The organism is Streptomyces sp. 5-10, from assembly GCF_014712245.1.
GTDB lineage: Bacteria > Actinomycetota > Actinomycetes > Streptomycetales > Streptomycetaceae > Streptomyces > Streptomyces violaceusniger.
Map to the genome: position 1 here is coordinate 1 of NZ_JACVYG010000018.1, position 56,651 is coordinate 56,651.

51 protein-coding genes and 8 tRNA genes (1 of these 59 running past the window's edge) are annotated in these 56,651 nt (G+C 72.0%); 46 read left to right on the forward strand and 13 right to left on the reverse strand.

What is annotated here, in order from left to right; genetic code table 11:
* Positions 1-108 precede the first annotated feature (108 nt).
* The 9 genes from IEJ02_RS20985 to IEJ02_RS21025 all read left to right on the forward strand — a co-directional run bounded on the left by IEJ02_RS20985 (position 109) and on the right by IEJ02_RS21025 (position 13,114).
* Positions 109-756: an HAD-IA family hydrolase gene (locus IEJ02_RS20985; protein ID WP_191066278.1), complete on the forward strand. Its 648-nt coding sequence runs from the start codon at positions 109-111 to the stop codon at positions 754-756.
* 402 nt (positions 757-1,158) lie between these two features.
* On the forward strand, positions 1,159-2,214 hold the full coding sequence (locus IEJ02_RS20990) for a methionine ABC transporter ATP-binding protein (RefSeq protein ID WP_191066279.1): 1,056 nt from the start codon (positions 1,159-1,161) through the stop codon (positions 2,212-2,214).
* Positions 2,211-2,999 (forward strand): methionine ABC transporter permease, encoded by a 789-nt coding sequence (locus IEJ02_RS20995; RefSeq protein ID WP_191066280.1) that lies wholly within the window; start codon positions 2,211-2,213, stop codon positions 2,997-2,999. The genes IEJ02_RS20990 and IEJ02_RS20995 overlap by 4 nt, the downstream gene beginning before the upstream one ends.
* A 91-nt stretch (positions 3,000-3,090) precedes the next feature.
* Positions 3,091-3,915 carry a MetQ/NlpA family ABC transporter substrate-binding protein gene (locus IEJ02_RS21000; RefSeq protein ID WP_137980312.1) on the forward strand — a complete coding sequence of 275 codons (825 nt, stop codon included), beginning with the start codon at positions 3,091-3,093 and terminating at the stop codon, positions 3,913-3,915.
* A 198-nt stretch (positions 3,916-4,113) separates the two neighbouring features.
* Positions 4,114-4,761 (forward strand): GNAT family N-acetyltransferase, encoded by a 648-nt coding sequence (locus IEJ02_RS21005; protein ID WP_137980313.1) that lies wholly within the window; start codon positions 4,114-4,116, stop codon positions 4,759-4,761.
* A 296-nt stretch (positions 4,762-5,057) separates the two neighbouring features.
* Complete coding sequence (cbiE, locus tag IEJ02_RS21010) at positions 5,058-6,311, forward strand: precorrin-6y C5,15-methyltransferase (decarboxylating) subunit CbiE (RefSeq protein ID WP_137980314.1); 1,254 nt, start codon at positions 5,058-5,060, stop codon at positions 6,309-6,311.
* 280 nt (positions 6,312-6,591) lie between these two features.
* Entirely contained in the window at positions 6,592-10,887 is a 4,296-nt protein-coding gene (gene cobT, locus IEJ02_RS21015) for a nicotinate-nucleotide--dimethylbenzimidazole phosphoribosyltransferase (RefSeq protein ID WP_191066281.1), read from the forward strand.
* Positions 10,888-10,994: 107 nt separating this feature from the next.
* Entirely contained in the window at positions 10,995-12,215 is a 1,221-nt protein-coding gene (gene cobA, locus IEJ02_RS21020; protein WP_191066282.1) for a uroporphyrinogen-III C-methyltransferase, read from the forward strand.
* Between the two features lie 80 nt (positions 12,216-12,295).
* Positions 12,296-13,114: a TrmH family RNA methyltransferase gene (locus IEJ02_RS21025; RefSeq protein WP_191066283.1), complete on the forward strand. Its 819-nt coding sequence runs from the start codon at positions 12,296-12,298 to the stop codon at positions 13,112-13,114.
* 181 nt (positions 13,115-13,295) lie between these two features.
* On the opposite strand, the gene IEJ02_RS21030 is transcribed toward IEJ02_RS21025, so the two are convergent.
* The gene (locus IEJ02_RS21030) at positions 13,296-14,651 is read right to left on the reverse strand and encodes a serine/threonine-protein kinase (RefSeq protein ID WP_223864169.1); all 1,356 of its coding nucleotides are present in this window, start codon (positions 14,649-14,651) and stop codon (positions 13,296-13,298) included.
* A 464-nt stretch (positions 14,652-15,115) separates the two neighbouring features.
* Between IEJ02_RS21030 and IEJ02_RS21035 the strand changes: the two genes are divergently transcribed.
* From IEJ02_RS21035 to IEJ02_RS21050, 4 genes are all read left to right on the forward strand, one after another.
* A complete protein-coding gene (locus tag IEJ02_RS21035; protein ID WP_191066284.1) occupies positions 15,116-15,352 on the forward strand; it encodes a DUF8836 family protein in 237 nt (78 codons plus the stop codon).
* A 286-nt stretch (positions 15,353-15,638) separates the two neighbouring features.
* Complete coding sequence (locus IEJ02_RS21040; RefSeq protein ID WP_191066285.1) at positions 15,639-15,857, forward strand: hypothetical protein; 219 nt, start codon at positions 15,639-15,641, stop codon at positions 15,855-15,857.
* A 395-nt stretch (positions 15,858-16,252) separates the two neighbouring features.
* Positions 16,253-17,212 carry a phosphotransferase gene (locus tag IEJ02_RS21045; protein WP_317985860.1) on the forward strand — a complete coding sequence of 320 codons (960 nt, stop codon included), beginning with the start codon at positions 16,253-16,255 and terminating at the stop codon, positions 17,210-17,212.
* Between the two features lie 76 nt (positions 17,213-17,288).
* On the forward strand, positions 17,289-17,579 hold the full coding sequence (locus IEJ02_RS21050; RefSeq protein WP_137980319.1) for a TFIIB-type zinc ribbon-containing protein: 291 nt from the start codon (positions 17,289-17,291) through the stop codon (positions 17,577-17,579).
* Positions 17,580-17,665: 86 nt separating this feature from the next.
* Here IEJ02_RS21050 and IEJ02_RS21055 read toward each other — a convergent pair.
* The 6 genes from IEJ02_RS21055 to IEJ02_RS21080 form a co-directional block, all read right to left on the reverse strand.
* Positions 17,666-17,734 (reverse strand) — tRNA-Val (locus tag IEJ02_RS21055).
* Between the two features lie 27 nt (positions 17,735-17,761).
* Positions 17,762-17,833 (reverse strand) — tRNA-Val (locus IEJ02_RS21060).
* A gap of 11 nt (positions 17,834-17,844) precedes the next feature.
* Positions 17,845-17,916, reverse strand: a tRNA-Val gene (locus tag IEJ02_RS21065).
* 24 nt (positions 17,917-17,940) lie between these two features.
* Positions 17,941-18,012: transfer RNA gene (locus IEJ02_RS21070), tRNA-Val, on the reverse strand.
* Position 18,013: 1 nt separating this feature from the next.
* A tRNA-Cys gene (locus tag IEJ02_RS21075) sits at positions 18,014-18,084 on the reverse strand.
* A gap of 28 nt (positions 18,085-18,112) precedes the next feature.
* Positions 18,113-18,185, reverse strand: a tRNA-Gly gene (locus tag IEJ02_RS21080).
* A gap of 160 nt (positions 18,186-18,345) precedes the next feature.
* Here IEJ02_RS21080 and IEJ02_RS21085 point away from each other — a divergent pair.
* The 3 genes from IEJ02_RS21085 to IEJ02_RS21095 all read left to right on the forward strand — a co-directional run bounded on the left by IEJ02_RS21085 (position 18,346) and on the right by IEJ02_RS21095 (position 21,209).
* Positions 18,346-19,401, forward strand: a complete 1,056-nt coding sequence (locus tag IEJ02_RS21085) for a chorismate-binding protein (protein WP_191066287.1) — start codon at positions 18,346-18,348, stop codon at positions 19,399-19,401.
* Positions 19,398-20,225, forward strand: coding sequence for an aminotransferase class IV (locus IEJ02_RS21090; RefSeq protein ID WP_191066288.1), 828 nt, complete (start codon positions 19,398-19,400; stop codon positions 20,223-20,225). The genes IEJ02_RS21085 and IEJ02_RS21090 overlap by 4 nt, the downstream gene beginning before the upstream one ends.
* 138 nt (positions 20,226-20,363) lie before the next feature.
* Positions 20,364-21,209 carry a GNAT family N-acetyltransferase gene (locus IEJ02_RS21095; RefSeq protein ID WP_191066289.1) on the forward strand — a complete coding sequence of 282 codons (846 nt, stop codon included), beginning with the start codon at positions 20,364-20,366 and terminating at the stop codon, positions 21,207-21,209.
* Positions 21,210-21,245: 36 nt separating this feature from the next.
* Here IEJ02_RS21095 and IEJ02_RS21100 read toward each other — a convergent pair whose 3' ends face one another.
* Positions 21,246-21,761 (reverse strand): DsbA family protein, encoded by a 516-nt coding sequence (locus IEJ02_RS21100; RefSeq protein ID WP_191066290.1) that lies wholly within the window; start codon positions 21,759-21,761, stop codon positions 21,246-21,248.
* Between the two features lie 134 nt (positions 21,762-21,895).
* On the opposite strand from IEJ02_RS21100, the gene IEJ02_RS21105 reads away from it, so the two are divergent.
* Together IEJ02_RS21105 and IEJ02_RS21110 are read left to right on the forward strand one after the other, a co-directional pair.
* Positions 21,896-22,357, forward strand: a complete 462-nt coding sequence (locus IEJ02_RS21105) for a hypothetical protein (RefSeq protein ID WP_191066291.1) — start codon at positions 21,896-21,898, stop codon at positions 22,355-22,357.
* A 68-nt stretch (positions 22,358-22,425) separates the two neighbouring features.
* Positions 22,426-22,599, forward strand: a complete 174-nt coding sequence (locus IEJ02_RS21110) for a hypothetical protein (RefSeq protein ID WP_165455915.1) — start codon at positions 22,426-22,428, stop codon at positions 22,597-22,599.
* 140 nt (positions 22,600-22,739) lie between these two features.
* On the opposite strand, the gene IEJ02_RS21115 is transcribed toward IEJ02_RS21110, so the two are convergent.
* Both IEJ02_RS21115 and IEJ02_RS21120 read right to left on the reverse strand, forming a co-directional pair.
* Entirely contained in the window at positions 22,740-23,309 is a 570-nt protein-coding gene (locus tag IEJ02_RS21115) for a CGNR zinc finger domain-containing protein (RefSeq protein ID WP_191066292.1), read from the reverse strand.
* 312 nt (positions 23,310-23,621) lie between these two features.
* Positions 23,622-24,035, reverse strand: coding sequence for an SsgA family sporulation/cell division regulator (locus IEJ02_RS21120; protein ID WP_003959770.1), 414 nt, complete (start codon positions 24,033-24,035; stop codon positions 23,622-23,624).
* Between the two features lie 190 nt (positions 24,036-24,225).
* Between IEJ02_RS21120 and IEJ02_RS21125 the strand changes: the two genes are divergently transcribed.
* The 10 genes from IEJ02_RS21125 (at position 24,226) to IEJ02_RS21170 (ending at position 33,041) form a co-directional block, all read left to right on the forward strand.
* The gene (locus IEJ02_RS21125; protein WP_137980323.1) at positions 24,226-24,681 is read left to right on the forward strand and encodes a TIGR02611 family protein; all 456 of its coding nucleotides are present in this window, start codon (positions 24,226-24,228) and stop codon (positions 24,679-24,681) included.
* Between the two features lie 66 nt (positions 24,682-24,747).
* A tRNA-Val gene (locus IEJ02_RS21130) sits at positions 24,748-24,819 on the forward strand.
* 324 nt (positions 24,820-25,143) lie between these two features.
* The gene (locus tag IEJ02_RS21135; RefSeq protein WP_191066293.1) at positions 25,144-26,424 is read left to right on the forward strand and encodes an ABC transporter substrate-binding protein; all 1,281 of its coding nucleotides are present in this window, start codon (positions 25,144-25,146) and stop codon (positions 26,422-26,424) included.
* A gap of 11 nt (positions 26,425-26,435) precedes the next feature.
* Positions 26,436-27,440 carry a carbohydrate ABC transporter permease gene (locus tag IEJ02_RS21140; protein WP_191066294.1) on the forward strand — a complete coding sequence of 335 codons (1,005 nt, stop codon included), beginning with the start codon at positions 26,436-26,438 and terminating at the stop codon, positions 27,438-27,440.
* 115 nt (positions 27,441-27,555) lie between these two features.
* Positions 27,556-28,413 (forward strand): carbohydrate ABC transporter permease, encoded by an 858-nt coding sequence (locus IEJ02_RS21145; RefSeq protein ID WP_191066295.1) that lies wholly within the window; start codon positions 27,556-27,558, stop codon positions 28,411-28,413.
* A gap of 19 nt (positions 28,414-28,432) precedes the next feature.
* Entirely contained in the window at positions 28,433-29,044 is a 612-nt protein-coding gene (locus IEJ02_RS21150) for a YesL family protein (protein WP_223864170.1), read from the forward strand.
* 75 nt (positions 29,045-29,119) lie between these two features.
* The gene (locus tag IEJ02_RS21155) at positions 29,120-31,867 is read left to right on the forward strand and encodes an exo-rhamnogalacturonan lyase family protein (RefSeq protein WP_191066297.1); all 2,748 of its coding nucleotides are present in this window, start codon (positions 29,120-29,122) and stop codon (positions 31,865-31,867) included.
* Between the two features lie 40 nt (positions 31,868-31,907).
* Positions 31,908-32,417, forward strand: coding sequence for an SRPBCC family protein (locus IEJ02_RS21160; RefSeq protein ID WP_191066298.1), 510 nt, complete (start codon positions 31,908-31,910; stop codon positions 32,415-32,417).
* 66 nt (positions 32,418-32,483) lie between these two features.
* Positions 32,484-32,558 (forward strand) — tRNA-Val (locus IEJ02_RS21165).
* 111 nt (positions 32,559-32,669) lie between these two features.
* Positions 32,670-33,041 carry a VOC family protein gene (locus tag IEJ02_RS21170; RefSeq protein ID WP_191066299.1) on the forward strand — a complete coding sequence of 124 codons (372 nt, stop codon included), beginning with the start codon at positions 32,670-32,672 and terminating at the stop codon, positions 33,039-33,041.
* Positions 33,042-33,215: 174 nt separating this feature from the next.
* On the opposite strand, the gene IEJ02_RS21175 is transcribed toward IEJ02_RS21170, so the two are convergent.
* Positions 33,216-33,941, reverse strand: coding sequence for a 3'-5' exonuclease (locus tag IEJ02_RS21175; protein ID WP_137980330.1), 726 nt, complete (start codon positions 33,939-33,941; stop codon positions 33,216-33,218).
* Between the two features lie 160 nt (positions 33,942-34,101).
* Between IEJ02_RS21175 and IEJ02_RS21180 the strand changes: the two genes are divergently transcribed.
* The 4 genes from IEJ02_RS21180 (at position 34,102) to IEJ02_RS21195 (ending at position 38,791) form a co-directional block, all read left to right on the forward strand.
* Positions 34,102-34,680, forward strand: a complete 579-nt coding sequence (locus IEJ02_RS21180) for a DUF4365 domain-containing protein (protein WP_370467095.1) — start codon at positions 34,102-34,104, stop codon at positions 34,678-34,680.
* Positions 34,680-35,882, forward strand: coding sequence for a hypothetical protein (locus IEJ02_RS21185; RefSeq protein WP_191066300.1), 1,203 nt, complete (start codon positions 34,680-34,682; stop codon positions 35,880-35,882). Before IEJ02_RS21180 ends, IEJ02_RS21185 begins: the two co-directional genes overlap by 1 nt.
* 271 nt (positions 35,883-36,153) lie before the next feature.
* A complete protein-coding gene (thrS, locus tag IEJ02_RS21190; protein WP_191066301.1) occupies positions 36,154-38,133 on the forward strand; it encodes a threonine--tRNA ligase in 1,980 nt (659 codons plus the stop codon).
* A gap of 91 nt (positions 38,134-38,224) precedes the next feature.
* Positions 38,225-38,791: an HIT family protein gene (locus tag IEJ02_RS21195; protein WP_191066302.1), complete on the forward strand. Its 567-nt coding sequence runs from the start codon at positions 38,225-38,227 to the stop codon at positions 38,789-38,791.
* 71 nt (positions 38,792-38,862) lie between these two features.
* Here IEJ02_RS21195 and IEJ02_RS21200 read toward each other — a convergent pair whose 3' ends face one another.
* Together IEJ02_RS21200 and IEJ02_RS21205 are read right to left on the reverse strand one after the other, a co-directional pair.
* Entirely contained in the window at positions 38,863-40,515 is a 1,653-nt protein-coding gene (locus IEJ02_RS21200; RefSeq protein ID WP_191066303.1) for an AbeC-like domain-containing protein, read from the reverse strand.
* A gap of 291 nt (positions 40,516-40,806) precedes the next feature.
* Entirely contained in the window at positions 40,807-43,014 is a 2,208-nt protein-coding gene (locus tag IEJ02_RS21205; RefSeq protein WP_191066304.1) for an elongation factor G-like protein EF-G2, read from the reverse strand.
* Between the two features lie 206 nt (positions 43,015-43,220).
* Here IEJ02_RS21205 and pgsA point away from each other — a divergent pair, with 206 nt between their 5' ends.
* The 14 genes from pgsA to IEJ02_RS21275 all read left to right on the forward strand — a co-directional run.
* Positions 43,221-43,889 (forward strand): phosphatidylinositol phosphate synthase, encoded by a 669-nt coding sequence (gene pgsA / locus IEJ02_RS21210; protein ID WP_191066305.1) that lies wholly within the window; start codon positions 43,221-43,223, stop codon positions 43,887-43,889.
* A complete protein-coding gene (locus IEJ02_RS21215; protein ID WP_191066306.1) occupies positions 43,886-44,848 on the forward strand; it encodes a phosphatidylinositol mannoside acyltransferase in 963 nt (320 codons plus the stop codon). The genes pgsA and IEJ02_RS21215 overlap by 4 nt, the downstream gene beginning before the upstream one ends.
* Entirely contained in the window at positions 44,845-46,005 is a 1,161-nt protein-coding gene (locus IEJ02_RS21220; protein WP_191066307.1) for a glycosyltransferase family 4 protein, read from the forward strand. The genes IEJ02_RS21215 and IEJ02_RS21220 overlap by 4 nt, the downstream gene beginning before the upstream one ends.
* Positions 46,006-46,105: 100 nt before the next feature.
* Positions 46,106-46,663 carry a hypothetical protein gene (locus tag IEJ02_RS21225; protein WP_191066308.1) on the forward strand — a complete coding sequence of 186 codons (558 nt, stop codon included), beginning with the start codon at positions 46,106-46,108 and terminating at the stop codon, positions 46,661-46,663.
* 288 nt (positions 46,664-46,951) lie between these two features.
* Positions 46,952-47,872 (forward strand): pyridoxal 5'-phosphate synthase lyase subunit PdxS, encoded by a 921-nt coding sequence (pdxS, locus tag IEJ02_RS21230; RefSeq protein WP_137980337.1) that lies wholly within the window; start codon positions 46,952-46,954, stop codon positions 47,870-47,872.
* 91 nt (positions 47,873-47,963) lie between these two features.
* Positions 47,964-48,584: a pyridoxal 5'-phosphate synthase glutaminase subunit PdxT gene (gene pdxT / locus IEJ02_RS21235; protein ID WP_275559298.1), complete on the forward strand. Its 621-nt coding sequence runs from the start codon at positions 47,964-47,966 to the stop codon at positions 48,582-48,584.
* 314 nt (positions 48,585-48,898) lie between these two features.
* A complete protein-coding gene (locus tag IEJ02_RS21240) occupies positions 48,899-49,651 on the forward strand; it encodes a YebC/PmpR family DNA-binding transcriptional regulator (RefSeq protein ID WP_137980338.1) in 753 nt (250 codons plus the stop codon).
* Between the two features lie 146 nt (positions 49,652-49,797).
* Positions 49,798-50,493: a crossover junction endodeoxyribonuclease RuvC gene (gene ruvC, locus IEJ02_RS21245; RefSeq protein ID WP_317985861.1), complete on the forward strand. Its 696-nt coding sequence runs from the start codon at positions 49,798-49,800 to the stop codon at positions 50,491-50,493.
* Positions 50,490-51,110, forward strand: coding sequence for a Holliday junction branch migration protein RuvA (ruvA, locus tag IEJ02_RS21250; protein WP_191066309.1), 621 nt, complete (start codon positions 50,490-50,492; stop codon positions 51,108-51,110). The genes ruvC and ruvA overlap by 4 nt, the downstream gene beginning before the upstream one ends.
* 67 nt (positions 51,111-51,177) lie before the next feature.
* Positions 51,178-52,266 (forward strand): Holliday junction branch migration DNA helicase RuvB, encoded by a 1,089-nt coding sequence (gene ruvB / locus IEJ02_RS21255; RefSeq protein ID WP_191066310.1) that lies wholly within the window; start codon positions 51,178-51,180, stop codon positions 52,264-52,266.
* A 272-nt stretch (positions 52,267-52,538) separates the two neighbouring features.
* On the forward strand, positions 52,539-53,078 hold the full coding sequence (yajC, locus tag IEJ02_RS21260; protein WP_191066311.1) for a preprotein translocase subunit YajC: 540 nt from the start codon (positions 52,539-52,541) through the stop codon (positions 53,076-53,078).
* A gap of 150 nt (positions 53,079-53,228) precedes the next feature.
* A complete protein-coding gene (gene secD / locus IEJ02_RS21265) occupies positions 53,229-55,025 on the forward strand; it encodes a protein translocase subunit SecD (RefSeq protein ID WP_191066312.1) in 1,797 nt (598 codons plus the stop codon).
* A gap of 1 nt (position 55,026) precedes the next feature.
* Positions 55,027-56,148: a protein translocase subunit SecF gene (gene secF / locus IEJ02_RS21270; RefSeq protein WP_191066313.1), complete on the forward strand. Its 1,122-nt coding sequence runs from the start codon at positions 55,027-55,029 to the stop codon at positions 56,146-56,148.
* 17 nt (positions 56,149-56,165) lie between these two features.
* Positions 56,166-56,651: the 5' portion of an adenine phosphoribosyltransferase gene (locus IEJ02_RS21275; protein WP_191066314.1), read on the forward strand. It continues 111 nt past the right edge of the window; the window shows 486 of its 597 coding nt (coding positions 1-486); its start codon is at positions 56,166-56,168; its stop codon lies beyond the right edge, outside the window.

Here is a 56,651-nt window from a genome sequence, read left to right on the forward strand (position 1 = left end):
CGCCCGGCCCACCGCACCGCGCCCGGCCCACCGCACCGCGCGCGGCCCCGCACCGCGCGCGGCCCCCGCGCCCGAGGGCCCGCGCCACCCCCACGTACGCTGCGGCTCATGAAGATCTCCGCTGACGCGCTGTTGTTCGACAACGACGGAACCCTCGTCTCGTCCCTGGACTCGGTCCTGCGCTGCTGGACCCGCTGGGCCGAGGAGCAGGGGATCGCGGCGGAGGACTTCGCCCGGGTCGAGCTGCACGGCCGCCCGGCCGACGACATCATCGCCGACCTGCTCCCCGCCGACCGCGCCCCGCGGGCCCGGGCGCGCATCGACGAGCTGGAGCTGGAGGACGTACCGGGCGGGGTGAAGCTGCTCCCCGGCGCCGCCGAGCTGCTGGCCGGGCTGCCCGCCGGGCGCTGGGCCGTGGTCACCTCCGCCAACCGCGAGCTGGCCGAGGCCCGCCTGGCGGAGGTGGCGATCCGCCCGGGGACGCTGATCAGCGCCGATGACATCACCCGTGGCAAGCCCCACCCCGAGCCGTTCCTGCTGGCCGCCGAGCGGCTCGGAGTCGACCCGGCACGCTGTGTGGTCTTCGAGGACGCCCCGGCCGGGCTCGCGGCGGGCCGCGCGGCCGGGATGCGGACCGTGGCATTGGCCACAACGACCGACCGGGCGGAGCTGGTCGCCGACGTCGTGGTCGAGGACCTGTCGGCCGTGTCCGCGCAGGTCTCCGCCGGGGGAGTGGAGATCACCTGCCGGGTCTGAGACGGGTCCCGGCCAGCCCGCCGACCGTCCACGGACCGAGCGGTGCTGTCCGTTATGCGGACACCCTTGATGGGTCCGCACCGCTGTCTGTTTTACTTGCAGCCATGACCACGACGAGCTGCCGCATCCCCGCGACCGAGGCGATCCCCGCGCCCGGTGCTCGTTGTCGCTGTCGAATGTGTGACCGCTGAGGGCCCCTGCCTGAGCCTCGCGCCCCGAAGCGAGACCCGCTGGGCCGGATCCGTGCGTCCATCGCGCCGGACCGCGCCGCCCCGCGTCACCGGAACCCGAACCGCGCCCCCACACCGGGCATGCCCTCGGGTCCACCCTGCCGCGTTCCGCAATGAACGAGCCGTGCCCGGCGGCACCAACCGCCGTGCACTCAACAGTGACGGAAACCCTGTGATCACCACCACGGACCTGACCAAGGTCTACCGCTCACGAGGCCGTGAGGTCACCGCCCTCGACGGCGTCGATCTGCATGTCCGCGAGGGTGAGGTGTATGGCGTCGTCGGGCAGAGCGGCGCCGGGAAGTCCACCCTCATTCGCTGTGTCAACCTCCTGGAGCGCCCCACCTCCGGCACGGTCAGCGTGGCCGGCCAGGACCTGACCGCGCTCGCCGGGCGGGGACAAAGGGCCGGGTCCGCGCTGCGCCAGGCCCGCAGCCGTATCGGCATGGTGTTCCAGCACTTCAACCTGCTCTCCTCGCGCACCGTGCGGGACAACGTCGAGCTGCCCCTGGAGATCCTCGGCGTCTCCGGCAAGGAGCGCACCCGCAAGGCCCTGGAGCTGCTGGAGCTGGTGGGCCTCGCCGACAAGGCGAAGGCGTACCCCGCACAGCTCTCCGGCGGCCAGAAGCAGCGCGTCGGCATCGCCCGCGCGCTCGCCGGCGACCCCAAGGTGCTGCTCTCGGACGAGGCGACCTCCGCGCTGGACCCCGAGACCACCCGCTCGATCCTCCAGCTGCTGCGCGAACTCAATGAGCAGCTGGGCCTGACCGTGCTGCTCATCACCCACGAGATGGACGTCGTCAAGACGATCTGCGACTCGGCCGCGCTGATGCGCGACGGGCGGATCGTGGAGTCAGGCAAGGTCAGCGAGTTGCTGGCCACGCCCGGCTCCGAGCTGGCCCAGGAGCTCTTCCCGGTCGGCGGGGTGCCCTCGGGCGAGGACCGCACGGTCGTGGACCTCACCTTCCAGGGCGAGGCGGCCACCAAGCCGGTCATCTCCCAGCTGTCCCGTACGTACAACATCGACATCTCGATCCTCGGCGCCGCCATGGACACCGTCGGCGGCCACCAGGTCGGGCGGATGCGGATCGAGCTGCCCGGCCGGTTCGAGGAGAACGTCGTCCCGATCGGCTTCCTGCGCGAGCAGGGCCTCCAGGTCGATGTGGCGGCGATCGCCGACGGCCCGGGCGCGAACCCGACCCCGCTGCTCAAGGAGGGCGCCAAGTGACCTGGTCCGAGATGGAGCCCCTGCTGGAGCAGGCGTGTTGGGACACCCTCTACATGGTCGGCTGGTCGGCGCTGATCGCCGTCGTCGGCGGACTGCCGCTCGGCGTGCTGCTGGTCCTCACCGACCGCGGCGGAGTGCTCCAGAACGTGGTGGTGAACAAGGTCGTCGGGCAGGTCGTCAACGTCGCCCGCTCGATGCCGTTCATCATCCTGATGGTCGCCCTGATCTCCTTCACCCGCGCGATCGTCGGCACCACCATCGGCCCCGAGGCCGCCATCGTGCCCCTGGCCATCGGCGCCATCCCCTTCTACGCCCGGCTCGTGGAGACCTCGGTGCGCGAGGTGGACGGCGGGCTGGTGGAGGCCGTGCAGTCGATGGGCGGCTCCACCTGGACCGTCGTCCGCAAGGTGCTGCTGCCCGAGTCGCTGCCCGCGCTGATCTCCAGCGCGACCACCACGATCGTCGCGCTCATCGGCTACTCCGCGATGGCCGGCACGGTCGGCGCCGGTGGCCTCGGTGACCTGGCGGTCCGCTACGGCTATCTGCGGTTCGAGACCAAGCTGATGTGGATCACCGTCGCCATCCTCGCGGTGGTCATCTCCATCATCCAGTTCGCGGGCGACCACGCCGCCCGCGGCCTGTCGCACCGCGGCCGCTCCTCGGTCGCCCCGCGGCTGGTGCTGCTGCGCGGCGGCGCGTCCCGGGCCGGGAAGCCCGCTCCGGCGCCGGAGCGGCGGGCCGCGTCCGCCGAGATCGAGACCGTGGAGCCCACCAAGGTCCCCTGAGCCCCACACCCCCGCACCCCGTACCACCCCGCTCGTCTTCCGCTTCCGCACCCGCGGCGGATGCGTGCGCCCTCGAAGAAAGGCACTTTTCGTGCGTAACACCACCAAGACCGTCACCACCGTCCTCGCCGCCGGAGCGCTCGCCCTCGGTGTCGCGGCATGCGGCGCCCCGGGTTCGTCGGACGACAAGAACGGCGCGCTGGTCGTCGCCGCGAGCCCCGTCCCGCACGCGGAGATCCTCAACTACGTCAAGGACCACCTGGCCGACAAGGCGGGCCTCAAGCTCGAGGTCAAGGAGTTCACCGACTACAACACCCCGAACCTCTCCACCCAGGACGGCTCGGTCGGCGCCAACTACTTCCAGAACCAGCCGTTCCTCGACGACTTCAACAAGAAGAAGGGCACCGACATCGTGCCCGTCGTCACCGTGCACCTCGAGCCGCTCGGCCTCTACTCGCACAAGGTGAAGAAGGCCGACGAGCTCAAGAAGGGCGCCACCGTGGCCGTCCCGAGCGACACGGTCAACGAGGCCCGCGCGCTGAAGCTGCTGGACGCGGGCGGGGTCATCAAGCTCAAGAGCGGCGTCGGCAACGAGGCCACCCCCAAGGACATCACCGCCAACCCCAAGGGCCTGAAGTTCAAGGAACTAGAGGCCGCCCAGCTGCCGCGGTCGCTCGACGACGTGGACGCCGCGGTCGTCAACGGCAACTACGCCATCGAGGCGCACCTCAAGCCCGCCAAGGACGCCATCATCCTCGAGTCGCCCAAGAACAACCCGTACGCCAACTTCCTGGCCGTGAAGAAGGGCAACGAGGACGACCCGCGCGTGAAGAAGCTGGCCAAGCTCCTCACTTCCCCGCAGGTGAAGAAGTTCATCAAGGACCAGTACCAGGGCTCCGTGCTGCCGTCCTTCTGATCCGCGGCACACCGTCACCACCGCAACGAATTCGCCAACGTTTCCCGCCCGCCGGCGGATCTCCCGAGGCTCCGCATCCGGACCACAATCGGATGCGGAGCCTTCCGATTCACCCCCCGTGCTGCATTTCCCCTGGGTGATGCTGCATGCTGGGCCTTTCCACGGCCCAGACCACCACCCCCGGTTACGGAGCGGCGCATGACATCCACCTTCCCGGACATCTCCATCAGCACGGAACGGCTGGTGCTGCGCCCGTTCGAGGAAGCGGACATACCCGCGCTCGCCGACATGATGAACGACGAAAGCGTCATCGCCTGGACCCGGGCGCCGTATCCGTACAGCCTCGGCGACGCCCGCGACCAGGCGCTGCGGCTCGCCCCGGCGGAACGGACCACCGGCCGCGGAATCGTCTTCGCGGTCGCCGAATTCCTCACCCAGCGGCTCGTCGGCATCGTGCATCTGCGCAATACCGACTGGCGGCTGCTGGCCACCGAGGTCAGCTATATCGTCGCCCACTGGGCGCGCGGTGAGGGCTATGCCTCCGAGTCGGTGCTGGCCGTGGCCCGCTGGCTGTTCCAGGACCAGAAGTTCGAGCGCCTGGAGCTGCGCACCGCCGCGGGCAACACCGCCGCCCAGCAGGTCGCCCAGAAGGTCGGCTGCATCAGCGAGGGCGTGTTGCGCAACGCCTGGATAGCCCGCACCCAGACGGAGGACGGCGGCTGGACCGATCTGCGCACCGACCTCATCGTCTGGAGCCTGCTCGCCGAGGACCTCGACGGCGCCCCCGACCGGATCTCCGGGCCCGACGGCTTCGGCGTCTACCCCACCTACTCCGACTGGGGCTGACACCCCACCGCACCCCGGCCGGGGCGGAGATCCGGCGCATTCGCGCCATCCGCGCCCTCGGCGCACCACCCCCGCGCCCGCCCCCGCTCCGGCGGTCCGGACCAGCCGGGGTACTCTCTGTCCGCGCCGAGCACCCGCGCCTCGGCCGCGTCCGGGGCCGTGACCCGCACATCCGCGGCGCACCGGCCGCGACCCGCCCGTGGACCCTCACGGGCACCACAGCCGCGACGCACCGGCACCCCACCGCGACGCACCAGACAGACCCGACCCACCACACATAGGGGAGAACAAGGACGATGGCCGACCGCGTCACGGTGATCGGTTGGGACGGCACCCCGCTCACGGACGCGGCCCGCTCCGCCCTCGGCGCGGCCACCCTCGTGGCGGGCGCCGCCCATCACCTGGCGCTGCCCGAAGTCCCGCCCGGCGCCGAGCGGATCCGGCTCGGCAGCGTGGACCTCGCGGCCCGCAGGATCGCCCAGCACCGCGGCTCCGCCGTGGTCCTGGCCGACGGCGACCCCGGCTTCTTCGGCGTCGTCCGCGCCCTGCGCGCCCCCGAGCACGGGCTCGAGGTCGAGGTCGTCCCCGCCGTCTCCTCCGTCGCCACCGCCTTCGCGCGGGCCGGGATGCCCTGGGACGACGCCCAGGTCGTCGTCGCCCACAGCCGCGATCTGCGCCGCGCGGTCAACGTCTGCCGCGCCCACACCAAGGTCGCCGTCCTCACCTCGCCCGGCGCCGGGCCCGCCGAACTCGCGCTGCTGCTCGGCCCGGTGCACCGCACCTTCGTCATCTGCGAGGCCCTGGGCACCGAGCGCGAGCAGGTCACCGTGCTGACCTCCGACAAGGCCGCCGACCACGCCTGGCGCGACCCCAACGTCGTCATCGTCATCGGCGGCTCCGGCATAGCGCCCGTCCGCGGCGGCTCATCGGCCGGTGCCGCCCGCGGCGCGCTGCAGAGCGGCGGCTGGATCGCCGGACGCGAGCCCGGCTACCCGGGCGCCGTCCGCGGCTGGGCGCTGCCCGGCCCCGCGTACGGGACCGCGCTGAGCGAGGGCGAGTCCCCGCAGCTGCGCGCCCTCCAACTCGCCCGCGTCGGCCCCCGCCTGGGCGACCTGGTCTGGGACATCGGGGCGGGCAGCGGCGCGGCGGCCGTCGAGACCGCCGGGTTCGGCGCCGCCGTCATCGCCGTCGACCGCGACCCGGAAGCCTGCGAGCGCACCGCCACCCTGGCCCGCCGCTTCGCCGTACAGCTCCAGGTGGTCCAGGGCGTCGCCCCCGAGGTGCTGGAGGACCTGCCCGAGCCGGACGTGGTGCGGATCGGCGGCGGGGGCGCGCCCGTGGTCGCCGCGTGCGCCGCGCGCCGCCCCGAGCGCATCGTCACGCAGGCCGCGACCCGGGACGAGGCGGAGGCCATCGGCGCGGCGCTGGAGGACGGCGGCTACGCCGTCGAATGCGTGCTGTCGCAGTCCGTCGAATTGGACACGCGGGGCTGGACCGAACGGGAGCGCGCGGTCGCCTTCATGCTGTGCGGCCACCGCCCGCACCAGTGATTTTGCCCCTGTGACGTTCGCCCCGAGCTTCGCCCCGGTGACCTGCCCGGGGCGCCGCGCGGGGTAGGCTGGCGGATCGTTGTACTGCCTTTACCGCTGCCCGGCGTTCGGTGCTTTATTGGCCAAAGGCCGGAATGTGCCCCTCCCTTGGCGGGGCTGCGGTAGGCAAGCCTCGGGCGTGTCTACGTGCCGCGCACGGCGCATGCTCGTTCTTGCTCAGGGGGCTTGCTCTCGGCGGTAGGCGGTTGGAAGGAGCACTAGCGATGGGCGAGGGGTACGCATGACCGACACCGGCCAGGTCCCGGGAGAGGGACTGCCGGAGAACGCAGGCGGACGACTCGGACACCCGCACCCGGCGGATGTCCACGCCCCGCCGGCCGACGCCGGTTACATCGAGCAGCCGCAGCCCGGAGTCCCTTCCGGCGCCGCCTACACCTTCCTCGACGGCTCCGAGCACGTGGGCGAGGAGGACGACCTGCTGCTGATGCCGGGCGCCCAGGGCGCCTGGAGCGAGCAGCAGGCCCAGTACCAGACCGGGGCGTACGAGGCGGGCGTGCTCGACCCCGCCGCGTACGCCGAGACCCAGATGCCCGAGCCACAGCCCGTGGCGGAGCAGCCCGTACCGCAGCCGGCCCCCGCCCCCGCCCCGGCCGCTTACGCGACGCCCACCGCCCCCGCCCGGCGGCCGCTCCACATGGGCCCGCCGGTGCCCGACACCTCCAACGGCGTGGTGCGTTCGCTCGCCGACCGGGGCCCTGCGGCGGGTCGGCACGCCGCGCCCGTACGCCAGCCGGAGCCCCAGCCGCAGCCGCAGGCGGCGCCTGAGCCGCAGGTCTCGCCCGAGCAGCAGGCCGTCCCGGAGGCCCCGGAGCCGCGGATCGCGCCCGAGCCGCAGCCGCAGGTGCCGCACCAGGTCGCGTCCCCGCCCGAGGCGCTGCCCGAGCCGCAGCCGGAGTACGGGGCGGGGGCGCCGCAGGGCGTCCCGGCGCCCGAACAGGGCGGGATGCCCGAGCAGCGGTTCGCCGGGCCCGAGCAGTTCGTCATGCCTGAGCAGCCGTTCGCCGCACCCGAGCAGTTCGTCGCTCCGGAGCAGCAGCCGGTCATGCCGGAACAGCAGCCGGTCATGCCCGAGCAGCCGCTGGCCGCGGACTACTCCACCGCGCCCCAGTACGCCGCCGGGCCGCAGTACTTCACCCCGCAGCCCGACGACCCGAGTCGGCTCCCCGGGCCCCAGCTCGCGGACCTCTCGCAGTTGGTCGACGCCCCGCCGCCGGGGGACGCGTGGGACTCCACGCCGCCGGTGCGGCAGGCCGCTCCCGTGGAGACGGGCGCTCCGGCCGAGGGGCCCCAGGTCGCGGAGGTGCCCGAGGCGGAGCCCGCTCCCGAGCAGTTCGCCCAGCCCGAGGCGGTGGCGACCGAGGCGGTGGCGCCGGAGGCGCAGCCGGTCGCGATGGACCAGGGGTATGTGGACCCGGCGGTCGCGGACCCGGCGGTCGCGGACCCGGCGGTCGCGGACCCGCACCAGACGGGGGCGACCATCCCGGCCCAGGCCGGGGCGCCCGTCGTGGAGCCCGCCCCGCAGGCCGCCGTGGCCGAGGAGCAGGTCGTCGAGATCCCGGCCCAGGCCCAGGCGGAGCCCGTCACCGAACAGCCCGGGGCCCAAGCCGTCCCGGCTCCGGTCGTGGAGGCCGCGCCGGAGATCCCGGCGCAGCTGGCCCATGAGCCGATCGCGATCGAGGAGCCGCCCGCTCCCGCCGCCGAGGCCCCCGCCCAGGAGGCCCCCGCCCAGGAGGCCGCCGCTCAGCAACTCCCGGAGCAGCCCGCCGAAACGGTGGAGCAGCCCGCCGTGGACCCGGGGCACTCGATAGTGGCCGAGGACGAGACGCCTCAGCCCGAGGAGTCCGCCGCTGAGGAACCGGCCGCCGAGGCGCCCCAGCAGGAGGCGCCCGCCGAGCCGCAGGCCGATGCCGTGGCCGAGGCGGAGGCCGCACCGGAGGCCGAGGCCGCGACGCCGGAGGAGCCCGCCGAGGAGCAGGCGGCGGCCGAGGCACCTGAGGAGGCGGCGGCCGAGCCGGAGCCCGAGCCGACCGCCGCAGAGGCGGAGACCCCCGAGACAGCGGCCGAGGCCGTGGCTGAGGAGCCGTCACCGGAGGAGCAAGCTCCCGAGGCCGAAGCGGCGGACATCCCGGACGCCGAGGCCGCCGCGAGCGAAGCTCCCGAGGCGGAGGCGCCCGAGACGGCCGAGGCCGAGGCGCCGCCCGTCGAGCCGGAGGCGGAAGCGGTCGCCGAGGCGGCGCCGGAAGCCGGTACGGAGGCCACCGAGTCCACGGCCGAGGCAGAGGCAGGGGCGGAGACCCAGCCCGCCGAACCCGAGGCCACGGCACCCGAAATGGCCCCCGAAGGCGAAGCCGCCGAGCCCGAGACTGCCGAGCCCGAGGCCACCGAGCCCGACTCCCAGACCACCGAGCAGGACGCCACAGAGCCGGAATCCGACGCCCCGGAAGCCACCGAGCCCGAGGCCGGTGCGACGGAACCCACCGAGCCCGAGGCCGAGACCGCCGAACCGGAGACCACGGACCCGGAAGCCGCCGCCCTTGAGGCCACGGAGCCCGAGACCGGCCCCTCCGAAGCCGGCGACGCCGAAGCCGCCGACGCCGAGGCCGTAGCCCCCGAGCCGGAGCCCGAGCCGGAATCGGAACCCGAGACGGCCCCAGAGAACGCCACCCCCGAGGTGGCCCCCAAGGACGCGGCGGAGCCGGAGCCAGAGCCGGAAACCGAGCCCGAGTCGCAAACCGACCCTGACCCCGACCCCGAGCCCGAGGCGGTCCCCATCCCCCTCGGCCCCCGCGCCGAGGGGTACGACGAGGCCGAGCGCGCCGCCGTCCACCGCGTGATGCGCGAGCGCCGGGACATCCGTAACGGCTTCCGGCCCGACCCCATCCCGCACGAGGTCCTGCTGCGCGTCCTCGAGGCCGCGCACACCGCGCCCAGCGTGGGGCACTCCCAGCCGTGGGACTTCGTCGTGATCCGCTCGGAGGAGACCCGGCGGGCCATGCACGAGCTGGCCATGCGCCAGCGGGACGCGTACGCCAAGTCCCTCCCCAAGGGCCGGGCCAAGCAGTTCAAGGAACTGAAGATCGAGGCCATCCTCGAGACCCCGGTCAACATCGTCGTCACCGCCGACCCCACCCGCGGCGGCCGCCACACCCTCGGTCGGCACACCCAGCCGCAGATGGCGCCGTATTCTTCCGCGCTCGCGGTGGAGAACCTGTGGCTCGCCGCCCGCGCCGAGGGCCTCGGCGTCGGCTGGGTCAGCTTCTTCGACGAGCGCGAGATGGTGCGGGAGCTCGGGCTGCCCGAGCATCTGGAGGTCGTGGCGTATCTGTGCGTCGGATACGTCGACGAGTTCCCTGAGGAGCCGGAGCTGATGAAGGCCGGGTGGTCCAAGCGCCGCCCGCTGTCCTGGGTCGTCCACGAGGAGGCGTACGGCCGCCGCACCCTGCCCGGCGGGGACCCGCACAACCTGCTCCAGGAGACCCTGCGGGGCATCCGCCCGCTGGACGCCAAGGCGCTCGGCGAGGCGTGGGAGCGGCAGAAGCGGATGACCAAGCCGTCCGGCGCGCTCGGGATGCTGGAAATCATCTCGGCCCAGCTGAGCGGGCTGTCCCGGCAGTGCCCGCCGCCGATCCCGGAGCCCGCGTCCGTCGCGATCTTCGCGGGCGACCACGGGGTGCACGCCCAGGGCGTCACCGCCTGGCCGCAGGAGGTCACCGCCCAGATGGTGGCCAACTTCCTGGGCGGCGGCGCGGTCTGCAACGCCTTCGCCGGCCAGGTGGGCGCCGAGGTGTGCGTCGTGGACGTCGGCGTGGCGAGCGACCTGCCCAGCACCCCCGGGCTGCTGCCGCGCAAGGTGCGGGCGGGCACCGGAGACTTCACCATCGGCCCCGCGCTCACCCGCGAGGAGGTGCTGCGCGCCATCGAGGTGGGCATCGAGACGGCCCGCGATCTGGTGGCCGCCGGGAACAAGGCGCTGCTCACGGGAGAGATGGGGATCGCCAACACCACCGTGTCGGCCGCCCTGGTCGCCATCTACACCGGCGCCGACCCGGCCGAGGTGACCGGGCGCGGCACGGGCATCAACGACGAGATGCACGCGCGCAAGATCGATGTCGTACGGCGCGGGCTCGAGCTGCACCAGCCCGATGCGGCCGACCCCATCGGCGTCCTGTCGGCGTTCGGCGGCCTTGAGCACGCCGCGATCGCCGGGCTGCTGCTGGGCGGCGCCTCGCTGCGTACGCCCGTGATCCTGGACGGGGTGAGCGCGGGCGCCGCCGCGCTGGTCGCCCGGGCCATCGCGCCCGAGGTGCTGGCGGCCTGCATCGCGGGCCACCGCAGCGCCGAGCCGGGCCATGTGGCGGCCCTGAACAAGCTGGGCCTGCGCCCCCTGGTCGACCTGGACCTGCGTCTCGGCGAGGGCACCGGGGCGCTGCTCGCCCTCCCGGTGGTGCAGAGCGCCGCACGGGCGATGCACGAGGTGGCCACGTTCGACTCCGCGGGGGTCACGGAGAAGAACTGATGCGTGCCCCCGCCACGTAGGGTGTCGGCGGGGGCCCCGCCCCACAGTCGATCAGCCGCTCCAGCGCCGCAGCGGCCGTTGCTTCGCATGAGGAGAGCCGCACCGCCATGTCCGAAAACTTCGCATACCCGGTCGGGCTGCGCCTTTCCGGGCGGCGTGTCGTCGTCCTCGGGGCGGGTCAGGTCGCCCAGCGCCGGCTGCCCGCGCTGATAGCGGCCGGTGCGGACATCCTGCTGATCTCGCCGTCCGCCACGGCCTCCGTCGAGGCCATGGCCGAGGCGGGGGAGGTGCGCTGGGAGCGCCGCCGCTACCAGGAGGGCGACTTCGAGGGCGCCTGGTACGTGCTGATCACCACCGACGACCCGGAGGCCAACGCCGCCGCGTCCGCCGAGGCCGAGGCGCGCCGCGTCTGGTGCGTGCGCAGCGACGACGCCGAGGCCGCCTCCGCCTGGACTCCGGCCACCGGGCGGAGCGAGGGCGTCACCGTGGCCGTCCTCACCGGGCGGGACCCGCGCCGCTCCGCCGCCGTACGCGACGCCGTGGTGGAGGGGCTGCGGGACGGCACCCTCGCCGCGCCCCGCCACCGCACCCGCGGCCCCCATGTGGCGCTGGTGGGCGGCGGCCCCGGCGACCCGGACCTGATCACCGTGCGCGGCCGCCGCCTGCTCGCCGAGGCGGACGTGGTGGTGGCCGACCGCCTCGGCCCGCGTGATCTGCTCGATGAACTGCCGCCGCATGTCGAGGTGATCGACGCGGCGAAGATCCCGTACGGCCGCTTCATGGCCCAGGAGGCGATCAACAACGCGCTGATCGAGCACGCCAAGGCGGGCAAGTCGGTGGTCCGCCTCAAGGGTGGCGACCCCTTCGTCTTCGGGCGCGGCATGGAGGAGGCGGAGGCGCTCGCCGAGGCCGGTATCCCGTGCACCGTCGTGCCCGGCATCTCCAGCTCCATCAGCGTCCCGGGCGCGGCCGGGATCCCGGTGACCCACCGGGGTGTCGCGCATGAGTTCACGGTGGTCAGCGGCCATGTCGCCCCCGACGACCCCAGCTCCCTGGTGGACTGGGCGGCGCTGGCGAGGCTGCGCGGCACGCTGGTGCTGCTCATGGCCGTGGAGAAGATCGGCGCCATCGCCGCGGCCCTCGTCGCCCACGGCCGCGCCGCCGACACCCCCGTCGCCGTGGTCCAGGAGGGCACCACCCCGGCCCAGCGCCGGGTGGACGCGACCCTCGCCACCGTCGGGGAGAAGGTCGCGGCCGAGGGCGTACGGCCCCCGGCGGTCGTGGTGATCGGCGAGGTCGTCGCCCTCTCGTCCCGTGCCCACCGGTGACGTCATCGGACGTAACCGCCGGTAACTTATTCGCGTCGAGCTCATTGGCACCGCATCCAGGACAAGGCAGTATCACTTAAGTGGCTGATCTCATCACCGTCGATGATCCGGACGACCCGCGGCTGAGCGACTACACGGGTCTGACCGATGTGGAGCTACGACGCAAGCGGGAGCCGGCCGAGGGCCTGTTCATCGCCGAGGGTGAGAAGGTGATCCGGCGCGCCCGGGTCGCCGGTTACGAGATGCGCTCGATGCTGCTGTCGTCCAAGTGGGTCGATGTGATGCGGGACGTGATCGAGGACGTCCCCGCCCCCGTCTACGCCGTCAGCCCCGAACTGGCCGAACGCGTGACGGGCTACCACGTCCACCGCGGCGCCCTCGCCTCCATGCAGCGCAAGCCGCTGCCGGACGCGGAGACGATCCTGCGGGGCGCGCGGCGCGTCGCCATCATGGAGTCCGTCAACGACCACACCAACACCGGCGCCATCTTCCGCAGCGCGGCGGCCCTCGGCATGGACGCCGTGCTCCTCTCCCCGGACTGCGCCGACCCGCTCTACCGGCGCTCGGTCAAGGTCTCCATGGGCGCCGTCTTCTCCGTGCCGTACGCCCGCCTGGACAGCTGGCCGCGCGGCCTGGAGGCGGTCCGGGAGGCGGGCTTCAAGATCCTCGCACTGACCCCCGACGAGAAGGCCACCACCATCGACGACGCGGCCCCGCACCGCCTGGAGCGGGTCGCGCTGATGCTGGGCGCGGAGGGCGACGGGCTCTCCACCCAGGCGCTGATGGCCGCCGACGAGTGGGTCCGGATCCCCATGGCCCACGGCGTGGACTCCCTCAACGTGGGCGCGGCGGCGGCGGTCGCCTTCTACGCGGTCACATCGGGCAGACCGGGACTCTGACAGCCGCGTGCAGGGGCTTCGCCCCTGGGCCCCCGGGGTCTGGGGCGAAGCCCCGCCTCAGCCCCTCCAGGGGGCACCTCCCAGCGGCGGCTGGGGGAGTTTGAGGAGCGGGGTCTGGGGCGGAGCCCCAGTTTCGGGAAGGGGCGGGGAGGGGAGCAGCCCGCCGCAGGCGCCAAGACCCCTAGCGGCCGTCAGCCTCAGCCGCCACCGAGCTCGGTGCCGTCGTCGCCACCGAGCCCGGTGCCGTCGTCGCCACCGAGCCCGGTGCCGTCGTCGAGACCGACTCCGTCGGCCCGGGCGGCGCACCCAGCCCGTTCGCCGGCCCCTGACAGCCCTGCGCCGCCGCGATCCCCAATGCCACCAGCAGCGTCACCACGACGAACACGGTCAGCCGCTGCCGCAGCAGCCGGCGGTTGGGCCCGCCGGGGCGGCGCCCGTTCGGCGAGGTGCGCACGGTCTGGGCCGGGCGCCCGGTACGCGCGGGCGGTCTCGCGCCACCCCGGCGCTGCGCCGGGCGCGCGGGCGTGTTCCGCCCCGAGGGGCGGCCCGAGCCCCCGCCCGTACTGGCTCCCGGCCGCGGGGACGGGGGCCCGCTCCGCGGCGCGGGCGTACCGCCGGAGCGCCGCTCGGTGTGCTGGTCGGCGTACGCCTCGGGGCGCCGCGCCGGGGGACGGCCCGGCCCGCCGCCGTAGCCCCCGGCACCGGAGCCGTGCCCGTGCGCCTCGCGCGCCGCGATCTCCTTCAGCCGCAGCGACAGTTGCAGGGTGCTCGGTCGGTCCTCCGGGTCCTTGGCCAGGCAGGCGTGGAGCAGCGGCGCCAGGGCGTCGGGGACGCCCAGCAGCTGCGGCTCCTCATGCACCACCCGGTACAGCATCACCTCGGAACTGCCGTGCCCGAACGGCGAGTCCGCCGTCGAGGCGTACGCGAGCGTGGCGCCCAGCGCGAAGACGTCGGTCGCCGGGGTCACCGCCGCGCCCCGCACCTGCTCGGGCGCGAGGAAGCCGGGCGAGCCGACCGCCGTGCCCACGTGGGTGAGGGTGCTGGCCCCGGTTGCCCAGGCGATGCCGAAGTCGATGATGCGCGGGCCCTTGGGGGAGAGCAGGATGTTGGAGGGCTTGAGGTCGCGGTGGACGACCCCCGCCTCATGGACCGCCAACAACCCCTCCGCCAGCGCCGACCCGATCGACGCGACCTGGGCGGCGGGCAGCGGGCCCTCCTCGTTCACCTTGTCGTGCAGGGAGGGGCCCGGTACGTACTGGGTGGCGAACCAGGGGCGGTCGGCCTCCAGGTCGGCGGCCACCAGCCGGGCCGTACAGCCGCCCCGGATCCGCCGCGCGGCGGAGACCTCCCGGGCGAACCGGGACCGGAACTCCCGGTCCTCGGCGAGGTCCGGCCGGATCACCTTCAGGGCCACCCGCTGTCCGCGCCGGTCGGAGCCGAGGTAGACCACCCCCATGCCGCCCGCGCCGAGCCGCCGGTGGAGGCGGAAGGAGCCGACGACACGCGGGTCCTCGCGCCGGAGCCGCATCATCGCCATGTCCGTCCCCTACCTCCGGTGGGGAGGCCCTTAGGGCCTGTCTGGAGCTGTGATCCGGGTTCGCGGGGCGTGGCACGCACGCTCGCGGCGTTGCCGAAATGCCCTAGTAGCTCCGCTACGAGGGTCTTCCGGTGCCTTGCGATCGCACGCACCACGCCCCGCTCCCTGGATCACAACTCCAGACAGGCCCTAACCCCTGGTGGGGAGCCCCATCCGCTGCCGTCTGCTTGCCGTTTGCCCGTCGAACTGCCGTCGGTTCGCCGCTGTTGCTCCGCTGCCGTCCGTCTGACGTGCACAGCTTACGGATTGACGGCCCCTCGCGCTGAGAGGCCGCGCATGCGTCGACCGATGGATTGTCAGTGGTGCCTGGGATCCTGGAGAAGTGGGCCGGAATCGTGGCAATCCGCGCTCGGGCTCGCTGCTGCGTGATCTCAAAAGGCCGTCTCAGGAGGGGGATTGAGACCGTGAAGGGTGATCGTGTGGAGATAGTCGTGGACGCGGGGGACACGACGCGGACGTATGAAGTGGTGGCCACCAGGGCGGGCCGGAGGGTCGAGACGGCGGTCCGGCGGGGGGTGGTGGAAGTGAGCGAAGTCACCCGTAATGGGTCCGCGGTGCGCACGGCCCGCTTCATGGCCAACCGGGTCCTGGCCCTGGTGGAGCAGCCGGTGCCGCGGGGCGAGGAGGGGGAGGGTGAGTAGGGCTCGCACGCGCTCGGAGGGGCACACTCCGCGAGCTCCGGAGGGCCCCCGGAGGGATCCCTTCCGCGGTCCCCTCCGGGAAGACCCCAAGGCGTGAGGGCGCATCTCCACCCAGGGGAGTAGTCGACGCCTCCCGGGGTCATCCTCCGGGAGGCCCGGCAATCGGTACGAAGGCATGACGCCGAGGACCGGGCCGCGCGCCTAATGTTGTCGTCAAGCGGCGGGCGCAGCACTCGTCCCCCGAGGTCAGACGCTCGCCGCCCCCAGATGTGACGGAGGAGGGACGATGGCGGACACGGCTGGACGCACGGTCATCGGAACACGTCGTCGCAGGCCCGTGAGCGCGGCGGTGGACGCGTTCGGCGGCCCGCAGACCGGCACCCGCCATCCTCTGGTCGCGGCGGCGATGGTGCTGCCGATGGCCATCCTCCTGACCATCACCTTCGGCGGCTGGGATGCCGTCGTCACACAAGCGTCGTCCGTGGCGGGAATGCTGGGGCGCTGAGCGCCCCGGGCCCGGGAGAGCGGCCCGGGCCGGGGACTTCCGGCCATTAACCCCGTGGGGACGGGGGTGCGGCGGACGGCACGAATGCCCGGACAGCTGGGGAGCTGTCCGGGCATCGCGCCGTTTGGGCCCATTCGGCTGTTGAACGCACGCGGAGTCAGCGCGGGCGCAGGCTGTCGATGAGCAAGGTGCAGATGGCCTGCAGGGCGGCCTCGGCGTCCGGGGCCTGCCATTCGGGGGCGTGGGCCGGGTGGTGGTAGGCCACGCCCATCCAGGGGCGGGGAGCGTGGGGTCCGCGCGCGGGTGTATCGCCCGACACCAGGAGGGCCGGAGCCCCGGCACTCCGCCCGGCAAGAGCTAGGATCCCGGGGCAGCCGATGACATGGGGGGAAGCCGTGAGCCGGACCGCGGCGCAGCTCGTCACCGCCCTCCGCCGGGCCCGGCGCGACGCCACCGCCGAGGTGACCGTCCTGGCCGACCGGCCCGACGCCACCGTCGTCCGGTGCGGCCACCTCGTCGCCAAGGCGCACCCGCCCGGCACGGACCCGGCCGAGCTGGCCGTCCGGCTCGGCGTCGCGGCCCACCCCCGGTGCGCGGAGATACTGCTGCCACCGGTCGACGGCATGGGGGCGCTGCCCGACGGGCGGCAGGTCACCCTCTGGCCGTACGGCGAACCCGTGGCACCCGACGCACCGGACGCCGCCCCCTGGGCCGAGGCGGGGAAGCTGCTGGCCCGGCTGCACGCCGTGCCGGCCGCCGAACTGCCCGGCCCGCTCCCGGCGATGCGCGGCCCGGCCAAGGCGGCCCGCGCGATCGCCCGGCTACGGGCGGCGGCGCTCCCCGACAGCGTGGCCATCCGGGCCGTGCTGCGGGCCTGGGCCGGACTGCCGGGCTGGGCGCGGGGTGTGGACCGTACGGATCGCATGAACCAAGGCAACGAAAGCGACCAAGGTAACGAGGGAACCGAAGGCACCAGCCTCTGCCACGGCGATCTCCACCTCGGCCAGCTCATCCGCCACCGCGCCACCGACTGGCGGCTGATCGACATCGACGACCTCGGCCTCGGCGACCCGGCCTGGGACCTCGCCCGCCCCGCCGCCTGGTACGCCGCCGGGCTGCTCGCCGCCGAGGACTGGGAGCGGTTCCTGGGCGCGTACCGGGCCGCGGGCGGCTCCGCCGCCGGGCAGCGCGACCCCTGGCCGCGGCTGGACGTGCCCGCCCGCGCCCTCACCGTCCAGACCGCCGCGCTCGCGCTCGCCAAGGCGGCGGCCTCGGGACGGGCGTTGGACGAGGCCGAGGAGGCGATGGTGGAGGCGTCCGTCCGCATCGCCCATTTCATGGAGGCCGCGGGATGAGGCCGTAGGGTGAAGTCCACGCGCCCGGACGCATGTTCCGGCGCGCTTGTCCGAAGCATGAGGAGATGAGCGGACCATGCAGTGTCCCAAGTGCCATGCGCCGATGCACACGTACAACCGCAATGGCGTGCAGATAGAGCAGTGCAGCGGCTGCCGGGGGATCTTCCTGGACTACGGGGAGCTGGAGGCGCTGACCCGCCTCGAGGCGCAGTGGACGCAAGCGGTGCCGCCCGCCCCGCCCGGTGCCCCGCAGGCGTACCCGGCCGCGCCCGCGTGGGGCGCGCCGCAGCACGGACACCACGGCGGCCACCATGGCCACCACGGTCACCACAAGCGCGGCTTCGGGCACATGCTCTTCTCGTCCTGAGACCCCTCTTGGCCTGCTGAGAAGCCTCTTGGCCGAGAAACGCCGGAGGGCCGGAGCTTTTCGCTCCGGCCCTCCGCCGATCGGTGTGGACGATACTGGGAGTGAACCAGTGACCTCTTCCGTGTCAGGGAAGCGCTCTCCCGCTGAGCTAATCGCGCGGGGTGGATCCGCGAGGATCCGAGTGGACGATACTGGGATTGAACCAGTGACCTCTTCCGTGTCAGGGAAGCGCTCTCCCGCTGAGCTAATCGTCCGCAGGACTGCGTGCGCGATACTGGGATTGAACCAGTGACCTCTTCCGTGTCAGGGAAGCGCTCTCCCGCTGAGCTAATCGCGCGGGGTGGATCCGCGAGGATCCGAGTGGACGATACTGGGATTGAACCAGTGACCTCTTCCGTGTCAGGGAAGCGCTCTCCCGCTGAGCTAATCGTCCGAGGTGGAGACGGGATTTGAACCCGTGTAGACGGCTTTGCAGGCCGTTGCCTCGCCTCTCGGCCACTCCACCAGCCGTGGGGGTCGAAACCCCCACTCCGAGCGGACGACGAGATTCGAACTCGCGACCCTCACCTTGGCAAGGTGATGCTCTACCAACTGAGCCACGTCCGCAGGTGCCGTTTCTCCGGGGCGCTTCCGCGTCCCGGCGACGTGTTGAACTCTAGCGGATTCCGGGGCCAGCTCAAATTCCGTTTCCGCAGCGTGCTGCCCTGCTCGCACGCCGCACTCCCTCCCGAGGCCGCCCTGACCTGGGCACCATAGACTCGCAACCGTGTACGACCTGCCCCCGCTCGCCCGCTTCGGCGGCCTGCTCGCCACCGATCTACGGGATGTCACCAGCGACCCGTCGGCCCTGGAAACCCGGGGTTTCTGGGCCGTTGTCGCGGACTTCGAGGGCCGTCTGGTCTGCGCTCGCTTCGGGGATGTACGGGCCGCGCCGGTGCCGCCGCCCGCGCCCGGCGGCTGGCGCGGCCCCGGGGCGGGGGAGTGGACCTCGTCACTGGACCGGGCCGCCTACACCGCGGGGGTGCGCGCCGTCCGGCGGCGGGTCGCGGCCGGTGAGGTCTACCAGGCCAACCTCTGCCGGGTGCTGTCCGCGCCGCTGCCCGACCCGGCCGGGGCCGATGTGGACGCGCTGACCGCGCTGCTGGCCCTGGGCAACCCCGCCCCGTACGCGGGCACCGTAAGGCTGCCGGCCCACGGGGTGGAGGTCGCCACCGCCTCGCCCGAACTGTTCCTGCGGCGCACCGGGCGCACCGTGGAGTCCGGCCCCATCAAGGGCACCGGCCGCGGCCCCGAGGACCTGCTGGAGAAGGACCACGCCGAGAACGTGATGATCGTGGACCTGGTCCGCAACGACCTGGGCCGGGTCTGCGCCACCGGCTCGGTGACCGTCCCCGCGCTGTGCGCGGTCGAACCGCACCCCGGTCTGGTCCACCTCGTCTCCACGGTGCGGGGCGAGCTCGCCCCCGGCGCCGGCTGGCCGGAACTGCTCGCGGCCACCTTCCCGCCCGGCTCGGTCACCGGCGCGCCCAAGTCCAGCGCGCTGCGCGTCATCGAGGAGCTGGAGACCGCGCCCCGTGGCCCGTACTGCGGCGGTATCGGCTGGGTCGACGCCGACCGTGGCACCGGTGAGCTGGCGGTCGGCATACGGACCTTCTGGATCGACCGCGGCCCGGCCGGGGCCGTGCTGCGGTTCGGCACCGGGGCGGGCATCACCTGGGGCTCGGACCCGGAGCGCGAATGGGACGAAACGGAACTCAAGGCCGCCCGGCTGCTCGCGGTAGCGTCGGGTGTACAGCAGCCGACGGGAAGGGCGACGCGATGAAACCGGCCATCTGGCTCGATGGATCCCTCCGCGACCCGGACACCGCCATGGTGTCCGTGTTCGACCATGGGCTCACGGTCGGCGACGGCGTCTTCGAGACCGTCAAGGCCACCGAGGGGCGGGCCTTCGCCCTCACCCGCCATCTGCGGCGGCTGGCCCGCTCGGCGGAGGGCCTGGGGCTTCCCGAACCGGACCTGGACGAGGTGCGGCGGGGCTGCGAGGAGGTGCTCAAGGCCCACCCCGTGACGTTCGGACGGCTGAGGATCACCTACACCGGAGGGATCTCACCGCTCGGCTCCGACCGGGGCACGGCCGGGCCCACCGTGGTGGTCGCGCTGACCGAGGCGGCCCGCAGGCCCGACGCCACGGCCGTGATCACCGTCCCCTGGGCGCGCAACGAGCGCGGGGCGCTCACCGGCCTGAAGACCACCTCGTACGGCGAGAACGTGGTCGCGCTCGCCCGCGCCCGCGAGCAGGACGCCACCGAGGCCCTCTTCGGCAACACGGTCGGCGCGCTCTGCGAGGGCACCGGCTCCAACGTCTTCGTGGTCCTCGACGGCCAGCTGCACACCCCGCCGCTCTCCTCCGGCTGCCTCGCGGGGATCACCCGCGCCCTGGTGCTGGAGTGGGTGGGCGCCAAGGAGACCGATCTGCCACTGGACGCGCTGCACCGGGCCGAGGAGGTCTTCCTGACCTCCACGACCCGCGACGTACAGGCCGTGCACCGGGTGGACGGCCACACCCTGCCCGGCGCGCCCGGCCCGGTCACCGCCGAGGCCCTGCGGATCTTCGTCGAGCGGGCGGCCGCGGACATCGACCCCTGAGCGGGCGGTCGCGGACATCGGGCCCCGGGCGGGCGGCCGGGCCCTGAGCGGGCAAGCCCGGGGCCTGACCGGCCCGTCGCGGCGGATCCGCGCCGGAAAACGGGTGACGATCGCCCGTCGGGCCGGTAGAACACCTTCGTGACCACCACTCTGCGGCCCACCGCGCCCGAACAGCACACCGACGGCGGCGGGCGTGCCCGCGCGTACGAGGTGTGTGTCAACGGCCGCCCCGTCGGCTCCGTACGCCTCGCCACCGACGCCCGCCTGGGCCCGGCGGCCGGGCGTATCGAGTGGCTCCACATCGACGAGGCCGACCGGCACCGCGGCCGCGGCACGGTCGCCGCGCTCGCCGCCGAGGAGGTGCTGCGCGGCTGGGGCTGCACCCAGCTGATGGTGAGCGTCCCCGCGTCGGTCACGACCGCCCTCGGGCTCGCGGCCGCGCTCGGCTACCGCGAGCGCGGCCGCGACATGCTCAAGCGGCTCACGGACCCGCCCGAGCTGCCCGAGGGCAGCGCGATACGTCCCCTTACGGAGGCCGACTACCCGGCGTGGCACGCCCACGTGCGGGCCGGATACGTCGCCGGTCTGCTGGCGCGCGGACTCACCCGGCAGCAGGCCGAGACCAAGGCGGACACCGACTACGCGAGGCTGCTGCCGCAGGGCCCGGACACCCCCGGGGCCCTGCTGCGCGCCCTCGCCCACGGCGGCACGGACGTGGGCACCATCTGGATCGCGCTGCGCGAGGGGGAGCCCGACGCCGCCGAGAGCGGGGAGGCCTACGTCTACGTCGTCGAGGTCGCCGAGGAGCACCGCGGCCACGGACACGGCCGCACCCTGATGCTGGCCGCCGAGCGCGCGAGCCTGGCCCACCGGGCGCGCAGCCTGGGCCTGCACGTCTTCGGCGGCAACACCCCGGCGCTGCGGCTGTACGAGTCGCTGGGCTACGAGCCGGTCGAGTACCTGTTCTACAAGCCGCTGCTGTAAGGGCCTGCTCTGAGGGCTTTCAGGGCTTTCAGGGCTTCAGGACCGCTCGGCGACGAGCCGGGCGGCGATCTCCTCCACGCGCTCCCGCAGCCCCTCCTGGCTCTTGCCGCCGTCGAGCCGCTCGCCGCCGATCACATACGTGGGGGTGCCGGTGACCCCGATCGCCCGGCCCTCGGCCTGGTCCGCGTCCACGATCAGGATGTGCCGGCCGTCGACCAGCGCGGTGTCCATCTCCTCGGCGTCCAGCCCCAGCTCCCGGGCCACCTCCACCAGCAGCGGCTCACCGCGGGTCCCGAGCTCCTCGGTGCGCTCCAGGACGGCCTCGACGAACGGCCAGCCGCGCCCCTGGGCGATGGCCTCCTCGGCCGCCTGGGCCGCCGCGTGGGCGTGCCGGTGGCGCTCCAGCGGGAAGTGGCGCAGCCGGATGTCCAGCGCGTCCTGGAAGCGGTCGCGCAGCGCGCGCAGATCGCCCAGGGCGGTACGGCAGTCGGGGCACTGCAGCTCGCACCAGACGTCGAGCACGGGGCGGGGAGAGGGGTCGGTGTGGCTCATGGGGCCAGTCTTCCAGCCCCCGGAGCCTGCTCCGTACCCGGAGATGTCCCTGATCCCGGGCTCGGGCCATGGCCCCGGCTGCCTTACGGGGTGCACGATGGACATACCGGAAGCCCAGTCCGCGGGGAGGAACGATGCTGACCGACACCATCTGCGCCGCGCTGTCCGCGGCCGGTCTGGGCATCGCCGGGCTGACCGCGTACCGCAAGCGGTTCCTGGCGGCGACCCGGATCGCCGCCTACGCCCTGATCCCGTTGGGCCTGGCGATGACCGGCGTCCTGGACTGGCTGACCGACATCGTCTTCAAGCCGAGCATCTGGCTGGGCTTCGGTCTGCTGGGCCTCTCCTGGGCGCTGTTCATGATCACCCGGGCGGTCGAGCACCGCTCCGGCGGCACCCGTAAGGAGCGCCGCGCGGCGGCCGCCGCCGAACGTGCCGGCGGGGTGTCCGCGGGGGCCTCGGAGCCCGCCCTGGGGCCCGGACGGGGAGCCACCGGGGTCAAGGCGTCGGGGAAGCCGAAGACCAAGGGCGGAACGAGCTCTGGCACAGATGACTTCTCCGACATCGAGGCCATACTCAAAAAGCACGGGATCTGACAAGCGACCGATCAAAAAACGATCACTGGTCGCAGGCGGGCTCATGGCTGGGTCATGATCTCCGCGAGATGTTGCAATCACCGCCCGGGGAGCAATCCCCCATCGAAGGACCCCCTGTTCCGCCGAGCGACGAGACCCGTGGCTGTCTCTTCGCCCTCTCGCAGCCGCCGCTGATGCTGTTCCTGGCGTTCATCGGCACCCTGCTCTTCGTGACCGCTGTCCACGACCTCCACCGGTGGTGAGGCGGCGCCCCGTCCGGTTACCGATGGTGAGGCGTCCAGCCCGGCTACCGGTGGTGCCGGTGGTGAGGCGTCCAGCCCGGCTACCGGTGGTGCCGGTGGTGAGGCGTCCAGCCCGGCCTCCGACCGCCGTACGCGGGCGGTCAGCTCGCGGCCTCGCGGCGCCGGGCGCGGTAGGCCGCGACATGCAGCCGGTTGCCGCAGGTGCGGCTGTCGCAGTAGCGCCGGGAGCGGTTGCGGGACAGGTCCACGAAGGCGTGGCGGCAGTCCGGGGCCTCACAGCGGCGCAGCCGCTCCCGCTCGCCCCCCACCACGAGGAACGCCAGCGCCATCCCGCCGTCGGCCGCGAGGTGGTCGGCCAGCGAGGCGCCGGGCGCGAAGTAGTGCACATGCCAGTCGTAGCCGTCGTGGTCGGTGAGCCGGGGCGTGGTGCCGGCCGCGGCGATCATCGCGTTGAGCAGTTCGGCGGTGCGGCGGGCGGCGCCCTCGTTCCCGGCCGCCGCGAAGACCTCGGCGAACCGGGCCCGTACGGCCCGTACCGCGGTGAGGTCGCGCTCCCCGAGCGTGCCGATGTCGCTGATGTCATTGCGCTCGACGAACCGGCGCAGTGCGGCGACATCGGCGAGGTCGTCCCGGTCCGCGCCCTCGGGCGCGGTGTTCACCAGATCGACGACGGCGTCGAGCGCGCACCGGGTGTCGTGGTTGATCAGCACGATTGGCTCCCTGGCCGGCTGGGTCGGCGGCTGCCCCTGGGCTGCCCTCGATCTGCCCGACTCTAGTCCTGCCGGGCCCCGGACGTGTCCCAGGCGGCCCCGGGCGGTCATGCGACGGCCCCGGGGCGACGGCCCCGGGCGGTCACACGACGGTGCCGTCACCGCGGGTGCTGCCGCGGCGACGGCACCGTCGCCTGCCTCTGCCGTTGTCGGGATTGCCATGGTCGGGATCGTCGGTACGTGATGCGGTCGCGCCCCGGCTCGCGCCGTCTCCCCGAGTCGGACGGCCGAGCGCTCAGCTCTCGCCGGGTCTCAGCTCTCCGCCAGGATGTGGGAGAGCTCTGTGTCGAGGTCGAAATGGCGGTGTTCGGTACCGGGTGGCACCGCGGCGTCGGTTCGCTTCAGGAACGACTCCAGGGCCCGCGCCGGGGCTTCGAGCAGTGCCTCCCCCTCCGGGGAGCTCAGGGCGATGCAGACGACTCCCTGGCCGTGGCTGCGGGACGGCCACACCCGGACGTCGCCGGTGCCGGTGGGCCGGTGCAGACCCTCGGCGAGAAGATCGCGGGCAAACACCCATTCGACCGTCTCTTCGGCTCCGGTGTGGAAGGTGGCGTGCACGGCGTAAGGGTCGGCCGTGTCATACCGCAGGCCCGCGGGTACAGGCAGTGAGGATTCGCTCGACACAACGAGGCGCAGGTGCAGCTCGCAGCTGACCGTGGTGTTCATAAGCGCCAGGGCCTTTCGCTCAGTGTGCGCTCGGGGATTCGCACGTCGGCGAAATCGACATGCCACCTACGGTGCCGTTGTAAACCCCTCTGACCGTTTTGCGGCTCTTCTGGTAGCTCATGCGGCCCAGCTTTCGGTTGGCCACTACCGCCGTTCCGGTGACTTCAAACGATCAGGTAAGTTGGGTCACATGAATGCGGAGAGTGACGGGCGGCGCGGGGCCGCCGAGGCGGGGCCCCAGGTCGCGACGGGGGACGACGCACCGGAGAAGGAGCCGGTATGGGGCTCCCGGGCGCCGCGGTTCATCAAGCGGTCGCGCCCGCTCCATCTGAGCTGGCAGGTCGGCGTGTTCATCGTCGGCCTCGGGGTCGTGGCCCTGGGCGTCATCCTGCTGCCGCTGCCCGGCCCGGGGTGGCTGGTGATCTTCGCCGGAATGGCGATCTGGGCGACCGAGTTCGTCTGGGCCCAGCTGGTTCTGGCCTGGACCAAACGCAAGGTCACCGAGGCGGCGCACCGCGCCCTGGACCCGAAGGTGCGCAGGCGCAATCTCATACTGACCACGATCGCGGTGGTGATCTGCGCCGTGGCGGTGTCGGCCTATGTGTGGAAGTTCGGCGTCGTGATGCCGTGGAAGATCGAGCAGTGAGCGGTCCGGTGTCGCGGGACTGGTCATGAGCACGGTCCGGCATGCGCTAATGTTGGGCGTGCGCCAGGGCGATTAGCTCAGTGGGAGAGCGCTTCGTTCACACCGAAGAGGTCACTGGTTCGAACCCAGTATCGCCCACCCTGGACCGAGGGCCCGGAAGGCATCAGCCTTCCGGGCCCTCGGCGTTGCCGCATGTCCGAGGGTGTCCGGCATGCGGGACGGAAGGTCTCGGGGTGCCTGTCCGAAGGTGTCCGCGGCGCATCACGCGAGGTGTCCGGTGCCAAGCGCTCGGCGCGACCCTCCCAAGCGCTTTCGTCGAAGCGCTTCACCCCGATCCTGAGTGATCCTGTCCGAACCGTTGACGTACGCCTCATTGGTCCCTAACTTGTCCCGGCAAGCGCTTGCCTAAAACGTTTCAAGCTAGCGGGGGCAGTCGGACGACCTGCCCGGGAGGGGCGTGTCATGGGTGCTGGGCGATGGACGGCGAGGGCGAGAGGGGCCCGGGCGGCCGCGGCCCTGGTGGCCGCGCTGGGGCTGCTGGCCACCGGCTGTGGCGGGGGAAGCGGTTCCGGAGACGGCAAGGTGACCATCCGCTACTCGTGGTGGGGTGCCAAGGACCGTGCGGAGCTGATCCAGAAGACGGTCGAGCTGTTCGAGAAGGAACATCCGAACATCAAGGTCAAGACGGACTTCTCCGAATACACCGACTTCTGGAGCAAGTTCAATACCCAGGCCGCGGGCGGAAACGCCCCGGACGTGTTCCAGAACTCCTATGCCTTCCTGCGCAAATACGGCGACAAGAACCTCCTGCTGGATCTGAACGGTCAGGCCGACGCCGGAAATCTCAGCCTGAAGGGATTCCGCGACGGGCTGGAGAAGGCCGGGGATATCGACGGCAAGCTCCTCGGAGTGCCGGTCGGCGCCAATACCTTCGCCTTCTTCTACAACCCGGAGGCGTATCGGAAGGCCGGAGTGACCGTCAAGGACGGATGGACCTGGGACGACTTCTTCGCGGCCGCCAAGAAGGTGCGCAAGAGCGACGGCACGCTCTACGGAGCCAGCGACAACGCCAATGTGATGTACCTCTACGACCTGTATCTGCGGCAGAACGGCAAGGCGTTCTTCACCAAGGACAACAAGCTCGGCTTCACCAAGGACGACCTCACCGAGTGGTGGGGCCGCTGGCAGAGCCACGCCAAGGCCGACGAGCTGGTGCCGGGCAAGAAGTCCGAGCAGGCCAAGCCCAAGGCGTCGATCAGCGCCGATCTGTCGGCCTCCGAGTTCACCTGGGACAACTTCCTGGTCCGCTTCGCCGCCGAGACCAAGACCACCCTCGACCTCGGGCCGATCCCGACCACGGACGGCAAGCGCACCGGCCAGTACCTCTCCTCGCTGATGCTCAGCGGCTCCGCCCGCACCCAGCACCCCAAGGAAGTCGCCGAGTTCATCGACTTCATGACCCATGACCCCGAGGTGGGCAAGATCATGGGCTACAACCGCGGCATCCCGGCGACCACCGCCCAGTACGACGCCTACAAGCCGCAGGGCGTCGACGCCAAGATCGCCGCGTATGAGAAGAGCGTGAGCGGCAAGCTGGAGCCGATCACCCCGCACCCGGCCGGCGCCGATGTCGCCGAGGCCGCCTTCCTGAGGATCTACACCCAGGTCGCGCTGGGGCAGAGCTCGATGGGCAAGGCCGTCGACCAGTTCTTCAGCGAGGCCGAGTCCGCGCTCGGCTCGTGAGGAGAGCTTCCGTGACACCGACCACGACGCGTGCGGCGGACGGAGTGCGGCCTCCCGATGGGGCGACCCCGGAGAAGGCCGCCCCCGGCACCGGCCCCGCCCCGGCGGCGGGGCGGCGGCAGGCCCGTCGGGAGACCCTCGCGGGCTATCTCTTCCTGACGCCCTGGTGCGTCGGGATCCTGCTGCTCACCCTCGGCCCGATGCTCGTCTCGCTCTATCTGGCGTTCACCGACTACAACCTCTTCGACTCGCCGAAGTGGATCGGGTTCAAGAACTTCCAGGACCTCTTCGAGGACGACCGCTGGTGGACCTCGGTCCAGGTGACGCTGAAGTACGTGCTGATCGGCACCCCGCTGAAGCTGGCGGCGGCGCTCGCCGTGGCGCTGCTGCTGGTCAAGCCCCGTAAGGGCCAGGGCTTCTACCGCTCGGCGTTCTACGCCCCCTCGCTCATCGGCGCCAGTGTGAGCATCGGCATCGTCTGGCGGGCGATCTTCAACGACGACGCGATCGTCGACAAGTCGATGAGTCTTTTCGGCTGGGACGTCGGCGGCTGGATCGGCGACCCGGACTGGGCGCTGCCCACCCTCATCACCCTGACCGTCTGGCAGTTCGGCGCGCCGATGGTGATCTTCCTGGCCGGGCTGAAACAGGTGCCGGGTGAGCTGTACGAGGCCGCCGCGATGGACGGCGCGGGCCGCTGGCGGCGGTTCCGGTCCATCACCCTGCCGATGATCTCGCCGGTGCTCTTCTTCAACCTCCTGCTGGAGCTCATCCACTCGTTCCAGGTCTTCACCTCGGCGGTGGTGATCGCGGGGTCGGGCACCAACACCGGCGGACCGGGCGACTCCCTGCTGGTCTACGGCTGGTACCTCTACGAGCAGGGCTTCCGCAATCTGCGCATGGGCTACGCCGCCGCGATGGCCTGGATGCTGATGCTCGGCATCGGCCTGGTGACCGCCGTGCTGTTCAAGACCCAGCGCGGCTGGGTGCACTACGAGGAGGAGGGTGCCAAGTGAGCGTGTCCCGGCGCGCCGCGCGGGCTGGACTGAGGAGCCGCGCAGCGACGAAGGAGCGAGCAGTGACGAAGGAAGTCCGCGCAGGGAAGCGCGCCGGGACTGAGCGGGAGGAGGCGTGAGTGCTTCTGTGGCGGTCGGGCGGCGGCGTGCACGGTCCGTCATCTGGCATGTGGGGGCGCTCGCCGTGCTGGCGGTGATCCTCTACCCCGTGGTGTGGGTGATCGGCGGCTCGTTCAAGCCCGGTGACCAGATCATCGGCAGCCTCCAGCTGCTGCCCACCGATCCGATCACCGACAACTACCGGCGGCTCAGCGACGGCATCGCCGACGTGCCGATCTCGACCTTCTTCACCAACTCGCTGCTGCTGGCGGTCGGTTCGGTGATCGGCGTGCTGTTCTCCTGCTCCCTGGCGGCCTACGCCTTCGCCAGGATCCGCTTCGCGGGGCGTGGCGCGCTGTTCACGCTCATGATCTCCACCCTGCTGCTGCCGTTCCAGGTGTTGATCATTCCGCAGTACATCCTGTTCCAGAAGCTGGGCCTGATCAACACCTATGTGCCGCTGCTGCTCGGCAAGTACCTGGCGGCGGACGCCTTCTTCGTCTTCCTGATGGTGCAGTTCATGCGCGGGCTGCCGCGGGAACTGGACGAGGCGGCCCGTCTGGACGGCTGTGGCCATCCGCGCATCTACTGGAACATCGTGCTGCCGCTGTGCCGCCCGGCCCTGATCACCAGCGCGATCTTCACCTTCATCTGGTCCTGGAACGACTTCATCGGGCCGCTGCTCTACCTCAACGAACCGGACAAGTACACGGTCTCGCTGGGCCTGAAGCTCTTCATCGACCAGGACTCCGTCGCCGACTACGGAGGCATGGTCGCCATGTCGATGGTCGCCCTGCTGCCGGTGCTGCTGTTCTTCCTGGCCTTCCAGCGCTATCTGGTCGAGGGCGCGGCGACTTCCGGGCTGAAGGGCTGAGGCCGTCATGGGGAGAGCCATGGGAGCCGCCGGGCCGGAAGCCGGGGGAGGAGCCGCCGTACGGCGCCCCGCGCGCGGCCGGCTGCGCTTCGCGCTGTTCGCCGAATGCCTGCTGACCGGCGTCTGGGTGGTGCTCGCCGCCCTGCCGGTGATCACCCTGCTGCCCGCGTTCGCCGCCGGCTGTGCGCACCTGAGCCGCCATCTGGACGGTGAGCGGTCCACCTGGCGGGACTTCCTGGCCGGGCTGCGGGAGGCGACCCGGAGCGGCTGGCGGTTCTCCCTGCTGTGGTGGGCGGCGCTCGCGCTGCTCGCCTTCGACCTGCGGGTGGCCCGCTCCGGGGCCCTGCCCGGCGGGCCCGCGCTGATCGCCGTGAGCGTGGCGGGCCTGCTCGCGGTGGTCGTCCTCGGGCTGCGGACGGCGGCCTCACGGCGGCCCGGCACCGCTTGGGCGGCCGCCGCCCGTACCGCCGCGCGTCAGGGGCTGGCCGTCGACCCCGGCGGATCGCTGCTGCTCATCGGCGGGCTCGCCGTACTCGCCGTGGCCGCCTGGCAGATGCTGCCGCTGATCGCCCCGGCGGCGGGCGCCCTCGCGGGCTGTGCGGTCGCGGTGGAGCGCCGCGCCCGCGTCTGACCCGGCGCCGCCCCTCCTCAACGCGCTGCCGCGCTCATGTCATGCACCTGCCCCCGTACGAAAGGTGAAGCGGACATGCCCCCGATCCCCCGACGCACCCTCCTCAAGGCCGCCGCCGCCACCGGCGCCGCCGTGCCGTTCTCCTGGCTGCTCGCCCAAACCGCCCCGAAGGCCGCCGCCGACAGCCCCGCCGGGAAGGCCGCCGCCGAGCCCGTGGACATCACCTGGCTGGAGGACGGCGGCCTGGGCGCGGCCGCGGGCTCCACCTTCGGCGTCCCCTGGCCCAAGGGCGCCCACCCCGGCGACCGGACGTTCGCGCTGACCACCGCCGACGGCACCCACGTGCCCCTGCAGACCTGGGCCACCGCGTACTGGCCCGACGGCTCGCTGAAGTGGACCGCGCACGCGGCGGGGGAGGGCCTCACCGGCAGCGCCTACCGGCTCACCCCCGGCACGCCCGCCGCGCCCGCGAGGAAGGTCACCGTCTCCGAGAGCGGCGGCAGGATCACCGTCGACACCGGGGTGATCAGGGCCGTCATCGGTAAGGACGGCAAGCAGCTCGTACGCTCCGTCACCCGCGGCTCCACCGAGATCGCCCGCGACGGCCGGCTGGTCCTGCTCCGCCAGGGCGACGTGGACGACGGCGACCACGGCCGCGCCGAGTGGGAGCGGTTCGACGGCGAGATCAGCGGGGCGAAGGTCGAGCAGAAGGGCCCCGTCCGCGCCGTCGTCCGCATCGACGGCAAGCACCGCAAGGGCCGCCGCGCCTGGCTCCCCTTCAGCGTCCGGCTCTACTTCTACGCGGGCGCCGAATCGTTCCGCATGGTGCACACGATCACTTTCGACGGCGACCAGAACAAAGACTTCATCCGCGGCCTCGGCGTCCGCTTCTCCGTGCCGATGCGCGACGAGGCGTACGACCGCCACATCCGCATCGCGGGCGAGGGCAAGGGGTTCCTCACCGAGGCCGTCAAGGGCATCACCGGGCTGCGCCGCGACCCCGGCTCAGGCGTCCGCACCGCCCAGGTCAAGGGCGAGAAGCTGCCCGACCCGGCCGGTTGGGACCAGCGCGTCACCTCGCGGCTGCACCTCATCCCCACCTGGGGCGACTACACCCTCTCCCAGCTCTCCGCCGACGGCTTCACCCTGCGCAAGCGCACCAAGCCCGGCCACGGCTGGATCGCGGCGGGCGGCGGCGGCCGGGCGAACGGCTTCGGCTATGTCGGCGGCGTCAGCGGCGGACTCTCCTTCGGACTGCGCGACTTCTGGGAGAAGTTCCCGGCCCAGCTGGACATCCGCGGCGCCGCCGGGGACGAGGCCGAGGTCACCCTGTGGCTCTGGTCGCCCGAGGCCCAGCCCATGGACCTGCGCTTCTACCACGACGGCATGGGCCAGGACACCTACTCCGAACAGCTCGAGGGCCTCAACATCACCTACGAGGACTACGAGCCCGGCTTCGGCACCCCGTACGGCATCGCCCGCACCAGCGAACTCACCTTCTGGGCCAACGCGGCCACCCCCGACGCCGACACCCTCGTCCGGCAGGCCGCCGCCGTGCGCACCCCGCCCCAACTGGCCGCCGGACCAGCCCACCTGGCCCGCGCCAAGGTCTTCGGCGGCCTCTTCGCCCCCGTCGACCGCTCCACCCCCGCCAAGGCGAAGATCGAGGACCGGCTGGACTTCCTCTTCGACTACCACAAGGGCCAGGTCGAACAGCGCCGCTGGTACGGCTTCTGGGACTACGGCGACATCATGCACACCTACGACGGCGACCGGCACCAGTGGCGGTACGACGTCGGCGGCTACGCCTGGGACAACTCCGAGCTCTCGCCCGACCTGTGGCTGTGGCTGGCGTATCTGCGCTCCGGCCGCTCCGACATCTTCCGCTTCGCCGAGTCCCTGACCCGGCACACCGGCGAGGTCGACGCCTACCACCTGGGCAAGTGGGCCGGGCTCGGCACCCGCCACGGCGTCCAGCACTTCGCCGACAGCGCCAAACAGCAGCGCATCTCCACCGCCCTGTACCGCCGCTACTACTACTTCCTCACCGCGGACGAGCGGATCGGCGACATCATGCACGCCCTCGTCGACTCCGACGAGACCTTCCTCGTCCTCGATCCACAGCGCAAGGTCCGCGAGGACCCCGACTACGAGCCCGATCCGCACGCCCTGGACATCGGCTTCGGCACCGACTGGAGCGGCCTCGCCGGGGCCTGGCTCACCGAATGGGAGCGGCGCGGCCCGAAGGCCGAGAAGGCCGAGGCGCGGCTGCGCTCCACCATGGAGACCATCGCCGCCCAGCCCAACGGCTTCGTCCAGGGCAGCGGCCTGTACGACCTCGACACCGGCAAGTACGCCATCGCCGACCGGCCCAAGGTCAGCGTCTCCCATCTGTCCGCGGTCTTCGGCCTGGTCGAGGTCTGCGCCGAGGTGATCGACCTCATCGACCTGCCGGAGTTCAAGGAGGCGTGGCTGGACTACTGCCGCTACTTCAACGCCACCAAGGACGAGCAGAAGGCCCGCTACGGCACCGACTTCGGCTCGCTGATCCTGGTCCAGGGCCACTCCCGACTCGACGCCTACGCCGCCGTCCAGCTCGAGGACGACAAGCTGGCCGCCCGCGCCTGGCAGAAGTTCACCGAATACCACGAGGGCGACGGCTACCCGGATGCCACCGTCAGCTGGAAGTCGGTGAAGGTGGAGGGCCCGGACGTGCTGGAGCCCGGCGTCGAGGCGGCCTGGGTGAGCACCAACGCCACCGCCCAGTACGGCCTCGCCGCGATCCAGAACCTCGCGCTCGTCGGCGACAAGCTGCCGGGCTAGTCAGCTGGCCACGCCGTCACGGCCGGACCACACTGAGGGCATGGACTGGTGCCATTACCGCTTCCGCAGCCGATGGGACCTCGACGCTCCGCCCGCCGCCGTCTTCGCGGTACTGGCGAACGGCGACGACTATCCGCGGTGGTGGCCCCAGGTCCGTGAGGTCCGGCGGATCGACGAGCGCAGCGGCGCCGCCCGCTTCCGCTCCCTCGTCCCGTACGACCTCCGGCTGATCGTCAGCGAGGCGCGGCAGGACCCGGCGGACGGCGTGCTGGAGATCGGCTTCGCGGGCGATCTGGAGGGGTGGGCGCGGTGGACGGTGCTGCCCCAGGGGACCGGCACCCGCGCCCTCTTCGAACAGGAGGTGGTGGCCCGCAAGCCGCTGCTGCGCCGTCTCGCGCTCCCGGGCCGTCCCGTCTTCCGGGCCAACCACGCCCTGATGATGCGCTCCGGGCTGCGGGGGCTGCGGGCGTACCTCGCCGCGCGGCCCGCCGGACCGGCCGGGGCGCCGCCCGGCCCGGCCTCCGGGCCCTCCGGCGGAAACACGGTTTGAACCAAACCCGCCGCGACCTGTATTGTTCAGGTCGTTCCGCCGGGGAGACCCCGAAGAGAACAACCCGGGCGATTAGCTCAGTGGGAGAGCGCTTCGTTCACACCGAAGAGGTCACTGGTTCGAACCCAGTATCGCCCACCACCCCATGAGGCCGGGCCGCCAGCAGGCGGCCCGGCCTCATTTCGTGCTTGTACGGCCAGGAGCGGGGTAACCGGATAGAACTTCCGTGGGTGACGATGTGGAGGGGAACTCATGGCCGTCGCGACCGCAGCCGTCCTGACCCTGGACTGTGCCGAACCCGAAGAGCTCGCCGAGTTCTACGCCCGGGTGCTCGGCGCGGAGCTCCAGCCGCTGACCACCCCCGACCGGGTCGAGATCGTCGCACCCGGCGGATCGCGGATGGCCTTCCTGCGGGACCACGGCTTCGCCCCGCCGAGCTGGCCACGGCCCGACGACTCCCAGCAGGCGCATCTGGACCTGCTGGTGGAGGACATCGACGCCGCGGAACGCCAGGTCGTCGACCTGGGCGCGCGGCCGTTGGACACCAAGAACAACGGTGGCCCGCGCGACGTACGGATCTACTCCGACCCGGCCGGCCACCCCTTCTCGCTCCGCCGGGCCTGAGCGCCAGGCGCGCCGCGCCGGACCTGACCGTCAGTCCGCCGAGCCTGAGCGGTCAGGCAGGCGCCGAGCCTGAGCGGTCAAGCGCGCCGCGCCTGAGTCGTCAAGCGCGCGCCGCGCCTGAGCGGTCAAGCGCGCGCCGGCCCTGAGTCGTCAAGCGCGCGCCGCGTCCGAACGTCAGGCCGCGGCCGGAAGGTCCGGACGCAGCGGCCAGGCCGGATCGCAGACCTCGTCCGAGCCGTTGAGCGCGAACCACGCCTGCAGCCCCCGCGCCTGCGCCGCATACCAGACCGTCTGGCGGGCGTGCAGCTCGGTGGGCGTCAGCGGCTCCAGACGGGAGGCGAACCGGCGGCCCACCGCCCGCACCACATGCAGTGCGGCCGCCGCGTCCGCCGCCGCGTCATGCGCGCCGGTCAGCTCCACGCCGTAGTGCCCGCACAGATCGATCAGGGTGCGGCGGCCCTTGCGATAGCGGTCCAGATGCTTGTCCAGCACCCGCGGATCCAGAACGGTCATCGAGCGCAACGAAAGGTAGCCCGCCAGGCTGGAGTTGCGATGCCGCTTCAACTCCCGGTCCAGCAGGGTCAGATCGAACGGCGCGTTCATGACCACCAGCGGGGTGCCCCGCGTGACCTGCTCCGCTATCGCCCGTGCCACCTCGTCCACCACCGGCGCCGGCCATCTGCCGTGCCGCTGGAGATGGGCGTCGGTCAGACCGTGTATCTCGGTGGCGGCCGGCGGCACCGGCACGCCCGGACTCACCAGCCAGCGCCGGATCTCCGGCAGACTTCCGGTCCCGCGCTGCACCACCAGGGCCGCCGATACGATCCGGTCATGCTCGACATCGACACCCGTGGTCTCCGTGTCAAAGGCGGCGAGCGGTCCCTCGAACCAGGACGGCATGGCCTCAACTCCTCGTGCATTTCCCCTCGATGACATCTGATCCCGCCCCGACCAGGTGATACCCGGAGGGAGGACCGCGAACCGCCGCTGTTTGCCGAGGTCCTGACGCGGAGACAACACAGGTGTACGAAGCCGGCGACGACCGGAAGGCGTCACGGACATGACGCTCGCAGCACCCGACCCGGCCCCGACGGCGAGCGGCCTTGCCCTGAGCGGATCACCTCCCGTGCGTGGCCAAATCGCCACCACCGCCTGTATGGAGACCCTTCAGGTGGGCTATCTGCACGCGGTGGCCGCCGCCGCGGGCTGCTCACTGGCCCAGCCCTTCCCCGACCACGGCATCGACTGGCACGTCAGCCACAGCGCCCGCGGCCACGCCGTGGACGACGAGGTCACCATCAAGGTGCAGCTCAAGGCCACGTACCAGATCGCGCCGGACCCTCCGGGGCCGACCTTCGCCTTCACGCTCGACAACGACCACCTGGTCAAGCTGGCCCGCAGCCCGGTCTCCGTGCACAAGATCCTCGTGGTGATGATCGTGCCGCGCGGCCGGGAGGACTGGCTGCGTGCCGGGCATGACCGGCTGTCCCTGCGCCACTGCTGCTACTGGATCAATCTGGCCGGCCACCCGGTCACGGGCCGCCGCCGGACCACCGTGCGGATCCCGACCTCGCGGATCTTCGACGACCGCGCGCTCTGCGAGATCATGACCCGGGTCGGGGCGGGAGGGAGACCGTGATGGACCGACCATGGCCCCAGGACGCCCCGGCACCCCTGCCGGTCCCGCGCCCCGACGAGGTGGATCCGGCCGTCCTCGGCGCCCTGCTCGCCCGGCACGGCTGGCGCCGCCGCGGCGGCGCCCCGGGGGCTTACGCCCGCTGGACCCCGCCGGGCCGGCTCGCGGGCGGCACCAGCCTGCTGGTGCCCGAGAGCCGGGACTTCCCCGACAGCGGCGATCTGCTCGGCGAGGCGCTGGTGGCGCTCAGCCGCAGCGCCGCGCCCTCCGCCCGCGAGGTGCTCACCGGCCTCGCCGTGCCCAGCGACGAGATCCGCTGGCGGCGCGAGGTGCCCGAATCCCCCGGTGGCACCTCCGCCTGGACCGCGCAGGAGCGGCTGCGCGCCGCCGCCCGCGACACCCTGCTGGCCGGAGCGCTCGCCGCCCGCGGCCGCGCGGGCTATTACGGCGCCCGGCACCGCCGCGCCGCCGAGGCGTCCCTGGAGCGGGTGCTGACCGGGCCCCCGGGCGCCGAGTCCGGCGGCCGTGAGCTGACCGTCTTCGTGCCCGTCGAGGACGACGGCCGCGCCACCGCCGTCACGCTGCTGCGCGCGCTGTACGCCCTCCGGGACGCCGCCGACTACCACCGGACGACCGGAGGCATGGAGGCGTATGACGCGGCGGTCGCGGCGGGGGCCAGCCGGGAGCTGACCGAGGCGGTGATCGCGCTGGTCCAGGGCACGGAGGGGGCGCGGGTGGCGCTGGAGTGGTCGCCGGCCGCCGGTCCGCCGCCGGGGTTCGCCGCCCGGCCCGATCCGGTGGAGTTCTCGCCCGGCGACCTCCCGGGGCTGAGGGAGGCAGGCGCCCGCTATGTCCGGGATGAGCCGTCCGTGCCGGTGTGCCTCACCGGTGCGGTGGTCCGGCTGCGCCGTACCGGCCCCGGCGGTCCCGGGACGGTGCGGCTGCGGGTGCTCTCCGGGGCGGAGGTCGCGCAGGTGCGGATCACCCTGGACGAGGAGGACTACCGCATCGCCGGCCATGCCCATCTGGTGGGGCTGCCGATCCGGGTGCGGGGGCGGCTGGAGAGCCGCGGCGGCTTCCGGCGGCTCAGCGGAGCCGGCGGCGTCACCCCGGTCCAGGTGGACGAGGCGGAGCGGGACCGGCTGGTCAAGTCGCTCCAGGAGAACCTGGACTTCTTCGAGGAGGCGTGCGGCGGCGGTCCCTGACCGCCGCCGGGGCCCGTGATGGCGTCGGGCGCGCGCCGCCCCGAGTGTCGCCCCGGGCAGTGACGGCGTCCGTCCGGCGGTCCCGCGCGGGGTGACGGCGTCCCTCCGACGGCCCGCGCGGGCGGTGGCGGTGTGCGGCGAGGGTCACCCCGCGCGGTGCCCGCGCGGTGACGGGGTCCACAACCGTTTCGCGGTCCCGCCCGTCGGCTCGGTACGATTCACGCTGCGCGGCATTCGCCGCGCGGAGCCATCCATCAGTCAGGAGAGACCGGTGTCAGACGTCCGTGTGATCATCCAACGCGATTCCGAGCGGGAAGAACGCGTGGTGGCCACGGGCACTACGACGGCGGACCTCTTCGCCGGTGACCGCTCGATCGTCGCCGCGCGCGTGGGCGGGCAGCTCAAGGACCTGGCGTACCAGCCGGCCGAGGGCGACGAGATCGAGCCGGTGGAGATCACCAGCCAGGACGGTCTGGACATCCTGCGCCACTCCACCGCGCATGTCATGGCCCAGGCGGTGCAGGAGCTGTTCCCGGAGGCGAAGCTCGGCATCGGCCCGCCGATCAAGGACGGCTTCTACTACGACTTCGACGTCGAGACCCCGTTCCACCCGGACGACCTCAAGCGCATCGAGAAGAAGATGCAGGAGATCCAGAAGCGGGGGCAGCGGTTCTCGCGCCGCGCGGTCACCGACGAGGAGGCGCGCGAGGAGCTGTCCGCCGAGCCGTACAAGCTGGAGCTGATCGGGCTCAAGGGGTCGGCCGCGGACGCCGCCGAGGGCGCGTCCGCCGAGGTCGGCGCGGGCGAGCTGACCATCTACGACAACCTCGACGCCAAGACCGGCGAGCTGTGCTGGAAGGACCTGTGCCGCGGTCCGCACCTGCCGACCACACGCAACATCCCGGCCTTCAAGCTGATGCGCAGCGCCGCCGCGTACTGGCGGGGCAGCGAGAAGAACCCCCAGCTCCAGCGGATCTACGGCACCGCCTGGCCGACCAAGGACGAGCTGAAGGCGTACCTGGACTTCCTCGCCGAGGCCGAGAAGCGCGACCACCGCAAGCTGGGCGCGGAGCTGGACCTGTTCTCCTTCCCCGACGAGCTGGGCTCGGGCCTCGCGGTCTTCCACCCCAAGGGCGGCGTGATCCGCAAGGAGATGGAGCAGTACTCGCGGAAGCGGCACGAGGAGGCGGGGTACGAGTTCGTCAACACCCCGCACATCACCAAGGCGCGCCTCTTCGAGACCTCCGGCCATCTGCCGCACTACATGGACAGCATGTTCCCGCCCATGGAGTTCGAGGGCCAGGACTACTACCTCAAGTCCATGAACTGCCCGATGCACAACCTGGTCTTCCGGGCGCGCGGGCGGTCCTACCGCGAGCTGCCGCTGCGGCTGTTCGAGTTCGGCACGGTCTACCGGTACGAGAAGTCCGGCGTCGTCCACGGCCTGACCCGGGCCCGGGGCTTCACCCAGGACGACTCGCACATCTACTGCACCAAGGAGCAGATGGCCGATGAGCTGGATAACCTGCTCACCTTCGTGCTGGACCTGCTCCGCGACTACGGCCTGAGCGACTTCTACCTGGAGCTGTCCACCCGGGACGACTCCGACAAGTTCATGGGCAGCGACGAGCAGTGGGAAGAGGCCACCGACGAGCTGCGCAAGGCCGCCGAGAAGCAGGGTCTGGAGCTGGTCATGGACCCGGGCGGCGCGGCCTTCTACGGTCCCAAGATCTCGGTCCAGGCCCGGGATGCGATCGGCCGTACCTGGCAGATGTCGACCATCCAGGTCGACTTCAACCAGCCGGCCCGGTTCGAGCTGGAGTACACCGCGGCGGACGGCTCCCGCCAGCAGCCCGTCATGATCCACCGGGCGCTCTTCGGCTCGATCGAGCGCTTCTTCGCGGTGCTGCTGGAGCACTACGCGGGCGCCTTCCCGGTGTGGCTCGCCCCGGTCCAGGCGGTCGGCATCCCGATCGGCGACACCCATGTGCCGTACCTGGAGGAGTTCGCCGCGCAGGCCAAGGCGAAGGGCCTGCGGATGGAGGTGGACTCGTCCTCGGACCGGATGCAGAAGAAGATCAGGAACGCGCAGAAGTCCAAGATCCCGTTCATGGTCATCGCCGGTGACGAGGACGTCGCGAACGGCGCGGTGAGCTTCCGCTACCGCGACGGCTCGCAGAAGAACGGCATCCCGATCGACCAGGCGCTGGCCGAGATCGCCGACGCCGTGGAGCGCCGGATCCAGGTCTGATTCCTCAGCGGTCTCCACGGAGGCCAGGATTCCGAGGGGCGGCCCTGACCAGGGCCGCCCCTCGGCTCTTCCTCACCCCTGCGGGGCGAATATGCTGGCCCGCATGACGAGTGAGCCGGAACAGCAGATCGGAGTGGGGACGCCTGACGCGTTCCAGCGCCTGTGGACGCCCCATCGGATGGCCTACATCCAGGGGGAGAACAAGCCGACCGGCCCGGGTGCGGGCGATGGCTGTCCGTTTTGCTCCATTCCGGAGAAGTCCGACGAGGACGGCTTGATCATCGCTCGTGGCGAGTCCGTGTACGCCGTGCTCAATCTGTATCCGTACACCGGCGGCCATCTCATGGTCGTCCCGTTCCGGCACATCGCCGACTACACGGAGCTCACCGCCGAGGAGACGGTGGAGCTCGCGGAATACACCAAGGCCGCGATGACCGCGCTGCGTACCGCCTCGGGTGCGCACGGTTTCAACATCGGCATGAACCAAGGGACCGTGGCCGGTGCCGGGATCGCGGCGCATCTGCATCAGCATGTGGTGCCGCGCTGGGGCGGGGACACCAACTTCATGCCCGTGATCGGCAGGACCAAGGTACTGCCGCAACTCCTCGCCGACACCCGCCGGTTGCTCGCCGACGCCTGGCCCCAGCCGGGGGCCTGACGGCTCATGGGCCGGGCCCGGCCGCACGGCCAGGGCCCGGCCCATGAGCGTCTGCCATGCGCGTCGTGCCCTTACGCGTCGTACAGATCGGCCTTCTTCGGGGCCGCGTCCTGGACCTGGCCGCTGAGGGTCAGCGAGCGGTTGCCGAAGCGCTCGGTGTCCACGCCGTGGTGCTTGAGCACCCCGATGGCCGCCTCATGGACCACCCGCAGCACCGGGGTCGCGGCGCGCAGCGCGTCGTCCGCCATGAAGCGGTGGCGCCAGGGCTTGTCCGCCCAGGCGTGCCGCAGACCGAACGGCTCGGGCAGCACCAGCTTGCCCCCGAGGTGGTCCAGTATCGGCGGGTACCAGGTGAAGGGGGCGCGCGCGGCCAGCCGCACGACCTCCTTCGCGTTCACCAGCGGCAGCGGTATGGACTTGGTCTCCCAGAACCGGAAGGTCTTGGCGACCGTCTTGGAGGGCGCCGAGGGCTTGCTGGTGAACAGCGGGTGCACCGGCCCCAGCGCATGCCCGGTGACCTCGATCCGCAGCGTCTTGTGCAGCAGGGTCACCGTGATCATCAAGGTGATCACCAACTGGCCGTCCCAGAGCACGAACTGCACACCCAGGTAGTGCCGGTCACCCGCGCCGAACTGCTGCGTGTCGCAGATCCGCTGGAGATCGACGCCCTTTATCTGGAAGCCCTCCTCCTCGGAGGTGCCGCCGCGCTCGACCGCCTTGGCCCCCTCGCCGATCGGCGAGACCACCCAGTGGCGCACGGAGGGGGTGGGGAAGCCGCCGGTGTGCAGCGGGGTGCGCTCCAGCATGCGCAGCTGGTCGTGGATCGCCCGTATGACGTCCCAGCTGCGGAAGGGGTCGATCTCCTTGTCGGGATCGGCCGAGACCAGGTCCTCGGCCAGCTGCCAGCTGCCCCAGCGGGTGCCCATGCCCAATATGCCCTTGGGGCCGGCGTAGAAGACCACATTGCTGTACTGCTCGGCGGTGAGCTTGTGGAGTGCCTTGCGCAGCTCCTCGGCGGCGGTCTGGCCCGGGTGGTTGGGCACCGTCTCGGGCACCTTGGCGCCGACGCCGCCGCCGGAGAGCAGCCCGTCCCAGGAGTCCCTGAGGTCCTTGGCGGTGCGCTCGCAGATCTGCTTGGCGATGTACCAGCCGATGACCGGGGCGACCACGACGCCCCGGAGATAGATCCCCCAGAAGCCGCCGAAGGGCAGCTTGATCAGGAAGATGACGACCATCACGCCGAGCGCCACCAGCAGGGCCGTGCCGAGCGCGCCCATCCGCTTGTCCTGGGCCCCGGCGACCGAGCGGCGCAGCTGGAAGGCGCCGAGCCACAGCAGCGTCCCGGGCAGGAACAGCAGTCCGAAGACCACCATGACGGCGGTGAGCCGGGCGTCCCGGGTCTTGCGGATGCGGTTGGCGGCCAGACAGTGCTCGACGACCGTCTGCGGCTCTATGCCGAAGGACTGAATGACCTGTTTCCGGCCGCCGCCGAGCATTCTCAGCTGGACGGCGCGCGCGAACGCCTCGCCCAGGTTCGGCTCGAAGAGCGAGATCTTCGGCTTCTTGACCTCCGAGACCGTCCACTCCGAATTGGCGTCGAGCAACTTTGCCACGGGGTCGTCGCGGTAGGCGGCCGAGGCGAGTGCCTGCGTCGCCGCCGTCTGTCCCGCCGCTCCCGACAGGGGAACCTGCGCCCCGGGACTGAAGTCGAATCCGTCCGTCACCAACGCCCCCAATACGGCACGCTCTTGCGCTGCGACCTCAGCGTATCCGGGGTGTGCACCGCCTGTCGCCAGGGCGTGTGCGGCCTGTGGAAAACCCTCGTGGAGAAGACCGCGCAAGGAACCGCTGAGGAACCGCCGAGGAACGGTGCGAGGAACCGCGCGAGGAACCGCCGGTGGACGGCCGACGGCGAAGGCCCGCCCGCCCCGGCGCGGTTGGGGCGGGCGGGCCGTGACCTACGCCACGGACGGGCCGTGACACGGCCGTGCGCTACGCCACGGACGGGCAGTGAACTACGCTCCGGCGGTCACTTGTTCGCGCATCCGCTCGGCCAGCTGGTGGGGCATCGGCTCATGCCGGGCGTAGGAGCGGCTGAACCGTCCCGTGCCATGCGAAAGCGATCGCAGATCGACCGCGTACCGACCGATCTCGATCTCCGGCACATCCGCCTTGATCAAGGTCTGTCCACCGCCGGACTGTTCGGTGCCGACGACCCGGCCGCGCCGGCCGGACAGATCGCTCATCACGGCCCCGACATAGTCGTCCGAGACCAGCACGCCCAGCTCCACCACCGGTTCCAGCAGGTCGATCCGGGCGTCGGCGGCCGCCTCGCGCAGCGCGAGCGCGCCCGCCGTCTGGAAGGCGGCGTCGGAGGAGTCCACCGAGTGCGCCTTGCCGTCCAGCAGCGTGACCCGCACATCGACCAGGGGGTACCCGGCGGCGACGCCGCGCGCGGCCTGGCCGCGCACCCCCTTCTCGACGGACGGGATGAACTGCCGGGGCACCGCGCCGCCCACGACCTTGTCCACGAACTCGATGCCCGAGCCCTCCGGCAGCGGCTCCACCTCGATCTCGCAGATCGCGTACTGGCCGTGCCCTCCGGACTGCTTGACGTGGCGACCGCGCCCGGCGGACTTGCCCGCGAAGGTCTCGCGCAGCGAGACCCGGTACGGCACCGCGTCCACCTGGACGCCGTACCGGCTGCGCAGCCGCTCCAGCGCGACGTCCATATGCGCCTCGCCCAGGCACCACAGCACCACCTGATGGGTGTCCGGGTTCTGCTCCAGGCGCATCGTCGGGTCCTCGGCGACCAGCCGGGACAGGCCCAGCGACAGCTTGTCCTCGTCCGGTTTGCTGTGCGCCTGGATGGCCACCGGCAGCAGCGGATCGGGCATCTGCCAGGGCTCCATCAGGAGCGGCTGGTCCTTGGACGACAGCGTGTCCCCGGTCTCGGCGCGGGTCAGCTTGGCCACGCACGCCAGATCGCCCGCGATGGCCTGGGGGAGGGTGCGCTGCTGTTTGCCGAAGGGCGCGGACAGGGCGCCGACCCGCTCGTCCACGTCGTGGTCCTCATGGCCGCGGTCCTCCAGACCGTGTCCGGACACATGGACGGTCTCGTCGGGGCGGAGGGTGCCGGAGAAGACCCGCACCAGGGAGATCCGGCCGACATACGGATCGGAGGAGGTCTTGACCACCTCGGCGGCCAGCGGACCGTCCGGATCGCAGCTCAGCGGCGGGCGCGTGGCGCCCTGCGGGGTGGTGACGGTGGGCGTCTCGCGCTCCAGCGGGGACGGGAAGCCGCCGGTCACCAGGTCCAGCAGTTCGATGGTGCCCAGGCCCTGCTTGGACCCCGCCGCGGCGGGCGCCGCCGCCAGGACGGGATGGAAGCTGCCGCGTGCGACGGCCTTCTCCAGGTCCTCGATCAGCGTCTTGACGTTGATCTCCTCACCGCCGAGATAGCGGTCCATGAGGGTCTCGTCCTCGCTCTCGGCGATGATCCCCTCGATGAGCCGGCCGCGGGCCTCCTCGACCAGCGGCAGCTGGTCCTCCCGGGGCGGCGATTCGGTGCGCACCCCCGAGGAGTAGTCGAAGACCCGCTGGGTGAGCAGCCCGATGAGCCCGGTCACGGGGGCGTGCCCGTCCGGCCCCGGCTCGCCGCGCAGCGGCAGGTACAGCGGCAGTACGGCGTCGGGGTCGTCGCCGCCGAAGCTGTCCCGGCACAACTCGGTCATCTCCTCGAAGCTGGCGCGGGCCGCTTCGAGGTGGGTGATCACGATGGCGCGCGGCATCCCGACCGCGGCGCACTCGTCCCAGATCATGCGGGTGGCCCCGGTGATGCCCAGGGCGTCCTGGGCGGCCGAGACAACGAAAAGGGCCGCGTCCGCCGCTCGCAGACCGGCCCTGAGTTCCCCGACGAAATCGGCGTATCCCGGGGTGTCCAGGAGATTGATCTTCATCCCGCCCCATTCGACGGGGACCAGCGACAGCTGGATCGAACGCTGCTGCCGGTGCTCGATGTTGTCGTAGTCCGAGAGACAGCCGCCGTCCTCGACCCTGCCCGCTCGGTTGACCGCGCCCGTCGCCAGTGCGAGGGCCTCCACCAGCGTCGTCTTCCCGGTCCCACTGTGGCCGACCAGAACCACATTCCGCAGGGAGCTGGGCCGGTCGGCCGCCACTGCCCTTCCGGCGGCCCCTGGGTGCGTACTCGTCTTGTCGCCCATGTGTCTCGCCTCCCGGTCGACACCTTGCGATACTTCGAGCTTTCCACCCCTGTAACGGTGCGTCCATACGTCACACATGCGGCCGTACCGCGCGCGGGGTCGCGGAGCTGTCCGACAGGTGCACGGCGCCCCTCCGGGGCGTGGCTACGATGGGCGCGCCGGTGGCCTCTTGACCACCCGGCCCGTTTCGACCCCCCGGGAAGGCCATGCTGAACAAGTACGCGCGTGCATTCTTCACGCGTGTTCTCACACCGTTCGCCGCCCTGCTGATCCGTCTCGGGGTCAGCCCCGACGCGGTGACCCTCACCGGCACGGCCGGCGTGTGCGCGGGCGCACTGGTCTTCTATCCCCGGGGGGAGTTCTTCTGGGGCACCGTCGTCATCACGCTGTTCGTCTTCTCCGACCTGGTCGACGGCAATATGGCGCGGCAGCTGGGGCGCTCCAGCCGGTGGGGCGCGTTCCTCGACTCCACGCTGGACCGGGTGGCCGACGGCGCGATCTTCGGCGGTCTGACGTTGTGGTACGCGGGCCGCGGGGACGACAATGTGCTGTGTGCGGTGACGATCTTCTGCCTCGCCAGCGGCCAGGTGGTCTCGTACACCAAGGCGCGCGGCGAGAGCATCGGCCTGCCGGTGAACGTCAACGGGCTGGTGGAGCGTGCCGAGCGGCTGGTGATCTCGCTGGTGGCGTGCGGCTTCTCGGGGCTGCACACGTTCGGCGTGCCGCATATCGAGATCCTGCTCCCGATCGCGCTGTGGATCGTGGCCGTCGGCAGCGCGGTGACCCTCGTCCAGCGGGTGGTGACGGTGCGCCGGGAGGCCGCCGAGGCGGACGCGGGGGAGCGGGCGGTGCCCCAGGGGGGCGAGGCGCGGTGAAGGAGAGGCTGACCGACGCGCTGTACGGACTCGGCTGGAGCACGGTCAAGAAGCTCCCGGAGCCGGTCGCCGTGGCGCTCGGCCAGCGCATCGCCGACCAGACGTGGAAGCGGCGCGGCAAGGGCGTGCTGCGCCTGGAGGCCAATCTGGCACGCGTGGTGCCGGACGCCTCGCCCCGGCGGCTGGCCGAGCTGTCGCGGGCGGGCATGCGCTCGTACCTGCGCTACTGGATGGAGTCCTTCCGGCTTCCGGCGTGGAGCCCGGAGCGGATACGGGGCGGCTTCGACGTCAAGGACGTGCACTATCTGGTGGACGGTCTCGCCGAGGGCCGGGGCGTGATCCTGGCGCTGCCCCACATGGGCAACTACGACCTCGCCGGGGCCTGGGTGACCACCCACCTGGGGGTGCCCTTCACCACGGTCGCGGAGCGGCTGAAGCCGGAGTCGCTGTACGACCGGTTCGTGGCCTACCGCGAGGGGCTGGGCATGGAGGTGCTGCCGCACCAGGGCGGGAGCGCCTTCGGGACGCTGGCGCGGCGGCTGCGCGCGGGCGGTCTGGTGTGCCTGGTGGCCGACCGCGATCTGTCGGCCTCGGGCGTGGAGGTGTCGTTCTTCGGCGAGCGGGCGAAGATGCCGGCCGGGCCCGCCGCGCTCGCCCTCCAGACCGGCGCCCTGCTGCTGCCGGTGACCCTCTGGTACGACGAGTCGCCGGTGATGCGGGGGCGGGTGCATCCGCCGGTCGAGGTGCCGGGGGACGGGAACCGCGCGGAGCGGATCACCGTCATGACCCAGGAGATGGCCGACGCCTTCGCCTCGGGGATCTCCGAGCACCCGGAGGACTGGCACATGCTGCAGCGGCTGTGGCTCGCGGATCTGGACCGCGGCCCGGAAGGTCCCGGCACTCCCGGGGGGCCCGGAAATCCTCGCGGCCCCGGACGCCCTGAAATGGAGAAGCCTTGAGGATCGGGATCGTCTGCCCGTACTCCTGGGATGTCCCAGGCGGCGTCCAGTTCCATATCCGCGATCTGGCCGACCATCTGATCCGGCGCGGCCACCAGGTCTCCGTGCTGGCCCCGGCGGACGACGAGACGCCGCTGCCGCCGTACGTGGTCTCCGCCGGGCGCGCGGTGCCGGTGCCGTACAACGGCTCGGTGGCCCGGCTGAACTTCGGCTTCCTGTCGGCCGCGCGGGTGCGCCGCTGGCTGCACGACGGCGCCTTCGACGTCATCCACATCCACGAGCCCACCTCGCCCTCGCTGGGGCTGCTGGCCTGCTGGGCGGCCCAGGGGCCGATCGTCGCCACGTTCCACACCTCCAATCCGCGCTCCAGGGCCATGATCGCCGCGTATCCGATCCTCCAGCCCGCGCTGGAGAAGATCAGCGCGCGGATCGCGGTGAGCGAGTACGCGCGCCGGACGCTGGTGGAGCACCTGGGCGGGGACGCGGTGGTCATCCCCAACGGCGTCGATGTGGGTTTCTTCGCCGACGCCGAGCCGAAGGAGGAGTGGCAGGGGGAGACGATCGGCTTCATCGGCCGGATCGATGAGCCCCGTAAGGGGCTGCCGGTGCTGATGCGCGCCCTGCCGAAGATCTTCGAGGCCCGGCCGGGGGCGCGGCTGCTGATCGCCGGGCGCGGCGACGAGAAGGAGGCCGTGGCCGACCTGCCCGCGCCGCTGCGGGAGCGCGTGGAGTTCCTGGGGATGGTCAGCGACGAGGACAAGGCGCGGCTGCTGCGCAGCGTCGATGTCTACATCGCGCCCAATACGGGCGGTGAGAGCTTCGGCATCATCCTCGTCGAGGCCATGTCGGCGGGGGCCGCGGTCCTCGCCAGCGATCTGGACGCGTTCGCCCAGGTGCTGGACGGAGGGGCGGCGGGCGAGCTGTTCGCCAACGAGGACGCGGACGCCCTGGCGGCCGCCGCGGTGCGGCTGCTGGGGAACGAGCGGCGGCTGGCCGAGCTGCGGGAGCGGGGCAGCCGGCACGTACGGCGCTTCGACTGGTCGACGGTGGGGGCGGACATCCTCGCGGTCTACGAGACGGTGACGGACGGGGCGGCGTCCGTGGCCGCCGACGACCGCACGCGGCTGTGGACGCGGCTGGGGCTCGCGCGGGACTAGGACGGACCTGCCCTGAGGCGCCGCGTACCGCCGTGCGCGGCGGTGCGCGGCTGAGCTCCACCCCGGACGTCGGGGGCGGCAGGGGGTAGCGTGGCGGGCCGTGAGCACCTTGATCTGGATCGCGGTCGCACTGGTCGTCATCGCCGTCTACCTGAGCTGGACCGCGGGACGCCTCGACCGGCTGCACAGCCGTCTGGACGCGGCGCGGGCCGCACTGGACGCGCAGCTGCTGAGGCGTGCCTCCGTCGCCCAGGAGCTGGCCACCGCCGGAGTGCTCGATCCCGCCGCCTCGATCGTGCTGTACCAGGCCGCGCACGCCGCCCGGCAGTCCGAGGAGGAGCACCGCGAGGTCGCCGAGAGCGAGCTGAGCCAGGCGCTGCGGGCCGTCTTCGAGGACAGCGCCCAGGCCGAGGCGGTACGGGAGGCGCCGGGCGGCGAGGAGGCGCTGGGGGAGCTCACGGAGGCGGTGAGGCGGGTGCCGATGGCCCGGCGGTTCCACAACGACGCGGTGCGCGCGGCGCGGGCGCTGCGCCGCCATCGGACGGTGCGCTGGTTCCGGCTGGCGGGCCACGCCCCGTTCCCGCTCGCCTTCGAGATGGACGACGAGCCCCCGGCGGCGCTCGGGCGGGTGCCGGGCACCGAGGAAGCCGATCGCTGAGGGGCCCGTGTCGAGGGGGCCCCGCGCCGAGGGGGTCCTGCGCCGAGGGGGTCCTGCGCCGAGGGCGCTGTGCCGAGGGGGTGACCGCCCTTCGCGTACCGAGGATTCACCGGTCGCTTCGAGCCACCGGCCTTCGATTGGCCCTTGCCGATCCCCGCACCCACGCGGTTTTGTCATTCGTGTAGCACGCACGCTCGTGACCTGGACCAGATGGCCGGGTCATGTACCGGTATCGAACGGCCCTACGATGGGCTCATCGCACTTTTCATTATCGAGTGAGGTCAAACCGTGTCCATCACGCCCGCCAGCACGTCCAATTCCGACGCCCCCGCGACCGGCACCGCCCGCGTCAAGCGCGGTATGGCCGAGCAGCTCAAGGGTGGCGTGATCATGGACGTCGTCACCCCCGAGCAGGCCAAGGTCGCCGAGGACGCCGGTGCCGTCGCGGTCATGGCCCTCGAGCGGGTGCCGGCCGACATCCGTAAGGACGGCGGCGTGGCCCGGATGTCCGACCCGGACATGATCGAGGGCATCATCAACGCCGTCTCCATCCCGGTGATGGCCAAGTCGCGGATCGGCCACTTCGTCGAGGCGCAGGTGCTGCAGTCGCTCGGCGTCGACTACATCGACGAGTCCGAGGTGCTCACCCCCGCCGACGAGGTCAACCACAGCGACAAGTGGTCCTTCACCACCCCGTTCGTCTGCGGAGCCACCAATCTGGGCGAGGCGCTGCGCCGGATCGCCGAGGGTGCGGCCATGATCCGTTCCAAGGGCGAGGCCGGTACCGGCAACGTCGTCGAGGCCGTGCGCCACCTGCGTCAGATCAAGGGCGAGATCGCCCGGCTGCGCGGCCTGGACAACCACGAGCTCTACGCGGCCGCCAAGGAGATCCGCGCCCCCTACGAGCTGGTCGCCGAGATCGCGCAGACCGGCAAGCTGCCGGTCGTGCTGTTCTCCGCCGGTGGCGTCGCCACCCCGGCCGACGCCGCGCTGATGCGCCAGCTCGGCGCCGAGGGCGTGTTCGTGGGCTCCGGCATCTTCAAGTCGGGCGACCCGGCCAAGCGCGCCGCCGCGATCGTGAAGGCCACCACCTTCTACGACGACCCCAAGGTCATCGCGGACGCGTCCCGGAACCTCGGCGAGGCCATGGTCGGCATCAACTGCGACACCCTCCCCGAGTCCGAGCGCTACGCCAGCCGCGGCTGGTAACCGGCGCCCGTACGGCACCACATGGCACCACGCGCCCCGGCCCACCGGTCCGGCGCGTGGTGCCCCTGACGTTCGAGAGGTCTTCGCTTCCGTGACTACGTCGTCCATACCGGCTACGTCCACCCCCGACGCCCCCGTGATCGGTGTGCTCGCCCTCCAGGGCGATGTCCGCGAGCATCTCGCCGCGCTCACCGCGGCCGGGGCCACGCCCCGGCAGGTCCGCAGGCCCGAGGAGCTCGCCGAGGTCGAGGCCCTGGTGATCCCCGGGGGCGAGTCGACCACCATGTCCAAGCTGGCGATCATCTTCGGGCTGCTGGAACCGCTGCGCGAGCGGGTCCGGGCCGGGATGCCGGTGTACGGTACGTGCGCGGGCATGATCATGCTCGCGGACAAGATCCTCGACGGCCGGGACGACCAGGAGACCATCGGCGGCATCGACATGATCGTGCGCCGTAACGCCTTCGGCCGCCAGAACGAGTCCTTCGAGGCCGAGATCGACATCCAGGGCATCGAGGACGGCCCGGTCGAGGGGGTCTTCATCCGCGCGCCGTGGGTCGAGTCCGTGGGCGGCGGTGCCGAGGTGCTCGCGACGTTCGACGGGCACACCGTCGCCGTCCGGCAGGGCAATGTCCTGGCGACCTCGTTCCACCCCGAGCTGACCGGCGACCACCGGGTGCACCGGCTCTTCGTAGATATGGTGCGGCGCGCGTAGCGCTCCGTTGAGGGCGGTGGCGGGAGACGGGAGGGCATGGTGCGGCGCGCGTAGCGCTCCGTTGAGGGCGGTGGCGGGAGACGGGAGGGCATGGTGCGGCGCGCGTAGCGCTCCGTTGAGGGCGGTGGCGGGAGACGGGAGGGCATGGTGCGGCGCGCGTAGCGCCCCGTTGAGGGCGGTGGTGGGAGACGGGAGGGCATGGTGCGGGGCGCATAGCGCTCGGCCGGGAGGGCGGTCCGCGCCGCGGGCTGGGCCGGTCCCGGTAGGATCTCAGGCGTTCGTACAGCAATGGGTTACGCGAAGGAGACAGGCGGATGTCCGGCCACTCTAAATGGGCTACGACGAAGCACAAGAAGGCCGTGATCGATGCCAAGCGCGGCAAGCTCTTCGCGAAGCTGATCAAGAACATCGAGGTCGCGGCCCGGATGGGCGGTGCCGACCCGGAGGGCAACCCGACGCTCTTCGACGCCATCCAGAAGGCGAAGAAGCAGTCGGTCCCGAACAAGAACATCGACAGCGCGGTCAAGCGTGGTGCCGGTCTGGAGGCCGGTGGCGCCGAGTACGAGACGATCATGTACGAGGGCTACGGCCCCAACGGCGTGGCCGTGCTCATCGAGTGTCTGACCGACAACCGCAACCGCGCGGCCTCCGACGTCCGCGTCGCCATGACGCGCAACGGCGGCTCGATGGCCGACCCGGGCTCCGTGTCGTACCTGTTCAACCGCAAGGGCGTCGTCATCGTCCCCAAGGGCGAGCTCTCCGAGGACGACGTGCTGGGCGCGGTCCTGGACGCGGGCGCCGAGGAGGTCAACGACCTCGGTGAGTCCTTCGAGGTCATCAGCGAGGCCACCGACCTGGTCGCGGTCCGCACCGCCCTCCAGGAGGCGGGCATCGACTACGACTCGGCCGATGCCAACTTCGTGCCCACGATGCAGGTCCAGCTCGAGGAAGACGCCGCGCGCAAGATCTTCAAGCTGATCGACGCCCTCGAGGACAGCGACGACGTGCAGAACGTCTTCGCCAACTTCGACGTCTCCGACGAGGTCATGGCCAAGGTGGACGCCTGACGGCGGATCGGCACGGCGGTCGACGACAGGGACGGGCCGGCGGGGCAGCACCCCACCGGCCCGTCGGCGTTGTCCGCGGGTGTTGTCGGCGGCAGCCGCTAGCCTGCAAGAACAGGTGACCGAAGCGCGGTGAGGGGAGGGGCGCGGTGCGTGTGCTGGGCGTGGACCCGGGGCTGACCCGGTGCGGCGTCGGCGTGGTCGAGGGGGTCGCGGGCCGCCCGCTGCGGATGCTCGGCGTCGGCGTCGTACGGACCGGGGCGGAGACCGCGACCGCCGACCGGCTCGTCCTCATCGAGCGCGGCATCGAGGAGTGGCTGGACGCCCACCGGCCCGAATTCGTCGCCGTGGAGCGGGTGTTCAGCCAGCACAACGTCCGCACCGTCATGGGCACCGCCCAGGCCAGCGCCGTCGCCATGCTGTGCGCGGCCCGCCGCGGGCTGCCGGTCGCGCTGCACACCCCCAGCGAGGTCAAGGCGGCCGTCACCGGATCCGGGCGCGCCGACAAGGCGCAGGTCGGCTCGATGGTCACCCGGCTGCTGCGGCTGGACGCACCGCCCAAACCGGCCGACGCCGCCGACGCGCTGGCGCTCGCCATCTGCCACATCTGGCGGGCCCCCGCGACCAACCGGCTCCAGCAGGCCGTCGCCGCCCACCGCACGACAAGCCCCACACGCACGACAAGCCCCACACGCACCACAAGCCCCACAGGCACCACAAGCCCCACGAGCACCACCAGGCCCGCCGGCACCCCCGGCACCGCTGGCACCCCGAGCACCGCCCACCCGACGAGCCCCGCCCGCACCCCGAGCAGCGCGCGCACCACGAAAGGCCGTACCTCATGATCGCGTTCGTCTCCGGTCCGGTGGCGGCCGTCGCCCCGGACACCGCCGTGATCGAGGTCGGCGGGGTCGGGATGGCGGTCCAGTGCACCCCGGCCGCCCTGGCCGGGCTGCGCGTCGGCCAGCAGGCCCGGCTGGCCACCTCCCTCGTCGTCCGTGAGGACTCGCTGACCCTCTACGGCTTCGCCGACGACGACGAGCGCCAGGTCTTCGAACTGCTCCAGACCGCCAGCGGGGTCGGCCCCCGGCTGGCCCAGGCCATGCTGGCCGTGCACTCCCCGGACGCGCTGCGGCTCGCGGTGTCCACCGGGGACGAGAAGGCGCTCACCGCCGTCCCCGGCATCGGCAAGAAGGGGGCGCAGCGGCTGCTGCTGGAGCTCAAGGACCGGCTCGGCGAGCCGATCGGCTCGGCCGTGCCCGGCGCCCGCTCGGCGGCCGCGCCCGGCTGGAGCGACCAGCTGCACACCGCGCTGGTGGGCCTCGGCTACGCCACCCGGGAGGCCGACGAGGCGGTGGCCGCCGTCACCCCGCAGGCCGAGGAGACGGTGGCCGCGGGCGGCACACCCCAGGTGGCCCAGCTGCTGCGGGCCGCCCTGCAGACCCTGAACCGCACACGGTGATCCACCGCGGCCGCGGCAGGCCGCGACCGGCGGCACATCCGAAGACGACATCGCGAGGCGAAACGCAGTGAACTGGGACGAGACCCCACCGGCCACCGCCGACGACGCCCCGTCCGGCGCGGGCGGCAGGCTGGTGGGTGCCGACGCCGACGGCGACGACCAGGCGGTCGAGGCCGCGCTGCGCCCGAAGGACCTCGGCGAGTTCGTCGGGCAGGAGCGGGTCCGCGAGCAGCTGGACCTGGTGCTCAAGGCGGCCCGGCAGCGCGGCGGCACCGCCGACCACGTGCTGCTCTCCGGCGCGCCCGGACTGGGCAAGACCACCCTCTCCATGATCATCGCCGCCGAGATGGGCGCCCCGATCCGGATCACCTCCGGCCCCGCCATCCAGCACGCCGGCGATCTGGCCGCGATCCTCTCCTCCCTCACCGAGGGCGAGGTGCTCTTCCTCGACGAGATCCACCGGATGTCCCGGCCCGCCGAGGAGATGCTCTACATGGCGATGGAGGACTTCCGGGTCGACGTCATCGTCGGCAAGGGGCCCGGGGCCACCGCCATCCCGCTGGAGCTGCCGCCGTTCACGCTGGTCGGCGCCACCACCCGGGCCGGGTTGCTGCCGCCCCCGCTGCGCGACCGCTTCGGCTTCACCGGGCATATGGAGTTCTACGCGCCGGCCGAGCTGGAGCGGGTCGTCCACCGCTCCGCCGGGCTGCTCGACGTGACCATCGAGTCCGAGGGCGCGTCCGAGATCGCGGGCCGCTCCCGCGGCACCCCCCGGATCGCCAACCGTCTGCTGCGCCGGGTGCGCGACTACGCCCAGGTCAAGGCGGACGGCCTGATCACCCGCGAGATCGCCGCCAGCGCCCTGGCCGTCTACGACGTGGATGAGCGCGGCCTGGACCGGCTGGACCGGGCGGTGCTCAGCGCCCTGCTCAAGCTGTTCGGCGGCGGCCCGGTGGGTCTGTCGACCCTGGCGGTCGCGGTGGGGGAGGAGCGTGAGACGGTGGAGGAGGTCGCCGAGCCCTTCCTGGTCCGGGAGGGGCTGCTGGCCCGTACCCCCCGGGGGCGGATCGGCACCCCGGCGGCCTGGGCGCATATGGGGCTCACCCCACCGCCGCAGACCGCCGCCGGCGGTCAGGCGGGCCTCTTCGAGCCATGACGGCCGGGGACACGGCGTGACGGCGCATGACGTGCCATGACGGGCCGGACGGGCCGCGACAAGGCATAAGCGCTCGCTTACCCGGCATCATGGCGTAGAGGACCAATAATGGCGGGGTCAGGAACCCCGGTACCGCGCCGGGCGTTGTTCCATTGGCGTGGGCTCGCTTAGACTCCGCCGATGCCGTCCGTATGCCGTCCGCTCACTGTGCGGTATACCCACCCCCGTAGACCAGGCCGCTCCCCGCGGTCGTGTGAAGGAATTTCCGTCCCGTGAATATCGTGACTCTCCTGCCGTTCATCGTGCTTATCGGGGCCATGTTCCTGATGACGCGTTCGGCCAAGAACAAGCAGCGCCAGGCCCAGCAGATGCGCAATGACATGCAGCCGGGCTCCGGTGTACGGACCATCGGCGGCATGTACGCGACGGTCAAGGAGGTCCACGACGACACGGTCCTCCTCGAGGTGGCCCCCGGCGTGCACGCGATCTACGCGAAGAACGCGGTGGGAGCCGTCCTGCCGGACTCCGAGTACAACCGCATCGTGCACGGCATCGACCCCGACGAGGACGCCACCGACACCCCTGTCGTTCCCGACGACGCCTCCTCGCTGACCGAGGCCGCGGACGCCGACGCCGACTCGCCCGCCGACAAGGTCGAGCTCGAGAAGGCCGACGAGGCCGACGCGGCCGACGAGGCGGAGGACAAGGCCGGGAAGACGGACGTCAAGAAGATCGACCTCGGCAAGGACGACGCCGCCGCGGCGAGCACCTCCGAGGACGACAAGCGGGACGGCGGCACCGACGCGAAGTAAGTCCGTCATCCGGGAACCGCGGCGCGCCCTCGATCGGTGCGCCGCGGTTCCCTGGACGGTCTAGGCTCCGGCGGGGGCTCGTCCCCACAAGACTTCGTGCCGCCCCGCGCACACCCGATGCGGGGCGGTTGGACAGGGAGATACGAGAAGGTGGCAGCACCGAAGAAGGGCCGCAGGTCCTCCGGGTCACAGGGCAGGCCAGGGCGCCCCTTGGCCGTCATCCTGATCGCCATCGCGGCGCTGACCGGAGGCATGTTCGTCTCCGGGCACACCACGCCGCGACTGGGCATCGATCTCGCGGGCGGCACCAGCTTCACGCTGGAGGCCAAGAACCAACCGGGCAAGCCCAACGCGATCAACACGGACAACATGAACACCGCCGTGGGGATCATCGAGCGGCGGGTCAACGGTCTGGGTGTGTCCGAGGCCGAGGTCCAGACGCAGGGTGACAAGCACATCATCGTGAACATCCCCAAGGGGACGAACGCGAAGCAGGCCCGGCAGCAGGTCGGCACCACCGCCCAGCTCTACTTCCGGCCGGTGGTCACGACCACCAGCGGCCAGAAGACCCCCGAGAAGCCCAACTCCACCCCCAGCCCGTCGGCCAGCGCCGGCGGCAAGGGCCAGGACAAGGGCGATGACAAGGGCGGCAAGCCGTCCGGCACGCCGTCGGCCTCGTCATCGGCCTCCTCGTCCTCCTCCGCCAGCCCCAGCACCCAGGGGCGGGCCCTCTCCGAGGGCCTGAAGGCCGACGAGAAGCCCAGCGCAAGCCCCTCGCCGTCGAAGACCCCGAAGCCCGACCCGTCCAAGAGCCCGTCGGGCTCCGGCGACCAGGAAGAGCTGGCCAAGCAGTTCGCGAAGCTCGACTGCACCACCAAGGCCGGACGCGCCGCGGCGGCCGAGAAGGCGGCCAACGCCAAGCCGACCGACTCGGTGCTGGCCTGCGGCCAGAAGGGCGACGCCAAGTTCGTCCTCGGCCCCTCCGAGGTCGAGGGCACCGACGTGGACGACGCCTCGTCGGTCTTCGAGAGCCAGAACGGGGCGGGCTGGATCGTCCAGCTCGACTTCAACAGCAAGGGCTCCAAGAAGTTCGCCAAGACCACCGGTGAGCTGACCAAGCAGCAGTCCCCGCAGAACCGCTTCGCGATCGTCCTGGACGGCGAGGTCGTCTCCGACCCCGAGGTCACCCAGGGCGCCATCACCGGCGGCCGGGCCACCATCTCCGGCGGATTCACCCAGCAGAGCTCCGAGGACCTGGCCAACGTGCTGTCCTACGGCGCGCTCCCGCTGTCCTTCGACATCGCCGACGAGACCACCGTCTCCGCCGCGCTCGGCGGTGAGCAGCTGGACGCCGGTCTGATCGCCGGTGCCATCGGCCTCGCGCTCGTCGTGATCTACCTGGTCGTCTACTACCGCGGTCTCGCCCTCGTGGCCATGGCCAGCCTCGGCGTCTCCGCGATCCTGACGTACACGATCATGGTGCTGCTCGGCCCGGGCATCGGCTTCGCGCTGAACCTCCCGGCGGTCTGCGGCGCGATCGTGGCCATCGGTATCACCGCCGACTCGTTCATCGTCTACTTCGAACGGATCCGCGACGAGATCCGGGAGGGCCGCTCGCTGCGCCCCGCCGTCGAGCGCGGCTGGCCGCGGGCCCGGCGCACCATCCTGGTGTCCGACTTCGTGTCGTTCCTGGCCGCCGCGGTGCTCTACATCGTCACCGTCGGCAAGGTGCAGGGCTTCGCCTTCACCCTGGGCCTGACCACGCTGCTCGACATCGCCGTGGTGTTCCTCTTCACCAAGCCGCTGATGACGATCCTCGCCCGCCGTCCGTTCTTCGGGAACGGCCACTCGTGGTCCGGCCTTGACCCCAAGCGCCTCGGGGCCACACCGCCGCTGCGCCGTCGCCGTCCCGCCGCCCCCGGCCCCGCCGACACGAAGGAGGCGTGAGATGTCGCGACTCGGCACTCTCGGCGCCAGGCTCTACCGAGGCGAGGTCGGCTACGACTTCGTCGGCAAGCGGAAGCTCTGGTACGGCATCTCGATACTGATCACCATCACGGCCATCGTGGGCCTGGCGGTGCGCGGCCTGAACATGGGCATCGAGTTCTCCGGCGGCGCGGTCTTCACGACCCCCAACACCAAGGTCTCCAGCACCGAGGTGCGCCAGGCCGCCGAGGACGCCTCCGGTGGCCACACCGTCGTCGTCCAGGAGCTCGGCCGCGGCGGGATGCGGATCCAGATCAGCGAGCTGGGCACCAAGGAGGCGCTGCCGGTCCAGGAGGAGCTCGCCAAGGAGCTGGGCGTCAAGACCAGCAAGATCGACACCCAGCTGGTCGGCCCGAGCTGGGGCGAGCAGATCGCCAGCAAGGCCTGGCAGGGTCTGGCGATCTTCATGGTGCTGGTGGTGATCTATCTCGCCATCGCCTTCGAGTGGCGGATGGCGCTGGCCGCCCTGATCGCCCTGATCCACGACCTCACGATCACCGTCGGTGTCTACGCGCTGGTCGGCTTCGAGGTCACCCCGGGCACAGTGATCGGTCTGCTGACCATCCTCGGTTATTCGCTCTACGACACCGTCGTGGTCTTCGACGGTCTCAAGGAAGCGTCGAAGGACATCACCAAGCAGACCCGCTTCACCTACAGCGAGATCGCCAACCGCAGCCTCAACTCGACCCTGGTGCGGTCCATCAACACCACGGTCGTGGCGCTGCTGCCGGTCGGCGCGCTGCTGTTCATCGGCGGCGGTCTGCTCGGCGCGGGCATGCTCAACGACATCTCCCTGGCACTCTTCGTCGGCCTCGCCGCCGGTGCGTACTCCTCGATCTTCATCGCGACCCCGCTGGTCGCCGATCTGAAGGAGCGCGACCCGAGGATGAAGTCCCTGGCCAAGCGGGTGAAGGCCAAGCGTGCCGCGGCCGCCAAGGCCGAGACGGCGGACTCGCCCGCCGAGGAGGACGACGCCCCGGCCCTGGAGGACGCCGCCGCGGCGCCCGCCGGAGTCGTCGGCCAGCGCCGCCAGCCCGCCTCCCGCAACCGCGGGCGCGGCCGGCCGTCGGGCAAGCGGCGATGAGCGGGGGAGCCCGAGAGATGACGGAGACGACGCAGACACCGGCGGGCAGCCCGGACGGATTCGGCGGAGCCTCCGCCGAGGAGCTGCGCACACTGCTGCTCGGCCGCATCCAGGACGTGCCGGACTACCCCAAGCCCGGCGTGATGTTCAAGGACATCACCCCGCTGCTCGCCGACGCCGCGGCCTTCGGCGCGCTCACCGAGGCGCTTGCCGAGCTCTGCGTCCGGCACCGTGCGGACAAGGTGGTGGGCCTGGAGGCGCGCGGCTTCATCCTCGCCGCCCCGGCCGCCGTCCGCGCCGGAATCGGCTTCGTACCGGTCCGCAAGGCCGGCAAGCTCCCCGGGGCGACGCTCGCCCAGCGCTACGAGCTGGAGTACGGCACGGCCGAGATCGAGATACACGCCGACGCGCTGGAGCCCGGCGACCGGGTACTGGTGATCGACGACGTGCTGGCCACCGGCGGCACCGCCGAGGCGTCCCTGCGGCTCATCCAGCGGGCCGGC

What these genes read in the sequence shown, in the direction of transcription:
- IEJ02_RS20985 (WP_191066278.1), top strand. Translation starts at nt 109, where the DNA reads ATGAAGATCTCCGCTGACGCGCTGTTGTTCGACAACGACGGAACCCTC.
- IEJ02_RS21005 (WP_137980313.1), top strand. Translation starts at nt 4,114, where the DNA reads ATGACATCCACCTTCCCGGACATCTCCATCAGCACGGAACGGCTGGTG.
- cbiE (WP_137980314.1), top strand. Translation starts at nt 5,058, where the DNA reads ATGGCCGACCGCGTCACGGTGATCGGTTGGGACGGCACCCCGCTCACG.
- cobT (WP_191066281.1), top strand. Translation starts at nt 6,592, where the DNA reads ATGACCGACACCGGCCAGGTCCCGGGAGAGGGACTGCCGGAGAACGCA.
- cobA (WP_191066282.1), top strand. Translation starts at nt 10,995, where the DNA reads ATGTCCGAAAACTTCGCATACCCGGTCGGGCTGCGCCTTTCCGGGCGG.
- IEJ02_RS21030 (WP_223864169.1), bottom strand. Translation starts at nt 14,651, where the DNA reads ATGGCGATGATGCGGCTCCGGCGCGAGGACCCGCGTGTCGTCGGCTCC.
- IEJ02_RS21040 (WP_191066285.1), top strand. Translation starts at nt 15,639, where the DNA reads ATGGCGGACACGGCTGGACGCACGGTCATCGGAACACGTCGTCGCAGG.
- IEJ02_RS21050 (WP_137980319.1), top strand. Translation starts at nt 17,289, where the DNA reads ATGCAGTGTCCCAAGTGCCATGCGCCGATGCACACGTACAACCGCAAT.
- IEJ02_RS21090 (WP_191066288.1), top strand. Translation starts at nt 19,398, where the DNA reads ATGAAACCGGCCATCTGGCTCGATGGATCCCTCCGCGACCCGGACACC.
- IEJ02_RS21100 (WP_191066290.1), bottom strand. Translation starts at nt 21,761, where the DNA reads ATGAGCCACACCGACCCCTCTCCCCGCCCCGTGCTCGACGTCTGGTGC.
- IEJ02_RS21105 (WP_191066291.1), top strand. Translation starts at nt 21,896, where the DNA reads ATGCTGACCGACACCATCTGCGCCGCGCTGTCCGCGGCCGGTCTGGGC.
- IEJ02_RS21110 (WP_165455915.1), top strand. Translation starts at nt 22,426, where the DNA reads ATGTTGCAATCACCGCCCGGGGAGCAATCCCCCATCGAAGGACCCCCT.
- IEJ02_RS21120 (WP_003959770.1), bottom strand. Translation starts at nt 24,035, where the DNA reads ATGAACACCACGGTCAGCTGCGAGCTGCACCTGCGCCTCGTTGTGTCG.
- IEJ02_RS21125 (WP_137980323.1), top strand. Translation starts at nt 24,226, where the DNA reads ATGAATGCGGAGAGTGACGGGCGGCGCGGGGCCGCCGAGGCGGGGCCC.
- IEJ02_RS21135 (WP_191066293.1), top strand. Translation starts at nt 25,144, where the DNA reads ATGGGTGCTGGGCGATGGACGGCGAGGGCGAGAGGGGCCCGGGCGGCC.
- IEJ02_RS21150 (WP_223864170.1), top strand. Translation starts at nt 28,433, where the DNA reads ATGGGAGCCGCCGGGCCGGAAGCCGGGGGAGGAGCCGCCGTACGGCGC.
- IEJ02_RS21155 (WP_191066297.1), top strand. Translation starts at nt 29,120, where the DNA reads ATGCCCCCGATCCCCCGACGCACCCTCCTCAAGGCCGCCGCCGCCACC.
- IEJ02_RS21160 (WP_191066298.1), top strand. Translation starts at nt 31,908, where the DNA reads ATGGACTGGTGCCATTACCGCTTCCGCAGCCGATGGGACCTCGACGCT.
- IEJ02_RS21170 (WP_191066299.1), top strand. Translation starts at nt 32,670, where the DNA reads ATGGCCGTCGCGACCGCAGCCGTCCTGACCCTGGACTGTGCCGAACCC.
- IEJ02_RS21175 (WP_137980330.1), bottom strand. Translation starts at nt 33,941, where the DNA reads ATGCCGTCCTGGTTCGAGGGACCGCTCGCCGCCTTTGACACGGAGACC.
- IEJ02_RS21180 (WP_370467095.1), top strand. Translation starts at nt 34,102, where the DNA reads ATGACGCTCGCAGCACCCGACCCGGCCCCGACGGCGAGCGGCCTTGCC.
- IEJ02_RS21185 (WP_191066300.1), top strand. Translation starts at nt 34,680, where the DNA reads ATGGACCGACCATGGCCCCAGGACGCCCCGGCACCCCTGCCGGTCCCG.
- IEJ02_RS21195 (WP_191066302.1), top strand. Translation starts at nt 38,225, where the DNA reads ATGCTGGCCCGCATGACGAGTGAGCCGGAACAGCAGATCGGAGTGGGG.
- IEJ02_RS21205 (WP_191066304.1), bottom strand. Translation starts at nt 43,014, where the DNA reads ATGGGCGACAAGACGAGTACGCACCCAGGGGCCGCCGGAAGGGCAGTG.
- pgsA (WP_191066305.1), top strand. Translation starts at nt 43,221, where the DNA reads ATGCTGAACAAGTACGCGCGTGCATTCTTCACGCGTGTTCTCACACCG.
- IEJ02_RS21240 (WP_137980338.1), top strand. Translation starts at nt 48,899, where the DNA reads ATGTCCGGCCACTCTAAATGGGCTACGACGAAGCACAAGAAGGCCGTG.
- ruvA (WP_191066309.1), top strand. Translation starts at nt 50,490, where the DNA reads ATGATCGCGTTCGTCTCCGGTCCGGTGGCGGCCGTCGCCCCGGACACC.
- secF (WP_191066313.1), top strand. Translation starts at nt 55,027, where the DNA reads ATGTCGCGACTCGGCACTCTCGGCGCCAGGCTCTACCGAGGCGAGGTC.